Source organism: Pseudomonas putida (assembly GCF_001976065.1).
GTDB classification, from domain to species: Bacteria; Pseudomonadota; Gammaproteobacteria; order Pseudomonadales; family Pseudomonadaceae; genus Aquipseudomonas; species Aquipseudomonas serbica.
This window is the reverse complement of sequence record NZ_MNAH01000001.1, coordinates 344,184-400,998: the sequence shown is the minus strand read 5'-3', so window position 1 is coordinate 400,998 and position 56,815 is coordinate 344,184. Positions and strand designations below refer to the sequence as shown.

At 60.6% G+C, this 56,815-nt stretch carries 55 protein-coding genes and 1 pseudogene (2 of these 56 only partly in view); 17 read left to right on the top strand and 39 right to left on the bottom strand.

The features are described from left to right. A protein-coding gene (gene recJ / locus BKX96_RS01875; RefSeq protein ID WP_077182517.1) for a single-stranded-DNA-specific exonuclease RecJ crosses the window boundary here: on the bottom strand, positions 1-721 show its 5' end (the start). Its footprint begins 989 nt before the window's first position; the window shows 721 of its 1,710 coding nt (coding positions 1-721); the start codon lies at positions 719-721; its stop codon lies off the left edge, out of view. Between the two features lie 57 nt (positions 722-778). Further along, positions 779-1,321 (bottom strand): YaeQ family protein, encoded by a 543-nt coding sequence (locus BKX96_RS01870; protein ID WP_008057823.1) that lies wholly within the window; start codon positions 1,319-1,321, stop codon positions 779-781. Positions 1,322-1,468: 147 nt separating this feature from the next. Between BKX96_RS01870 and BKX96_RS01865 the strand changes: the two genes are divergently transcribed. After that, the gene (locus BKX96_RS01865) at positions 1,469-2,668 is read left to right on the top strand and encodes a CaiB/BaiF CoA transferase family protein (protein WP_077182516.1); all 1,200 of its coding nucleotides are present in this window, start codon (positions 1,469-1,471) and stop codon (positions 2,666-2,668) included. After that, a complete protein-coding gene (locus BKX96_RS01860) occupies positions 2,622-3,590 on the top strand; it encodes a TIGR02285 family protein (protein ID WP_077182515.1) in 969 nt (322 codons plus the stop codon). Before BKX96_RS01865 ends, BKX96_RS01860 begins: the two co-directional genes overlap by 47 nt. Positions 3,591-3,759: 169 nt before the next feature. Here the strand turns inward: BKX96_RS01860 and BKX96_RS01855 are convergent, their stop codons facing one another. From BKX96_RS01855 to xerD, 6 genes are all read right to left on the bottom strand, one after another. After that, a complete protein-coding gene (locus BKX96_RS01855; RefSeq protein WP_077182514.1) occupies positions 3,760-4,047 on the bottom strand; it encodes a DUF3509 domain-containing protein in 288 nt (95 codons plus the stop codon). A 161-nt stretch (positions 4,048-4,208) separates the two neighbouring features. Continuing rightward, on the bottom strand, positions 4,209-5,552 hold the full coding sequence (locus BKX96_RS01850; protein ID WP_077183107.1) for a transporter substrate-binding domain-containing protein: 1,344 nt from the start codon (positions 5,550-5,552) through the stop codon (positions 4,209-4,211). Positions 5,553-5,673: 121 nt separating this feature from the next. Next, complete coding sequence (gene thrC, locus BKX96_RS01845; RefSeq protein WP_046820354.1) at positions 5,674-7,083, bottom strand: threonine synthase; 1,410 nt, start codon at positions 7,081-7,083, stop codon at positions 5,674-5,676. Between the two features lie 66 nt (positions 7,084-7,149). Next, positions 7,150-8,454 carry a homoserine dehydrogenase gene (locus BKX96_RS01840; RefSeq protein WP_046820355.1) on the bottom strand — a complete coding sequence of 435 codons (1,305 nt, stop codon included), beginning with the start codon at positions 8,452-8,454 and terminating at the stop codon, positions 7,150-7,152. Positions 8,455-8,587: 133 nt separating this feature from the next. Further along, complete coding sequence (gene dsbC, locus BKX96_RS01835; protein ID WP_077182513.1) at positions 8,588-9,319, bottom strand: bifunctional protein-disulfide isomerase/oxidoreductase DsbC; 732 nt, start codon at positions 9,317-9,319, stop codon at positions 8,588-8,590. 263 nt (positions 9,320-9,582) lie between these two features. Then, positions 9,583-10,479, bottom strand: coding sequence for a site-specific tyrosine recombinase XerD (xerD, locus tag BKX96_RS01830; protein ID WP_046820357.1), 897 nt, complete (start codon positions 10,477-10,479; stop codon positions 9,583-9,585). A gap of 106 nt (positions 10,480-10,585) precedes the next feature. Here xerD and BKX96_RS01825 point away from each other — a divergent pair, with 106 nt between their 5' ends. Beyond that, a complete protein-coding gene (locus BKX96_RS01825; RefSeq protein WP_077182512.1) occupies positions 10,586-12,397 on the top strand; it encodes a cation:proton antiporter in 1,812 nt (603 codons plus the stop codon). Positions 12,398-12,576: 179 nt separating this feature from the next. Here BKX96_RS01825 and rplS read toward each other — a convergent pair whose 3' ends face one another. From rplS to ffh, 5 genes are all read right to left on the bottom strand, one after another. Continuing rightward, positions 12,577-12,927, bottom strand: a complete 351-nt coding sequence (gene rplS / locus BKX96_RS01820; protein ID WP_003175895.1) for a 50S ribosomal protein L19 — start codon at positions 12,925-12,927, stop codon at positions 12,577-12,579. Positions 12,928-12,972: 45 nt separating this feature from the next. Continuing rightward, a complete protein-coding gene (gene trmD / locus BKX96_RS01815) occupies positions 12,973-13,725 on the bottom strand; it encodes a tRNA (guanosine(37)-N1)-methyltransferase TrmD (RefSeq protein ID WP_046820359.1) in 753 nt (250 codons plus the stop codon). Positions 13,726-13,727: 2 nt separating this feature from the next. Continuing rightward, positions 13,728-14,264 (bottom strand): ribosome maturation factor RimM, encoded by a 537-nt coding sequence (gene rimM, locus BKX96_RS01810; RefSeq protein WP_046820360.1) that lies wholly within the window; start codon positions 14,262-14,264, stop codon positions 13,728-13,730. A 5-nt stretch (positions 14,265-14,269) separates the two neighbouring features. After that, a complete protein-coding gene (gene rpsP / locus BKX96_RS01805; protein ID WP_003198088.1) occupies positions 14,270-14,521 on the bottom strand; it encodes a 30S ribosomal protein S16 in 252 nt (83 codons plus the stop codon). Positions 14,522-14,770: 249 nt separating this feature from the next. Continuing rightward, the gene (gene ffh / locus BKX96_RS01800) at positions 14,771-16,147 is read right to left on the bottom strand and encodes a signal recognition particle protein (protein WP_077182511.1); all 1,377 of its coding nucleotides are present in this window, start codon (positions 16,145-16,147) and stop codon (positions 14,771-14,773) included. 195 nt (positions 16,148-16,342) lie between these two features. Between ffh and BKX96_RS01795 the strand changes: the two genes are divergently transcribed. From BKX96_RS01795 to BKX96_RS01785, 3 genes are all read left to right on the top strand, one after another. After that, complete coding sequence (locus BKX96_RS01795) at positions 16,343-17,155, top strand: cytochrome C assembly family protein (protein WP_046820362.1); 813 nt, start codon at positions 16,343-16,345, stop codon at positions 17,153-17,155. Positions 17,156-17,167: 12 nt separating this feature from the next. Continuing rightward, positions 17,168-18,412, top strand: coding sequence for a transporter associated domain-containing protein (locus BKX96_RS01790; protein ID WP_077182510.1), 1,245 nt, complete (start codon positions 17,168-17,170; stop codon positions 18,410-18,412). 234 nt (positions 18,413-18,646) lie between these two features. After that, the gene (locus BKX96_RS01785) at positions 18,647-19,963 is read left to right on the top strand and encodes an MFS transporter (protein WP_046820364.1); all 1,317 of its coding nucleotides are present in this window, start codon (positions 18,647-18,649) and stop codon (positions 19,961-19,963) included. Between the two features lie 110 nt (positions 19,964-20,073). Here the strand turns inward: BKX96_RS01785 and purT are convergent, their stop codons facing one another. The 5 genes from purT to BKX96_RS01760 form a co-directional block, all read right to left on the bottom strand. Next, positions 20,074-21,255, bottom strand: a complete 1,182-nt coding sequence (gene purT, locus BKX96_RS01780) for a formate-dependent phosphoribosylglycinamide formyltransferase (protein ID WP_046820365.1) — start codon at positions 21,253-21,255, stop codon at positions 20,074-20,076. A 98-nt stretch (positions 21,256-21,353) separates the two neighbouring features. Further along, complete coding sequence (locus tag BKX96_RS01775) at positions 21,354-21,821, bottom strand: preQ0 transporter (RefSeq protein WP_046820366.1); 468 nt, start codon at positions 21,819-21,821, stop codon at positions 21,354-21,356. Between the two features lie 166 nt (positions 21,822-21,987). Then, positions 21,988-22,203, bottom strand: coding sequence for a DUF1289 domain-containing protein (locus BKX96_RS01770; RefSeq protein WP_077182509.1), 216 nt, complete (start codon positions 22,201-22,203; stop codon positions 21,988-21,990). Continuing rightward, entirely contained in the window at positions 22,200-22,724 is a 525-nt protein-coding gene (locus BKX96_RS01765) for a gamma carbonic anhydrase family protein (RefSeq protein ID WP_027924900.1), read from the bottom strand. The genes BKX96_RS01770 and BKX96_RS01765 overlap by 4 nt, the downstream gene beginning before the upstream one ends. Before the next feature lie 56 nt (positions 22,725-22,780). Beyond that, positions 22,781-23,380: a CoA pyrophosphatase gene (locus BKX96_RS01760; RefSeq protein WP_046820368.1), complete on the bottom strand. Its 600-nt coding sequence runs from the start codon at positions 23,378-23,380 to the stop codon at positions 22,781-22,783. A gap of 147 nt (positions 23,381-23,527) precedes the next feature. On the opposite strand from BKX96_RS01760, the gene BKX96_RS01755 reads away from it, so the two are divergent. The 8 genes from BKX96_RS01755 (at position 23,528) to cmoB (ending at position 32,126) form a co-directional block, all read left to right on the top strand. Further along, complete coding sequence (locus BKX96_RS01755) at positions 23,528-24,079, top strand: NUDIX hydrolase (protein ID WP_046820369.1); 552 nt, start codon at positions 23,528-23,530, stop codon at positions 24,077-24,079. 125 nt (positions 24,080-24,204) lie between these two features. Next, the gene (locus BKX96_RS01750) at positions 24,205-24,708 is read left to right on the top strand and encodes a L,D-transpeptidase family protein (protein WP_046820370.1); all 504 of its coding nucleotides are present in this window, start codon (positions 24,205-24,207) and stop codon (positions 24,706-24,708) included. Between the two features lie 184 nt (positions 24,709-24,892). After that, on the top strand, positions 24,893-27,310 hold the full coding sequence (lon, locus tag BKX96_RS01745; protein WP_046820371.1) for an endopeptidase La: 2,418 nt from the start codon (positions 24,893-24,895) through the stop codon (positions 27,308-27,310). Between the two features lie 216 nt (positions 27,311-27,526). Next, positions 27,527-27,919: a protease inhibitor I42 family protein gene (locus BKX96_RS01740; protein WP_046820372.1), complete on the top strand. Its 393-nt coding sequence runs from the start codon at positions 27,527-27,529 to the stop codon at positions 27,917-27,919. Between the two features lie 2 nt (positions 27,920-27,921). Then, a complete protein-coding gene (locus BKX96_RS01735) occupies positions 27,922-28,557 on the top strand; it encodes a lysoplasmalogenase (protein ID WP_046820373.1) in 636 nt (211 codons plus the stop codon). A 231-nt stretch (positions 28,558-28,788) separates the two neighbouring features. Then, a complete protein-coding gene (locus BKX96_RS01730) occupies positions 28,789-30,336 on the top strand; it encodes a M4 family metallopeptidase (protein ID WP_077182508.1) in 1,548 nt (515 codons plus the stop codon). Between the two features lie 93 nt (positions 30,337-30,429). Beyond that, positions 30,430-31,173, top strand: a complete 744-nt coding sequence (gene cmoA / locus BKX96_RS01725) for a carboxy-S-adenosyl-L-methionine synthase CmoA (RefSeq protein ID WP_046820374.1) — start codon at positions 30,430-30,432, stop codon at positions 31,171-31,173. After that, entirely contained in the window at positions 31,170-32,126 is a 957-nt protein-coding gene (gene cmoB / locus BKX96_RS01720) for a tRNA 5-methoxyuridine(34)/uridine 5-oxyacetic acid(34) synthase CmoB (RefSeq protein ID WP_046820375.1), read from the top strand. The genes cmoA and cmoB overlap by 4 nt, the downstream gene beginning before the upstream one ends. A 127-nt stretch (positions 32,127-32,253) precedes the next feature. Here cmoB and tadA read toward each other — a convergent pair whose 3' ends face one another. From tadA to BKX96_RS01690, 6 genes and pseudogenes are all read right to left on the bottom strand, one after another. Next, positions 32,254-32,751: a tRNA adenosine(34) deaminase TadA gene (tadA, locus tag BKX96_RS01715; RefSeq protein ID WP_077182507.1), complete on the bottom strand. Its 498-nt coding sequence runs from the start codon at positions 32,749-32,751 to the stop codon at positions 32,254-32,256. Then, positions 32,751-34,127 (bottom strand): multicopper oxidase family protein, encoded by a 1,377-nt coding sequence (locus BKX96_RS01710; RefSeq protein ID WP_046820412.1) that lies wholly within the window; start codon positions 34,125-34,127, stop codon positions 32,751-32,753. The genes tadA and BKX96_RS01710 overlap by 1 nt, the downstream gene beginning before the upstream one ends. A gap of 200 nt (positions 34,128-34,327) precedes the next feature. Continuing rightward, positions 34,328-35,905 carry a glutamine-hydrolyzing GMP synthase gene (gene guaA, locus BKX96_RS01705; protein WP_046820377.1) on the bottom strand — a complete coding sequence of 526 codons (1,578 nt, stop codon included), beginning with the start codon at positions 35,903-35,905 and terminating at the stop codon, positions 34,328-34,330. 99 nt (positions 35,906-36,004) lie between these two features. Further along, on the bottom strand, positions 36,005-37,474 hold the full coding sequence (guaB, locus tag BKX96_RS01700; protein WP_046820378.1) for an IMP dehydrogenase: 1,470 nt from the start codon (positions 37,472-37,474) through the stop codon (positions 36,005-36,007). 221 nt (positions 37,475-37,695) lie between these two features. Next, positions 37,696-38,244: a hypothetical protein gene (locus tag BKX96_RS01695; RefSeq protein ID WP_046820379.1), complete on the bottom strand. Its 549-nt coding sequence runs from the start codon at positions 38,242-38,244 to the stop codon at positions 37,696-37,698. A gap of 61 nt (positions 38,245-38,305) precedes the next feature. Continuing rightward, positions 38,306-38,505 (bottom strand): annotated as a pseudogene (locus tag BKX96_RS01690) (sulfite exporter TauE/SafE family protein); the annotation flags it as partial. Between the two features lie 107 nt (positions 38,506-38,612). On the opposite strand from BKX96_RS01690, the gene xseA reads away from it, so the two are divergent. After that, positions 38,613-39,992, top strand: a complete 1,380-nt coding sequence (gene xseA / locus BKX96_RS01685) for an exodeoxyribonuclease VII large subunit (RefSeq protein WP_046820380.1) — start codon at positions 38,613-38,615, stop codon at positions 39,990-39,992. Positions 39,993-39,995: 3 nt separating this feature from the next. Further along, positions 39,996-40,817, top strand: coding sequence for a M23 family metallopeptidase (locus BKX96_RS01680; protein WP_046820381.1), 822 nt, complete (start codon positions 39,996-39,998; stop codon positions 40,815-40,817). A gap of 110 nt (positions 40,818-40,927) precedes the next feature. On the opposite strand, the gene BKX96_RS01675 is transcribed toward BKX96_RS01680, so the two are convergent. Then, positions 40,928-41,284, bottom strand: a complete 357-nt coding sequence (locus BKX96_RS01675) for a hypothetical protein (RefSeq protein WP_046820413.1) — start codon at positions 41,282-41,284, stop codon at positions 40,928-40,930. A gap of 388 nt (positions 41,285-41,672) precedes the next feature. Between BKX96_RS01675 and leuA the strand changes: the two genes are divergently transcribed. Next, positions 41,673-43,352, top strand: a complete 1,680-nt coding sequence (gene leuA, locus BKX96_RS01665; protein WP_046820382.1) for a 2-isopropylmalate synthase — start codon at positions 41,673-41,675, stop codon at positions 43,350-43,352. A gap of 202 nt (positions 43,353-43,554) precedes the next feature. On the opposite strand, the gene BKX96_RS01660 is transcribed toward leuA, so the two are convergent. The 14 genes from BKX96_RS01660 to hscA all read right to left on the bottom strand — a co-directional run. Next, a complete protein-coding gene (locus tag BKX96_RS01660; RefSeq protein ID WP_077183106.1) occupies positions 43,555-44,346 on the bottom strand; it encodes an amidohydrolase in 792 nt (263 codons plus the stop codon). Then, positions 44,334-45,482: a pyridoxal phosphate-dependent aminotransferase gene (locus tag BKX96_RS01655; protein ID WP_077182506.1), complete on the bottom strand. Its 1,149-nt coding sequence runs from the start codon at positions 45,480-45,482 to the stop codon at positions 44,334-44,336. Before BKX96_RS01655 ends, BKX96_RS01660 begins: the two co-directional genes overlap by 13 nt. A gap of 158 nt (positions 45,483-45,640) precedes the next feature. Then, positions 45,641-47,110 carry a ribosome biogenesis GTPase Der gene (gene der / locus BKX96_RS01650; protein WP_046820385.1) on the bottom strand — a complete coding sequence of 490 codons (1,470 nt, stop codon included), beginning with the start codon at positions 47,108-47,110 and terminating at the stop codon, positions 45,641-45,643. A gap of 140 nt (positions 47,111-47,250) precedes the next feature. Next, positions 47,251-48,402 (bottom strand): outer membrane protein assembly factor BamB, encoded by a 1,152-nt coding sequence (gene bamB, locus BKX96_RS01645; RefSeq protein ID WP_046820386.1) that lies wholly within the window; start codon positions 48,400-48,402, stop codon positions 47,251-47,253. Further along, positions 48,395-49,036 (bottom strand): tetratricopeptide repeat protein, encoded by a 642-nt coding sequence (locus tag BKX96_RS01640; protein WP_046820387.1) that lies wholly within the window; start codon positions 49,034-49,036, stop codon positions 48,395-48,397. The genes bamB and BKX96_RS01640 overlap by 8 nt, the downstream gene beginning before the upstream one ends. 41 nt (positions 49,037-49,077) lie before the next feature. Beyond that, a complete protein-coding gene (gene hisS / locus BKX96_RS01635; protein WP_046820388.1) occupies positions 49,078-50,367 on the bottom strand; it encodes a histidine--tRNA ligase in 1,290 nt (429 codons plus the stop codon). A gap of 37 nt (positions 50,368-50,404) precedes the next feature. Next, positions 50,405-51,514: a flavodoxin-dependent (E)-4-hydroxy-3-methylbut-2-enyl-diphosphate synthase gene (gene ispG, locus BKX96_RS01630; RefSeq protein ID WP_020795607.1), complete on the bottom strand. Its 1,110-nt coding sequence runs from the start codon at positions 51,512-51,514 to the stop codon at positions 50,405-50,407. A 3-nt stretch (positions 51,515-51,517) separates the two neighbouring features. Further along, on the bottom strand, positions 51,518-52,516 hold the full coding sequence (locus BKX96_RS01625; protein ID WP_046820389.1) for a RodZ domain-containing protein: 999 nt from the start codon (positions 52,514-52,516) through the stop codon (positions 51,518-51,520). Further along, a complete protein-coding gene (gene pilW, locus BKX96_RS01620) occupies positions 52,516-53,274 on the bottom strand; it encodes a type IV pilus biogenesis/stability protein PilW (RefSeq protein WP_077182505.1) in 759 nt (252 codons plus the stop codon). The genes BKX96_RS01625 and pilW overlap by 1 nt, the downstream gene beginning before the upstream one ends. A 16-nt stretch (positions 53,275-53,290) precedes the next feature. After that, positions 53,291-54,433, bottom strand: coding sequence for a dual-specificity RNA methyltransferase RlmN (gene rlmN / locus BKX96_RS01615; protein WP_020795604.1), 1,143 nt, complete (start codon positions 54,431-54,433; stop codon positions 53,291-53,293). A gap of 28 nt (positions 54,434-54,461) precedes the next feature. Continuing rightward, positions 54,462-54,887, bottom strand: a complete 426-nt coding sequence (gene ndk, locus BKX96_RS01610) for a nucleoside-diphosphate kinase (protein ID WP_024014216.1) — start codon at positions 54,885-54,887, stop codon at positions 54,462-54,464. 88 nt (positions 54,888-54,975) lie between these two features. Continuing rightward, on the bottom strand, positions 54,976-55,176 hold the full coding sequence (gene iscX / locus BKX96_RS01605; RefSeq protein WP_046820391.1) for a Fe-S cluster assembly protein IscX: 201 nt from the start codon (positions 55,174-55,176) through the stop codon (positions 54,976-54,978). Between the two features lie 14 nt (positions 55,177-55,190). After that, positions 55,191-55,532 carry an ISC system 2Fe-2S type ferredoxin gene (gene fdx / locus BKX96_RS01600; RefSeq protein ID WP_077182504.1) on the bottom strand — a complete coding sequence of 114 codons (342 nt, stop codon included), beginning with the start codon at positions 55,530-55,532 and terminating at the stop codon, positions 55,191-55,193. A gap of 2 nt (positions 55,533-55,534) precedes the next feature. Next, positions 55,535-56,815 carry the 3' portion of a Fe-S protein assembly chaperone HscA gene (hscA, locus tag BKX96_RS01595; protein ID WP_077182503.1) on the bottom strand. The gene runs 582 nt beyond the window's last position, so 1,281 of the gene's 1,863 nt are visible here — the last part of the coding sequence; the start codon falls outside the window, past its right edge; its stop codon occupies positions 55,535-55,537.

Here is a 56,815-nt window from a genome sequence, read left to right as displayed (position 1 = left end):
GGATGCGGTTATTGGCATCCAGCGGCACCACGTCGGCCACGCTGCCCAAAGCCACCAGATCGAGCAACTCACCGATGTTCGGCTGCGGCTTGCTGGTGTACCAGCCAAGTTCGCGCAACCGCGCACGCAAAGCCATCAACACATAGAAAATCACCCCGACACCGGCCAGCGCCTTGCTCGGGAAGGTGCAACCGGGCTGGTTCGGATTGACGATGGCATCGGCCATTGGCAGTTCGTCGCCGGGCAAATGGTGGTCGGTGACCAACACATTGAGCCCGGCCTTTTTCGCCGCGGCCACGCCTTCGACACTGGAGATGCCGTTGTCCACGGTAATCAGCAACTGAGGCTGGCGTTCCAGGGCCACGGCGACGATTTCCGGGGTCAGGCCGTAGCCGTAGTCGAACCGGTTGGGCACCAGGTAATCGACGTGCGCCGCACCCAGCAGGCGCAAGCCCAGCGTGCCCACGGTACTGGCTGTGGCGCCGTCGGCATCGAAGTCACCGACGATCAGGATCCGCTGACGCTGTTCGAGCGCGGTCACCAGCAAATCCACCGCTGCCTCGATACCCTTGAGCTGTTGGAACGGAATCAGCCGCGCCAGGCTCTTGTCCAGTTCGGCTTCGGATAACACGCCCCGCGCGGCGTACAGCCGGGTCAACAGCGGTGGAATATCACCGAGGAATGGCAGGGTGTCGGGCAGCAGGCGAGGTTCGATGCGCATGGGGTGACAGGGGCTTCTCTTCAATACGTAGGATAAAACCGGTGAGGCCGCGGCTGATCAGCCGCGTTCGCCCAACAGCCATTGCAACTGGACTTCATGCTGGCCGCGGTCGTCGGTGACGAAAATCGTCCCTTCGCTGATCATCACGTCCCACTTGATAACCCGGGGCATGTCCTTGGCCAGGGTTTCCAGGACTTCCTGGGGAACAGCCGCGATGTTGACGTTTTTCAGGTTCTTGATCGCCGGGATCACCTTGCCTTCCCAGACCCGCAGGCTGCCGTAGGCCAGCAGGCTGGTGCGTTCGGTGCGGCGCGAGCACCAGGTCAGGCGGTCGGCATCCGGCTGGCCGACTTCGATCCAGTGCAGGACACGGTCATCCAGGCTCTTTTCCCACAGGGCCGGTTCATCCACGTCTGACAGGCCACGGCCAAACGACAGTTGTTCGTTGTACCAGAGGGCGTAGGCCAGCAGGCGTACGGTCATGCGCTCTTCGGTTTCCGAAGGGTGGCGGGCGATGGTCTGCTTGACGGACTCGTAGACACTGCGATCGAGGTCGGTGAGGTTCAGTTCAAACTTGTAGGTCGTGGACGGCTGGGCCATGAACGGGCTTCTTGATACGGGGAAAGGCGGCAAGTCTAACCGATGCAGCCACCAATCAACGAATAGAAGCAGATCTCCCTTGGGCGCCTGACAGTCGGCTATGTTAAAACTCTGTACTCGCTCAATCTTTGTCCTACAGGAACCCGCATGCCGTCTTCTGCCAAACCGCTCTCAGGTCTGAAAGTCATCGAACTGGGTACCTTGATCGCCGGCCCGTTTGCCTCGCGCATCTGCGCTGAATTCGGCGCCGATGTGGTCAAGGTCGAATCACCGGACGGCGGCGATCCATTGCGCAAATGGCGCAAGTTGTACGAAGGCACCTCGCTGTGGTGGTTCGTTCAGGCTCGCAATAAAAAGTCGCTGACGCTGAACCTCAAGCACCCGGACGGCCTGGCGATCCTGAAGAAACTGCTCAGTGAAGCAGACATCCTGATCGAGAACTTCCGCCCCGGCGTACTGGAAAAACTCGGCTTGGGCTGGGAAGTCCTGCATGCCCTGAATCCCAAGCTGGTCATGGTGCGCCTCTCGGGCTTCGGCCAGACCGGCCCGATGAAGGATCAGCCCGGGTTTGGCGCGGTCGGCGAATCCATGGGTGGTTTACGCTACATCACCGGGTTCGATGACCGGCCGCCGGTGCGCACCGGGATTTCCATCGGTGACTCGATTGCCGCACTGTGGGGCGTGATCGGTGCCCTGATGGCCCTGCGTCACCGCGAGGTCAATGGCGGTGAGGGGCAAGTGGTGGACGTGGCGCTCTACGAGGCGATCTTCGCCATGATGGAAAGTATGGTGCCGGAGTTCGACGTGTTCGGCTTCATCCGCGAGCGCACCGGTAACATCATGCCGGGCATCACGCCCTCCTCGATCCACACCAGTGCCGATGGCAAGCATGTGCAGATCGGCGCCAATGGCGATGCCATCTTCAAGCGTTTCATGCGGGTCTTAGGCCGCGAAGACCTGGCCAACGACCCGGCGCTGGCCAGTAACGACGGCCGCGACAGTCGTCGCGACGAAATTTACGGGGTCATCGATCGCTGGGTCAATTCATTGCCCCTGGACAGCGTCATCGAACGCTTGAATCAGGCTGACGTACCGGCCAGCCGGATCTTCAGCGCCGAAGACATGTTCAGCGATCCCCAGTACCTCGCCCGGGAAATGTTCCTGCAGGCCAAGCTGCCCGATGGCAAGGATTTCAAGATGCCGGGGATCGTGCCGAAACTCTCAGAGACACCCGGTGATTGTGAATGGGTCGGGCCGCAACTGGGTGAGCACAATGCCCAGGTACTCCAGGAACTTGGCTATGACGCGTCGCAGATCACACAGCTGCGCAAAGACGGAGCCATCTGAGCTCAAGCGTCTGTTTGCGCGACTCATCAAGCGCTGCCTGTTGCCGGACGGGCGGCGCTTGGCCGCGTTGACGAGCCTGCTCCTGATCATCACGCTGGCCTCGCCGGTGTCGGCGCAGCCCAAGGAGTCCCTGCTCTGGCTGAAACGCGATCTCCCTCCGCTGTTCATTTTTGACGGCCCGGAAAAAGGCCAGGGGATCATTGATCAATTTCTGCGACAACTGATTGCCGGCATGCCGCAGTACCGTCACAGCGTGATGAAGGTCAATCGTGCCCGTGGCTTGCAGATGCTTCACGAACCGTCACTCACCTGCGATGCGGCGCTGAACTGGAGCAAGGAGCGCGAAAGCTGGATCGCCTTTTCCCTGCCGGTCTTTCGCGCCATGAGCAATGGCCTGGCGATACGGCGTAACGATCGGGAAGTACTGACACCGTTCCTCAAGGATGGAGAAGTGGACCTGGCGGCCCTGTTGGCCACCGGCAACGTGACGCTGGGCATTGTTGCCGAACGCAACTATGGCGAGTATCTCGACGGTTTGCTCAAGCAGGCGCCGGGCAAGGTGCTGACCTCGCACTACGGCAACGACGCCCTGGGCAGCCTGTTGCAGATGCAGCGCCTGGGACGCCTGCAGTTGCTGTTGGGCTACCGCCCGGAAATTCGCTATCAGGCCCGGCAACAAGGCATCGCTGAGGAGGAACTGCAGTTCTACCCGATCCGTGGCACCGGCAAATACCTGTCCGGCTACATCGGCTGCACCAATACGCCCCAGGGCCGCCAGGCGATCGTCGAGATCAATCAGCTTCTGCGCGCCCTGCCCCGGGATCACTTGAGCGAGGCATATGCCGGCTGGCTCGATTCGCAAAGTCGCAGCGACTACCTGCAAGCGGCCAAGACGTTTTTCGAGCAACAGGACGGCTACTGACAATTGCCGGGCAAAAAGAAACCCCGAGAAGTGGGGAGACGACTCGGGGTTAAACGTGGTCTTTTCAAGGACCCGTAACGGCAAGCGGCAAGCACCGGAGCACAATGCTTGATCTTGCTGTTACTAGGTCTGACGATGGGGATGCAGGAAGGTTCCCACAACCGACAATTCAATTTCGACTGGCGAGCAACTTGTCTTGTGCGGCATTGCGCAACGCCGCGATCACACAGGGCTCCAGGCGTCCTTCAGCAATCAGCACGTCGCGGTGCAAACCGTCGACAACATCCGTCAGCTGACGCTTGTCGGCCAACTGTGCCTGATTGAACGCCCGATCGACCACTATGGCGCCGATCGCATTCTTCAACGTCACCCGGCATTCGCCATGAATCCCCGAAGGGGTCAACGTCACCTGGTACGGGCTCAGAGCCTCACCGAGCAAGAGACTGATACTTTCCATCCGATCACCACTCAATAGTCCGAAAACAAAGTGCCTGGGGCGTGTGTACAGTAAATGACCGCGGGCCCGAGTAGAAAGTTCTGAAAACCGAGTGCAGGTGAGCCTGCGCCTCTGGTCGATAGAGCATGCACGGCGAAGATGACAAGGAAAAAACAACCACATCAAGCCTGGCCGGTTCGCCGCCCGATATCGCTCCACCCACCCAGCAAACCTCGTAGCTGGCCGCCCGCACCGTAGAAGGGCACCGTCCACTGGTAGATCGCCCGGGGGCCTGAATTGAACATCAATTGCCGCTCGCAGAAGCACGGTTTGCGCGTGCCCAGCTGGGCCATGAACTCATCATGCAAGAGTTCGGCGGTCTCTTTGGGCAACAGGTCGAGTTCGATCAATTGTCGCCCCTTGATCCGCTCGAAACGGGTCGACAGGCTCTCCTCATAACGCTTGTTGCACAGGATCAAACGCCCCTGGAGATCACGGACGAACAGCGGATCGGGCATGGCGTCGATCAATGCGTGCTGGAAAGCCAGTTGATCGCCCAGGTCCTGTTCGGCCTCCTCACGTTGCCGGACCAAAACCGCCAGGCGGCGGCTCCAGAGCAGCGACAGCACACCGAACAGACAGGCGACCAACAAGCCCCAGCCAATCCATGGGGCGGATCGTTGCCAGGCGTTCGGAGCCGGGTTGGCGCCAGTGAGCCACTTCACACGCAGAGCGCGAAGTTCGGCGGGAGGAAAAGCCGCCAGGGCCTTGTTGAGGATGCTCAACAGTTGCGGTTGTCCTTTGCGCACCGTCAGGTAGTCCGGGTCCCACTGCCCTTCCACGACTTGCCCGACCTGAAGCTGGCCGGAGGGAAAGAGTTGCGCCCCTGTTTCGCTGTCGATGGTGGCATGGGCCTCACCGCTTTCCACCAGCGCGCGAGCCTCAGCGTAGGTCTTGACCGACCGCAACTCGATGGCTGGGTAGTCACGACGAATGACCGCCTCCAGCGCATGCCGAGTCGGCAGGACCAACACGCGTTTGGCCAGCTGCTGCAACGACTCGACCTGGGGCGCCCCGGCCCGCCCGACAAACACCCAACCAGAGCCGCCAAAGGAATGACTGAAATCCAGGAACACCTTGCGCTCGTCATTCATTGCCAGCGTGGTGCTCATGTCCGCCTCACCCCGCTCCAGGCGTTCAAGCATGTGCTCGATGGAGAACGACTCGACATGGACAAAGCGCAAGCCTGTCATGGCGCTGATGCGATCCAGCATGTCCCTGTTCAGGCCGCTCCATTGGCCATGCTCATTCTTGAACAGGTACCGCGGGTAATCCAGCGACGCCACCTTCACTGGCGAGTGTTCGGCGATCCATTGCAGCTCCTTGGCATCCAGCGCGATGCGCACACCCGCGACCGCCTTCGCCGGAGCCGGATCAGCCGCGGCCATGCCACCCAATACACCGCCCAGCGCACCGAGCAAAAGCAGCCAGTATGCCGCTGGCCTTGATTTTCTATAAACCGGCATTGCCACATCCTTGGTAAACAGTCCGCCCGTTCCCATGGGCGACTCCTGCTGGCAAGTGTGGCATGCACAAACAAGAAAGCCCGTCAGGAGACGGGCTTTCTTGTGTGACAAAGTTTGCCGGTTACAAAGGCTTACCGCGGTTGCCATGCTGACTGACAAAGGCCTGCACAGCCTTCAAGTCATTCGGCAATACGGTGCATCGCTCGTCTCTTTCAAACAAATCAGAAAGATGTGCAGGGAGCTCAAGGGCTTTTCCTACACCGGCTTTCTCCACGGCATCCGGGAACTTGACCGGATGGGCCGTGCCCAGGATCACCATCGGGATATCCAGGCTGCGACGGCATTCCCGGGCGGCCTTGACGCCGATCGCGGTGTGCGGATCCAGTACTTCACCGGTCTGCTCATAGACCTCGGCGATGGTTTCGCAAGTTTGCGCATCGTCCACGGCCAGCGAGTCGAACAGTTTGCGCGCTTCAGTCCAGCGCTCCTGCTCGACGCTGAAACCGCCGCCCTGCTTGAAGCTGTCCATCAGACCGGCAATCGCCGCGCCGTTGCGACCGTGCAGGTCGAACAGCAGGCGTTCGAAGTTCGAGGACACCATGATGTCCATCGACGGCGACAGCGTCGCGTGCAGGGTTTCCTTGACGTACTGGTTGCCGCTCATGAAGCGGTGCAGGATGTCGTTGCGGTTGGTGGCGACGATCAACTGGTTGATCGGCAGGCCCATGTTGCGTGCCAGGTAACCGGCGAAGATGTCGCCGAAGTTACCGGTTGGCACCGAGAACGCCACCGAGCGCGCCGGGCCGCCCAGCTGCAGGGCCGCGTGGAAGTAGTAAACGATCTGGGCCATGATCCGCGCCCAGTTGATCGAGTTGACCGCCACCAGGCGGGTGCCCTTGAGGAAACCCTGGTCGGCAAAGCTCGCCTTGACCATTTCCTGGCAGTCATCGAAGTTGCCTTCGATGGCGATGTTGTGGATGTTCTCACCGAAAATGGTGGTCATCTGCCGACGCTGCACTTCGGACACACGGTTGTGCGGGTGCAGGATGAAGATGTCGACGTTTTCGCAATGCTTGCAGCCTTCGATGGCGGCCGAACCGGTATCGCCAGACGTGGCGCCGACGATCACCACGCGCTCGCCGCGCTTTTCCAGCACGTAGTCGAGCAGGCGACCGAGCAGTTGCAGGGCGAAGTCCTTGAACGCCAGGGTCGGGCCGTGGAACAGCTCCAGCACCCACTCATTGCCATTCAACTGGCGCAGCGGCGCCACGGCATTGTGGGCGAACACGCCGTAGGTTTCTTCGAGAATCTTTTTGAAATCGGCGTCAGGAATGCTGCCGGTAACGAACGGGCGCATGACCCGGAAAGCCAGCTCGTGATACGGCAGGCCGGCCCAGGAAGCGATTTCTTCCTGAGTGAAACGTGGCAGGTTTTCCGGGACGTACAGACCGCCGTCGGTGGCAAGGCCTGCCAGCAGGACGTCTTCGAAATTCAGGGCCGGTGCCTGGCCGCGGGTACTGATGTAACGCATGACTGACTCCAATGGACAGTGTTCGCAATACCGGGCCAGCACGCTGGCCCGGTGAACGATAACGGCTTAGTTCAGGTGCTCGACACGGATCCGTACAACCGGACCGACCACGCCCGCCAGGGCTTCCAGGGCCGCGATGGCATCGTTGATGCGCTGCTCCACCACACGGTGGGTCAGCAGGATCATCGGTACCAGGCCATCGTGCTCCTCGGCTTCCTTCTGCATGATCGATTCGATGTTGATGCCACGCTCGGACAGGATGCTGGCCACCTGGGCCAGTACGCCCGGATGGTCCTTGGCCTGGATCCGCAGGTAGTACGCGCTTTCGCAGGCATCGATCGGCAGGATCGGGTGCGCCGACAGCGAATCCGGCTGGAAGGCCAGGTGCGGCACGCGGTTTTCCGGATCCGAGGTCATGGCGCGAACCACGTCCACAAGGTCGGCGATCACCGATGAAGCGGTCGGCTCCATGCCGGCACCGGCACCGTAGAACAAGGTCGAACCGGCGGCGTCGCCGTTGACCATCACCGCGTTCATCACGCCGTTGACGTTGGCGATCAGGCGATCGGCCGGGATCAGCGTCGGGTGCACGCGCAGTTCGATACCCGCCGCGGTGCTGCGCGCCACGCCCAGGTGCTTGATGCGGTAGCCCAGCGCTTCGGCGTAGTTCACGTCAGCGGTGGTCAGCTTGGTGATGCCTTCGGTGTAGGCCTTGTCGAATTGCAGCGGGATACCGAATGCAATGGACGCCAGGATCGTCAGCTTGTGCGCCGCATCGATGCCTTCGACGTCGAAGGTCGGGTCGGCTTCGGCGTAGCCCAGGGCTTGCGCTTCGGCCAACACGTCTTCGAAGGTCCGGCCTTTCTCGCGCATCTCGGTGAGAATGAAGTTGCCGGTGCCGTTGATGATGCCAGCCACCCAGTTGATGCGGTTGGCGGACAGGCCTTCACGGATCGCCTTGATCACCGGAATGCCACCGGCCACGGCCGCTTCGAACGCAACGATCACGCCCTTCTCGCGCGCCTTGGCGAAAATTTCATTACCGTGAACGGCGATAAGCGCCTTGTTCGCGGTGACCACATGCTTGCCATTCTCGATGGCCTTGAGTACCAGCTCGCGGGCGACGGTGTAGCCGCCCATCAGCTCTATGACGATGTCGATCTCAGGGTTCGTGGCCACTTCGAAGACATCGGTGGTAATCGCAATACCGGTCGTTTGGAACTGAGGCTTTGGCGTGCGCATGGCAATTTGTGCCACTTCGATTCCACGCCCGGCACGACGAGCAATTTCCTCGGCGTTGCGCTGAAGTACGTTGAAGGTACCGCCACCGACGGTCCCTAACCCACAGATGCCTACTTTGACCGGTTTCACTGTGAACTCCCCATAAAACGGCCGACTCGAGGCCGGCCGTGAAAACAACCGCAAGTTCGCGGCTCTCTATTGATGGCCCGGCTGGAACTGCCGCCGGGCCACGCTCGTCAACGGCTGACCGTGACGATACGAATTACTTGGCACTGAGCGCCAGTTTGGCGACTTGTGGCGCCGGCTGGTAGCCCGGAATGACCTGACCGTCGGCCAATACGATGGCCGGCGTGCCGTTCACGCCAATCGACTGGCCGAGGGCAAACTGCTTGGACACCGGGTTATCGCACTTGGCGGCCTTGATTTCCTTGCCGTCGACCATCTTGTCCATGGCCGCGTTCTTGTCTTTCGAGCACCAGACCGCCTGCAATTGCTCGTCACCTGGCGAACCCAGGCCCTGGCGCGGGAACGCTACGTAACGCACTTCGATGCCGCGCTTGTTCAGCTCAGGCACTTCGGCGTGCAGTTTATGGCAGTACGGGCAGGTGGTGTCGGTGAACACGGTGATGTGCGACTTGGTTTCGCCGATGGCCGGATACACCACGGTTTCCGCGACAGGAATGGCGTTGACCAGTTTGGAAACGCCCAGGCGCTCGGTCTTCTCGGTCAGGTTGACCGGTTTGCCGTCCTTGAGCTGGAACATGTAGCCCTGGACCACGTACTGGCCGTCGGCGCTGGCGTAGAGCACGCGGCTGCCTTGCAACTTGACTTCATACAGACCAGGCAGGGGACTGGCGGAGATGCTTTCTACCGGTACTTCCAGCTGGAGGTTTTCCAGGCTTTTACGAATCGCTTTATCGGCCGCGTCATCGGCGACGGCAAAGGTGCTGACCAACGCAATGGCGGCGGCGGCGAAAATCTGGATCAGACGCATGAGAACTCCTGAAGGCGGACAAATGGGACGCTCGGAATGCCGGGCCGAAACACCGGGTCATAAACGCCCATCGTGCAAACCGAGAAAGCCTACCACATAAGGTCCGTGTGGCCGAATGCGCCTGTCGCAAGAGATTGCACCTGCCAAATCCGTGTGGGAGCGGGCTTGCTCGCGAAAGCGGTGTGTCATTCAACATGGATGGCGGCTGATACACCGCCTTCGCGAGCAAGCCCGCTCCCACATAAAGCAGATCGCAGACATCGTTAGCCGCGCGGGTGGTGTTTGGCGTGCAGATCCTGCAATCGAGCCCGGGCGACATGGGTGTAGATCTGGGTGGTGGAAAGGTCACTGTGCCCCAGCAACATCTGCACCACCCGCAAATCCGCGCCGTGGTTGAGCAGGTGCGTGGCGAACGCGTGGCGCAAGGTGTGCGGCGACAGCGACTTGCCGATCCCGGCGACCTTGGCCTGGTGCTTGATCCGGTGCCAGAACGTCTGGCGGGTCATCTGCTCGCCGCGCTGGCTGGGGAACAACACATCGCTGGGCCGTCCGCCCAGCAACTCGCCGCGACCATCGCGCAGATAGCGTTCGACCCAGACGATCGCCTCCTCGCCCATCGGCACCAGCCGCTCCTTGCTGCCCTTGCCCATCACCCGCAGCACGCCCTGGCGCAGGTTGACCTGCTCCAGCGTCAGGCTGATCAGCTCCGTCACCCGCAGGCCACAGGCATAAAGCACTTCGAGCATGGCGCGGTCGCGCTGGCCGATGGCCTCGCTTAGATCCGGCGCCTTGAGCAAGGCTTCGACGTCAGCTTCCGACAGGGATTTGGGCAAAGGCCTACCCAACTGCGGCATGTCCACGCGCAAGGTCGGATCGACGGCGATCAGCTTTTCCCGCAGCAGATAGCGATAAAAGCCACGCACACCCGAGAGAAATCGCGCCGTGGAGCGGGGTTTGTAGTTTTGCTCCAGACGCCAGGCCAGGTGATCGAGGATCAACTCGCGTCCGGCATTGATCAATTCCAGGCCTTTCTCCTGCAGCCAGCCGTTGAACAGGGCCAGGTCGCTGCGATAAGCATCGCGGGTGTTGTCGGAAAGACCTTTCTCCAGCCACAGCGCGTCGAGGAATTGGTCTATCAGGGGATGATCGATAGCAGGCATGATCGCTCTGGACACGCCGTCTAGAGACGGCGTGCGAAAAAAGGGTGAACGGAATAAACGGCCGCTAGTCTTTCATAGCCGGCTACTTCAAGGAACAGGAGCTTCAATGAACGAACAGCAGATTCTGTTGGCGATTGGCGGTATCGGAGCTGCGGCGCTGGGTTGTCAGTGGTTGGCGTGGCGCCTGAAATTGCCGGCGATCCTCTTTCTGTTGCTGACCGGGATTCTGGTCGGGCCGATCCTGGGATGGCTCGACCCGCAAGTGATGTTCGGACCGCTGCTGATGCCGCTGGTTTCGCTGGCAGTGGCGCTGATCCTGTTTGAAGGCAGCCTGACCCTGCACCTGTCGGAATGGCGCGAGATCGGCAGCGTCGTGCATCGACTGGTCACCCTCGGCGCGCTCTCGACCTGGGTGGTGATTGCGGTCGCGACCCATTACCTGCTGGATTTTGACTGGCTGCTCGCCATTCTCTTCGGCAGCCTGACGCTGGTCACCGGCCCTACGGTGATCGTGCCGATGTTGCGCGTGGTGCGACCAAAAGCCTCGATTGCCAACATCCTGCGCTGGGAAGGCATTGTCATCGACCCGATTGGCGCCCTGCTCGCCGTGGTGGTGTACAGCTTCATCATCGCCAGCGCGGCGGGTGAAGGCCTGAGCCATAGCCTGCTGACTTTCGGAGGCGTGATTCTGTGTGGCAGCGTGTTCGGGATAGCCGGTGGCTGGGTGCTCGGCATGATTATCCGGCGTCAGTGGCTGCCGGAGTACCTGCACAACCTGGCCGCACTGGCCTCGGTGCTGGGGATTTTCATTGCCGCCAACGCAGTGATGCACGAATCCGGGCTGTTGGCCGTGACCTTGATGGGCATGTGGCTGGCCAACATGAAGGGCGTGGACGTCCGGCACATCCTGCACTTCAAGGAAAACCTCAGCGTGCTGCTCATTTCCGGGCTGTTCATCTTGCTGGCGGCGCGCCTCGACCTGAACGCCATGATCGGACTCGGGCCGCTGGTGTTGATCCTGTTGCTGATCATCCAGCTCATTGCCCGCCCCCTGAACGTGATGCTCTCCACCTTCGGCTCGACTTTGAGCTGGCGCGAACGGGCGCTGCTATCGTGGATAGCCCCTCGCGGGATCGTCGCAGCGGCCGTCTCGGCGATATTCGCGATTCGCCTGGATGAGGCCGGCCATCAGGGTGCCTTGCTGCTTGTGCCCCTGACTTTCGCTGTGATCATTGGCACCGTGGTGCTGCAAAGCGCCACGGCACGGCCATTGGCGCGCTTGCTGAAAGTCGCCGAACCGGCGCCCAGCGGCTTCCTCATCGTCGGTGCCAACGCTCCGGCGCGAACCCTGGGCAAGGCCTTGCAGCAACTGGGCAGTCGCGTGCTGCTGACAGACTCGAGCTGGGAAAACATCCGCGCGGCGCGCATGGAGGGCTTGCCGACGTACTTCGGCAATCCGGCATCGCAGCATGCCGACGCGCACCTGGACCTGGTCGGGCTGGGGCATTTGCTGACGCTGTCGCCGTCCGGCGAACTGAACACGCTGGCGTCGATGCGCTTTCGTCATGACTTTGGTCATCAACGCCTGTTCGGGCTCGCCAGCGGCCAGGAGAGCCGCCGCACCGACAAGCATCGCGCCAGCCATGAGCATCGCGGGCGTTTACTGGGCGATGAGGAACTGACCTACGTCAAGCTGGCCAATCAGCTGCATCAGGGGGCAGAGCTGTACAGCACGCACCTGACCGATGGATTTGGCTGGGAGGATTATCAGGCATTGCATGGCGAGCGGGCGACGCTGCTGTTTGCGCGGGATGACAGTGGCTGGGTGCATGTGGTGACACCGGACAGTGCGCTCAAGCCTGCGGCGGGGTGGACGTTGTTGGCGTTGATTCAGCCTGAGGTCAGCGCCGCTGCGTAAATCGAATCGCGAGCAGGCTCGCCCCCACAGGGGATCCAATCGCACTCACAGATCCACTGTGGGAGCGAGCCTGCTCGCGATGGCCGTGACTCGGTTGCAGGTCAGGCCGCGAACCGGAGAAATCGCAGGCAACAAAAAAGCAGCCCGTAGGCTGCTTTTTTCTGCATCGGAAGCTGGACTTAAGCCAGTTTTTCCTTGATGCGAGCTGCTTTACCCGACAGGTCACGCAGGTAGTACAGCTTGGCTTTACGTACGTCACCGCGACGCTTGACAGCCATGCTGTCGATTTGCGGGGAGTAGGTCTGGAAAGTACGCTCTACGCCAACACCGTTGGAGATCTTACGCACGGTGAATGCACTGTTTACGCCGCGGTTACGCTTGGCGATTACAACGCCTTCGAACGCTTGCAGACGCGAACGGTCGCCTTCCTTCACTTTCACCTGAACGACAATGGTGTCGCCCGGGGCAAAGGTAGGGATCTCTTTGGTCATCTGCTCTGCTTCGAGTGCAAGGATGATTTTGTTAGTCATGCTGTGCTCCTAAGGTAAATCGTCGGATCTACCATCGATACGTTGTTAACTATCGTCCCGCTCGCGGATGTATTCCTCGAGCAGCTTCTTCTCTTCTCCAGAAAGCGAGCGGCTTTCCAGAAGATCGGCGCGTCGTTCATAGGTCCGACCAAGGGACTGCTGTAAACGCCAACGCCGGATGTGCGCGTGATTGCCACTTAGCAATACGTCGGGAACACGCTGATCCGCATACACCTCCGGTCGGGTGTAGTGCGGGCAATCCAGCAAACCATCCGTAAAGGAATCTTCCTCGGCGGAGTCCGCATGCCCTAAAGCTCCAGGCAGCAGTCGTGTAACCGCATCGATCAGGACCATCGCCGGCAGCTCGCCGCCAGACAGTACATAGTCGCCAATCGACCACTCTTCATCGACATGAGCATCAATAAAACGCTCGTCAATGCCTTCATAGCGGCCGGCAATCAGGATCAATGCATCCAGATTCGCCAACTCGCGTACCGCCGACTGAGTCAGTTGACGGCCTTGGGGGGACAGGTAAATCACCTTCGCGCCCTCCCCGGCGACTGCCTTGGCCTGAACCAGAGCATCTTCCAGGGGCTTGATCTTCATCACCATGCCCGGACCACCGCCAAAAGGGCGATCATCCACAGTGTGATGTCGATCCGTCGTGTAGTCTCGCGGATTCCAACAGGTGAGCTGCAACAGCCCCTGTTTCACCGCCCGACTGGTGATGCCGTACTCGCTGATGGCGGAGAACATCTCGGGAAACAAACTGATCACTTCTACGCGCAAATTAGCCACGCTTAGAAGTCCGCATCCCAATCCACCTTCATCTCGCCTGCGACCAGGTCGACGGCCAACACGCATTGCTCGGTATAGGGCAACAGGCGTTCGCGATCATCCAGGCTGCCAGCGCAAGGCTTGACCACCATTACATCATTCGAGCCGGTCTCCAGCAGGTGATCGATCTTCCCGAACAATTGCCCGAGGGTGTCGATGACCTTGAGACCTTCCAGCTGGTACCAGTAGTACTCGCCGTCGGTCAGTTCAGGGAACAGGTTGCGTGGCACGCAGATCTCATAACCGGCCAGAAGACGAGCTTCTTCACGATCATCGAGACCCTTGAGCTTTGCGACCAGGAACTTGTCGTTCCCGCGTCCGCTGACCAGCTCTACCTGCTTTACATTGCCGTCACGCTTGAGCGTCCAGGTTTTGTATTCCAGCAGGTTCTTAATCGGATCAGTAAAGGAGTACACCTTCACTTCGCCGCGAACGCCGTGAACCGAGTAAATCTTGCCGATAACGATCAAATCATCAGCAACAGCTGGCGTCGCGTTCATATTGCTCAGGCCGCAGCCTTAGCAGATTCCTTCAACAACTGAGCAACGCGCTCAGAAGGTTGTGCACCAACGCTCAGCCAGTAGGCTACGCGCTCTTGGTTCACGGACAGACGAACTTCTTGACCACGAGCAACAGGGTTGAAGAAACCAACCTGTTCCTTGTGCGAACCGTCGCGCGGGTTGCGGCTGTCGGTTACGGTCAAGTGGTAAAACGGGCGCTTTTTGGAGCCGCCAAGGGCAAGACGGATTGTTAGCATGTGAACATCGTTCCTGTAGTCGGTGCTGCAAATCTAAAGGCACAGCGGGCATAGGTGCCCGAAAGGCCGCATATTCTAAGGAATATCCGGACTTTTGCAAATGACTTTTTCCGGCGGCCTATCGGACGCCATCCAGATTTGCTATAGAGCCGTCGTTGATAACGGCCGGTCAGCTCCCGCCAAGTGCGGGTTTGCTGTGAATCCCACTTCCCTGTGGGCTGCGCCAGAGCAAGCTCCAGCGCGAATTCTTTACATCTTCGGCATGCCGCCGCCGGGCAACATACCGCCCATGCCGCGCATCATCTTGGCCATTCCGCCTTTCGCGGAGAATTTCTTCATCATCTTTTGCATCTGCTTGTGCTGCTTGATCAAGCGACCGATGTCCTGCACCTGGGTGCCGGAGCCCATGGCGATACGGCGCTTGCGCGAACCGCTGATCAGCTCAGGGTCACGGCGTTCGGCCGGCGTCATGGAATTGATGATGGCTTCCATCTGCTTGAATTGTTTTTCTGCCGCACTCTGGGCATTGCCCATCTGCGCCAGGTTTACACCGCCCATGTTCGGCAGTTTGTCCATGAGGCCGCCAAGGCCGCCCATGTTCTTCATCTGTTGCAGCTGGTCACGGAAGTCTTCGAGGTCGAAGCCCTTGCCCTTCTTCAGCTTCTTGGCCAGTTTGTCGGCCTTGTCTTTATCGAGGGTCGCTTCCGCCTGCTCGATGAGGCTGAGCACGTCGCCCATGCCGAGGATGCGCGAGGCGATACGCTCAGGGTGGAATGGGTCGAGCGCTTCGCTCTTCTCGCCCATACCGATGAACTTGATCGGCTTGCCGGTGATGGCGCGCACCGACAGGGCGGCACCGCCACGGGCATCGCCGTCGACCTTGGTCAGGATCACGCCGGTCAGTGGCAGCGCGTCGCCGAAGGCCTTGGCCGTGTTGGCGGCGTCCTGGCCGGTCATGGCGTCGACCACGAACAAGGTCTCGACCGGATTGATCGCGGCATGCAGCGCCTTGATCTCGCCCATCATCTCTTCATCGATGTGCAGGCGACCGGCGGTATCGACGATGACCACGTCGATGAATTTGAGCTTTGCTTCCTTGATAGCGGCTTGCGCGATCTCGACCGGCTTCTGGCTCAGGTCGGACGGGAAGAAGGTAACGCCGACTTCACCGGCGAGCATTTCCAGCTGTTTGATCGCCGCCGGACGATAAACGTCCGCGGACACGACCAAGACCGACTTCTTCTTGCGCTCTTTAAGGAAGCGCGCCAGTTTGCCGGCGGTGGTGGTCTTACCCGCACCCTGCAAACCGGCCATCAGGATGACCGCCGGCGGCACGGCGCTCAGGTTCAAGTCTTCGTTGGCCGCGCCCATCAGGCTTTCGAGTTCGGCCTGGACGATCTTCACGAAGGCCTGGCCCGGCGTCAGGCTGCGCGACACCTCGGTGCCGACAGCGCGTTCCTTGACCGAATTGACGAAGTCCTTCACCACCGGCAGGGCGACGTCGGCTTCGAGCAACGCCATGCGCACTTCGCGCAGGGTGTCTTTGATGTTGTCTTCGGTCAGCTTGGCCTTGCCGGTGACATGGCGCAGCGTCTGCGAGAGACGGTCGGTTAAGTTTTCAAACATTGCGCGATCCTTTCAGGCCCTGTGTAGACCGGGATAATGGCGGCCCAGACCGGACTAAACGTGTGCTCGGCGAGCCTGCGGCGTGGGCAGGTCGCGGATTATAGCGAAGACTGCGTCTGGCGGACACCTCGCACTTTCGTGTCGCGTGGGTTCTATGCCAAACTCAGCGCCTTTCGGGCTTGCCTAACAGGACTTATGCTCCCCTTGTCACCCAGTTTGCTTACCACCCTCGCCGCCGCCTGCTTGTATGCCGCTGCGACTATCTATCAAGGCACTCGCCTGGCCACCGGCGCCAAGGCCAACAAGCGCCTGCTGGTTACGCTCGGCGTGCTTGCGGTGCTGGCCCACAGCGCCAGCCTGGTGACCCACCTGCTGACCCCGATTGGCCTGGGCCTGGACTTTTTCAGTGCCGCCAGCCTGATTGCCGCTGCAGTCATCGCCTTGACCCTGCTGGCCTGCTCACGAATACCGGTGGAGAACCTGCTGGTCCTGCTGTTCCCCCTGGGCGCATTGACCGTGCTGCTGGCGCAGTTTGCTCCCGCGGGCACCGTGCAGATCATCGACGAAGAACCCGGCATTCTTGCCCACATCCTGTTGTCGATCCTCTCCTACGGCATGTTCACCATTGCCGTGTTCCAGTCGCTGCTGCTGTTGCTTCAGGATCACCAGCTCAAGCACAAGCACCCGTCCGGGCTGATCAAGAACTTCCCGCCGCTGCAAACCATGGAAAGCCTGCTGTTCGGCTTCCTCTGGGCCGGCTGGACGCTGTTGTCGCTATCGCTGATCTCCGGCTGGCTGTTTGTCGAAAACCTGTTCGCCCAGCACCTGGTGCACAAGACCTTGCTGGCCTGCCTGGCCTGGATCGTCTTCAGCGTGCTGCTTTGGGGCCGTAACCGCCTTGGCTGGCGCGGTCACAAGGCCATCCGCTGGACCCTGGCCGGCTTCTGCCTGCTGATGCTGGCGTATTTCGGCAGCAAGCTGGTTCGCGAATACATCCTGCACATCTGACGGGCGGCATTAATGGACGACTTGCCCATAGGGCCGATGCTTGCAGTAGTAGCCTTGCTGATTTTATGGTCAGGCCTGTTTACTGCCATAGAAGCCGCGCAGCAGCATTTGCTGGCCCAGCGCACAGCCTCGCGTGCAAGCGACAAGCCGCTGGCCCGGTTGAGTTTCCCCCTCGTCAGCCTGATTTTTTGCAATACCCTGTGCCGCGCCCTGGTACTGGTCATTTGTACCCTGCTGGCGATTTTCACCTGGGCCGAAAACGGCCCGTGGCTGGCCTGTCTCGGCGCGGGCGCCCTTCTGCTGGTTCTCGCCGACTACCTGCCCCGTGCCCTCGCCGTCCGCCATCCTGACGCGATCCTGGCCTTGGGCAACAACCTGCTCCGCGTGCCACTGAAGCTTATCTACCCAGCGGCGTGGCTACTCAATGCAATCAGCCAGTTGCTGATACGCCCGTTCGCCCGCAAAGCCAGCGTCGTGCAACAGAGCGAAGACGACCTGGCACCGGAGCGGCACGACCATCACGAACAGGCCGTCAACCGCCCGCACCCGCTACCGGGCATCCATGCGCTCGACAACATCACGGTCAATGACATCCTGGTGCCACGCAGCGAGGTTGACGGGATCAACCTCGACGACCCGATCGAAGACATCATCGAGCAACTGCGCCACAACCAGCGCACGCGCCTGCCGGTGTTTCACAGCGACATCAACCAGGTCGAAGCAGTACTCAACACCCGGCAAATCGGCCATTTGCTCCCCGATGGCAGCCTGACCCTGGAAGCGCTGCTGGCAGCCTGTCGCGAACCCTATTTCGTCCCCGAAAGCACCCCGCTGCAACTGCAACTGCTGAACTTCCACAAGCAGCAGCGGCGCCTGGGGATGGTGGTCGACGAGTACGGCGAAGTGCTGGGCATCGTCACCCTGGAAGACATTCTCGAAGAAATCGTCGGCGAATTCGAAAGCCAGCAAAGCCTGGACAACCCGCATATCCATCCCCAGGCCGATGGACGCCTGGTGATCGACGGCGCCGCCTCGATCCGCGAGCTGAACAAGAGCCTCGGCTGGCACTTGCCCAGCGACGGCCCGAAAACCCTCAACGGCCTGGTGACCGAAGCACTGGAAACCATTCCGGACTGCCCTGTCTGCCTGAAAATCGGGCGTTATCGCCTGGAAATTCTCGAGACTGAGGACAATCGGGTGACACAGGTATTGATCTGGCATACCAGTTCTGTACCGGCTATTGCATCAATCCAATAGCCGTTGCCCTTGTTGAATCGTTAGCCACCTTCCTATAATCGAGCCGCTTACCCAAGCCTCGCCGCCCCGTGCTTACCCTGCACACCGCCAGGTCCGGCCTGACCACCAGAAACGTCCGCTACAAACCGACGCCTGCTCCTACCTGGAGCAGCGACCGCGCCTCCACCCACATCCCTGGGTAATCGACCATAATAATTCGCTCCACTGGGGCCCATGACTGTCAGGGATAACCGCATGACGACCAGCACAACCTACGACGAATCCACTCCCGCACAACCGGTGAACTCCGCCAGCCGCGTGGCCACCGCGAGCTTCATCGGCACGGCCATCGAGTTCTACGATTTCTATGTGTACGCCACAGCCGCCGCGTTGGTGATTGGCCCGGTGTTCTTTCCACAGACCTCCGGTACGGCCCAGATGCTCTCGGCCTTCCTCACGTTCGGCATCGCATTTCTTGCCCGACCCCTGGGGTCGGCGTTATTCGGCCACTTCGGCGACCGCATCGGGCGTAAATCGACCCTGGTCGCTTCACTGTTGCTGATGGGCGTGTGCACCACGCTGATCGGCGTACTCCCGGGTTACGACAGCATCGGCGCCTGGGCGCCGATCCTGCTGTGCGTGCTGCGCTTCGGCCAGGGCCTGGGACTGGGCGGCGAATGGGGCGGAGCCGCCTTGCTCGCCACGGAGAATGCGCCCAAGGGCAAGCGCGCATGGTTCGGCATGTTTCCGCAACTGGGCCCGTCCATCGGCTTTCTCGCAGCCAACGGCCTGTTCCTGACCTTGGCCATGGGGCTGGACGATGAACAGTTTCGCGCGTGGGGCTGGCGGATTCCCTTCCTGCTCAGCGCTGCGCTGGTGATGGTCGGCCTGTACGTGCGCCTCAAGCTTCACGAAACGCCGGTATTCGCCAACGCCATGGCGCGCCAGGAACGGGTGAAGATCCCGCTGGTGGAGCTGTTCAGCCAATACTGGGTACCGGTGTTACTGGGCGCCGGCTCGATGGTGGTGTGCTATGCGCTGTTCTACATCTCGACCGTGTTCTCGCTGAGTTACGGCGTGGCGACACTCGGCTACAGCCGCGAAACCTTCCTCGGCCTGCTGTGTTTCGCCGTACTGTTCATGGCCGCTGCCACACCACTGTCGGCCTTGGCCAGCGACCGTTTCGGGCGCAAACCGGTGCTGATCATTGGCGGAGTCTTGGCGATCCTGTCCGGCTTCCTGATGGAACCACTGCTGACCCAGGGATCGACCTGGGGCGTGGCGCTGTTCCTGTGCATCGAGCTGTTCCTGATGGGCGTGACCTTTGCGCCGATGGGTGCGCTGCTGCCAGAACTGTTTCCAACCCACGTGCGGTATACCGGCGCATCGGCGGCCTACAACCTGGGCGGGATCGTCGGGGCTTCGGCAGCACCGTTCTTTGCGCAGAAACTGGTGGCGATGGGGGGATTGAGTTATGTCGGCGGGTATGTGTCGGGGGCAGCGGTGCTCAGCCTGATTGCTGTGCTGTGCCTGAAGGAGACGCGAAACAACGACCTGAATCGGGTTTCTTGAAGTAAAAAGCTTCGCGAGCAAGCCCGCCTCCACAGGGGGGACCGGATTCTTTCTGAAAGAACGCGGTCCTCCGGGGGGGAGCGGGCTTGCTCGCGAATGCCGCGCCTCGGTTACAGCTCTACTACAACAGCCTGGGATGCACGGGTCGCCTTGGCGCGAGCCGCTTCGATCGACTCGTCGCGAGCCAAGGCAACACCCATGCGGCGCTGGCCATTCACTTCAGGTTTGCCAAACAGGCGCAACGCCGTATCCGGCTCGCTCAATGCCGCACCGAGGTTGGCGAAAGCGGTCTGGGTCGACTGCCCTTCCACCAGGATCACCGCCGAGGCCGATGGGCCGAACTGACGGATCAACGGGATCGGCAGCCCCAGAATCGCCCGCGCATGCAGGGCGAACTGCGACAGGTCCTGGGAAATCAAGGTGACCAGGCCCGTGTCGTGCGGGCGAGGCGACACTTCGCTGAACCACACTTGATCACCCTTGATGAACAATTCGACGCCAAACAGGCCACGCCCACCCAGGGCCTCGGTCACGGCCTTGGCCACGCGCTCGGATTCAGCCAGGGCTACCGGGCTCATGGCCTGGGGCTGCCAGCTTTCCTGGTAGTCGCCCTTCTCCTGACGATGGCCGACCGGCGCGCAGAAGGTAGTGCCGCCGACGTGACGCACGGTCAGCAGGGTAATTTCATAATCGAAATCGATAAAACCTTCGACGATCACCCGGCCTTTACCGGCACGCCCGCCTTCCTGGGCGTAGTCCCAGGCCGTCTTCACGTCATCGACGCTGCGCAGCAGGCTCTGGCCTTTGCCCGACGAACTCATCACCGGCTTGACCACGCACGGGAAACCGAGGTCCTCGACGGCCTTGCTGTAGTCCTCGAAGGTGTCGGCGAAGTGGTAAGGCGAGGTCGGCAGGTCCAGCTCTTCGGCGGCCAGGCGACGAATGCCTTCGCGGTTCATGGTCAGCTGTGCAGCCCGCGCGGTCGGGATCACGGTGAAGCCTTCAGCCTCCAGTTCCACCAGGGTCGCGGTAGCAATGGCTTCGATTTCCGGCACGATGAAGTGCGGCTTCTCGGCTTCGATCACCGCGCGCAGCGCCGCGCCGTCGAGCATGTTGATCACGTGGCTGCGATGGGCTACCTGCATGGCCGGCGCATTGGCGTAGCGATCCACGGCAATCACTTCAACGCCCAGGCGTTGCAGCTCGATCACCACTTCCTTGCCCAGTTCGCCACAGCCACACATCAATACGCGGGTCGCGGTGGGCGACAATGGAGTTCCGATACGGGTCATCTCAAGTCCTCAAGAAGCGGATCATCGAGGGATGCGGCGCCTGGCGCGCTTCCCATGGGGAGAAAGCGCGGCATTTTACATGAACCGCAGGGTTTGGCTCAGCTGACGAGCGCCTGTTTGCGCAAGCGCCAGGCCATGATCAGCCAGACGGCTGTGACGCCAGCGAACTTCGAGCCCAGGGCGGTGAGAATGACGCCCGGGGTCAGCGCATCGATCATGCCGAAGAAGATGAACGTATCGAGGGGGATGCTCAGGGCCGAACTTATCCACAGGCGGTCGTGCAACGGACGCCGGGTGATGCTGAACACCAGCCAGTCGATACACTCCGACACCGCGAACGCCGTGGCGCTGGCCAGGGCAATGGAGGGGTCGGAGGTGATATAGGACAGCACCAGCGCCGCCAGCATCGCCGCAATCGCACCATGGCCGAAGCGCGTTTGCACCATGTCGCGCAACACGAACACCAGGCCGCCCCACGCCGACCAGATGATGTCCAGGTCCGGGGCAGTGGAGAAGGCGTAGTTGATCAGCACGACGCTGCCGATGTAGGCGATCAGGAAGAACATGGGGGTACCTGTCAATTTGGCGCACAGGGTACTTCAGAGGAGGCGGTGGTGACAGTGCTGACGTCTTCGCGAGCAAGCCCGCTCCCACATTATTCAGTGCCGGTCACAGAATGTATGAACAACATCAATCAAATGGAGGAGCGGGCTTGCTCGCGAAGGCGTCGCCTCATTTATCGGGCCTTGCCCCAATCATCCACACCAACCCACTGGACTTCGCCCGTTCATGGCACAACCCCAATACCTTGCGCCGCTCTTCGTTGTCCATCCGGCTCCAGCGGGTGATCTCTTCCACCGTGCGCTGACAGCCCGTGCAAATGTCATCGTCATCCAGCGCGCAAATGTTCACGCAGGGCGATGCCACCGGTCGTTCGCTCGTCGTCATTCTTCCTGCTCAGCCAGGTCGCGGGCATAACGTTGCGAGTTATGCACGTAGTGAGCGGCGCTCGCTTCCAGCATCTTTTTCTGCGGCTCGGTCAATTCGCGCACCACCTTGCCGGGCGAGCCCATGACCAGCGAACCGTCCGGTATCTCCTTGCCTTCGCCGATCAACGAATTGGCGCCGATGATGCAGTTCTTGCCGATTTTCGCGCCATTGAGGATCACCGCATTGATGCCGATGAGGCTGTAGTCACCTACAGTGCAGCCATGCAGCATGGCGTTGTGGCCGATGGTCACGCCGGTACCGATGGTCAGCGGGTAGCCCATGTCGGTATGCATCACGGTGCCATCCTGGACGTTGCTGTTCTTGCCGATCAGGATCAGCTCGTTGTCGCCCCGCAGCACGGCGTTGAACCAGACGTTGGCGCCCTCTTCCAGTTTGACCTTGCCCACCAGCACGGCATTGGGAGCGACCCAGCTCTGTGGGTGGGTCTCGACACGGGCGTCGCCCAGGCGGTATTTCATCGTGTTGTCCTCAAGGCACAGGCAGCGGCGAGTTCAGGCCATTGGAGTGATGGCTTTCAGGTGTTGATAAAACTTTTCGGCGGTTGGTGCAGGCTGATTTTCGCGTCATAGAGCAGATTGATCAACTCTACGATCATGATTGCCGTCAGGCCCCAGATCTTGAATTCACCATAGCGATAGCTCGGCACATACCAACTGCGCCCCTGGTAGTCGATGCGATGGGTATGTTCGCGCGGGTCCTTGCGGAAGAACTCCAGGGGCACATTGAACACGGCGGCGATCTCGGCATCGTTGGCCCGGTATTCGACGAAATCCGGAATCACCCCGACATAGGGCGTGACCATGATGCCGTGCAGGGAGATCAACGGACTAAGCGGGCCGATCACTTCGACCAGGCCCGGTGGCAGGCCGATCTCTTCCTCGGCTTCGCGCAGGGCGGTAAAAATCAGGTCGGGGTCTTCGGGGTCGCGTCGACCACCAGGGAAAGCGACTTCGCCACCATGGGTCGACAACCCGCTGGCGCGCAGGGTCAATACCAATTCCGGCTCGTCACTGCGAGTAATCGGCACCAGGACGGCGGCCTCGGGGAAACGTCGGTCAGTCTCCAGCGTGCGCGGTGTGTGGTGACTTACCCGATGCAGTAGCTCGTCCAGCATGAGTGTTCTCGATCAGTGCCTTACCCTGCATCATGCACCAATCGCCGCGGTCGCCCAACCCCCCGGACAGTGGCATGTCGCGAAACGACAACTTGCCGACAGCCACCGCCGCACGCCAAGATAGGCGCAGCATTCAGGAACCCAAGCATGAAATTTTGCAGTCAGTGCGGCAACCCGGTGACCCAACGCATTCCCGAGGGCGATTCTCGCCTGCGTTTTGTCTGCGACAGCTGTCACACCATTCACTACCAGAACCCCAACATCGTCGCCGGTTGCGTGCCGACCTGGGGCACTCAGGTGTTGTTGTGCCGCCGCGCCATCGAGCCGCGCCGGGGCTACTGGACCCTGCCCGCCGGCTTCATGGAAAACGGCGAGACCATCGAGCAGGCGGCCATTCGCGAGACCGCCGAGGAAGCCTGCGCCCGGGTGCGCAACCTGAGCATCTATACGCTGATCGATGTGCCGCACATCAGCCAGGTGCACGTCTTCTTCCGCGCCGAACTGGCGGACCTGGATTTTGCTGCAGGCCCCGAGAGCCTGGAAGTGCAACTATTCGACGAAGCCGACATCCCTTGGGACGAGCTGGCTTTCCGCACGGTGGGCCGTACCTTAGAATGCTTCTTCGCTGACCGGCGGACCGAGGTCTATCCCGTCCGGTCCGAATCGATCCCGCCGCTGGTTCAGCCTGTCATCATTTGATGTCATCTTGGTATCATTACCAGGCGCACTACGATCGTCCGAACTCGGCCCGAACCTTCGGCAGCGCCTGCAAAAACACCTATAAATATATATATAGTCGCGACACCTCTTGGGGAATCGTTTCAATGCGCTGGTTGCTTGCCCTTTTCTGCTTGTCGTTCATCACGGTGTCCCAGGCTACCGCCATGGAACCCCTGAACGGCAAGGTCATCGAGAAAATCCTGGTTCTCAAGTCTGCCCATCAATTGCAATTGATCAATGACGGCAAGCCGTTCAAGACCTACCGCATTTCCCTGGGCAAGCGGCCCAAGGGAGCGAAGCTGATGGAAGGCGACAAACGCACGCCCGAAGGTTTCTACTGGATCGACTGGCGCAAGGTCAGCGACCGCTTCAACCTGGCGATGCACATTTCCTATCCGAACATCACCGATTCCGCCCGTTCACGGCGCGAAGGTGTCGATCCCGGCGGCATGATCATGATCCATGGCACCCCGGACACCGAAGAAAACCCCGAGCACCTGTTCCACACCCTGGACTGGACCGACGGCTGCATCGCCATGCGCAACATGGACATGCGCGAAATCTGGAACCTGGTGCCGGACGGCACGATGATCGAGATTCGCCCGTAAGATGCCGGATTAGCGTTCCCATACCGTGGGAACGCTGCCCGCACTGACCTGCGCGCCACGCCTGCAACGGGCTGATGACCAGGACCTGTGCAGATCCTGAACGCTCCCCGAATATCCCCTCCCCCATTGAAACCACCCAAGGCCTGCCCCATCTAAGACCCATACTCCATTGCGCAGGTGCCCCATGAGCGACCAGCAAGCATTCCCCGAAGACCCCAGCGAATACGCCGACCCGCAAGCCGCCGAACACCACACCACCGGCAAGGGCCTGGCCCTGCCCGGCCAGAACCTGCCGGACAAGGTCTACATCATTCCGATTCACAACCGCCCCTTCTTCCCGGCCCAGGTCCTGCCGGTCATCGTCAATGAAGAACCCTGGGCTGAAACCCTCGACCTGGTCGCCAAATCCGATCATCACTCCCTGGCCCTGTTCTACATGGACACCCCCCAGGAAGACCCGCGCCATTTCGACACCTCGGCCCTGCCGCTGTACGGCACACTGGTCAAGGTGCACCACGCCAGCCGCGAAAACGGCAAACTGCAATTCGTCGCCCAGGGCCTGACCCGTGTGCGCCTCAAGACCTGGCTCAAGCACCATCGCCCGCCGTACCTGGTGGAAGTCGAATACCCGCACCAGCCCACCGAGCCGACCGACGAGGTCAAGGCCTACGGGATGGCGCTGATCAATGCGATCAAGGAACTGCTACCGCTCAACCCGCTGTACAGCGAAGAGCTGAAGAACTACCTCAACCGCTTCAGCCCCAACGATCCGTCGCCGCTGACCGACTTTGCCGCCGCCCTGACATCGGCGACCGGCAGCGAGCTGCAGGAAGTGCTCGACTGCGTGCCGATGCTCAAGCGCATGGAAAAAGTCCTGCCGATGCTGCGCAAGGAAGTCGAAGTCGCGCGCCTGCAAAAAGAGATTTCCGCTGAAGTGAACCGCAAGATCGGTGAGCACCAGCGCGAGTTCTTCCTCAAGGAACAACTCAAGGTCATCCAGCAGGAGCTGGGGCTGACCAAGGACGACCGCAGCGCTGACCTCGAACAGTTCGAGCAGCGACTGGTGGGCAAAGTCCTGCCGGCGCAGGTGCAGAAACGCCTCGAAGAAGAGATGAACAAGCTGTCGATCCTCGAAACCGGCTCGCCAGAGTACGCCGTCACCCGCAATTACATCGATTGGGCGACCTCGGTGCCGTGGGGCGTGTACGGTGAGGACAAACTCGACCTCAAGCACGCGCGCAAGGTGCTGGACAACCACCACGCCGGCCTCGACGACATCAAGGACCGCATCCTCGAGTTTCTCGCGGTCGGTGCCTACAAAGGCGAGATCAGCGGTTCCATCGTATTGCTGGTGGGGCCGCCGGGCGTGGGTAAGACCAGCGTCGGCAAATCCATCGCCGAATCCCTTGGCCGACCGTTCTACCGCTTCAGCGTGGGCGGCATGCGTGACGAGGCTGAAATCAAGGGCCATCGCCGAACGTACATCGGCGCGCAACCGGGCAAACTGGTGCAGGCGCTCAAAGACGTCGAAGTGATGAACCCGGTGATCATGCTCGATGAAATCGACAAGATGGGCCAAAGCTATCAGGGTGACCCGGCCTCGGCGCTATTGGAAACCCTCGACCCGGAGCAGAACGTCGAATTCCTCGACCACTACCTCGATCTGCGCATGGACCTGTCGAAAGTGCTGTTCGTCTGCACCGCCAACACCCTGGATTCGATTCCCGGCCCCTTGCTGGACCGGATGGAAGTGATCCGCCTGTCGGGCTACATCACCGAAGAAAAAGTCGCCATCGCCAAGCGTCACCTGTGGCCAAAACAACTGGAGAAGGCTGGGGTGTCGAAAAGCAGCCTGAGCATCAGCGACAGCGCCCTCAAGGCGCTGATCGACGGTTATGCCCGTGAAGCCGGGGTCCGCCAGCTGGAAAAAAACCTCGGCAAACTGGTGCGCAAAGCCGTGGTGAAGCTGCTCGAAGATCCACAGGCAACGATCAAGATTGGCCCGAAAGACCTCGAATCGTCGCTGGGCAAACCGGTGTTCCGTAACGAGCAGGTACTTTCCGGCATCGGCGTGATCACTGGCCTGGCCTGGACCAGCATGGGTGGCGCCACCTTGCCGATCGAAGCGACGCGCATTCACACCCTCAATCGCGGCTTCAAACTCACCGGGCAATTGGGTGAGGTGATGAAGGAGTCGGCGGAAATTGCCTACAGCTACGTCAGCTCCAACCTGAAGTCGTTTGGCGGTGACCCGAAATTCTTCGACGAAGCGTTCGTCCACCTGCACGTTCCGGAAGGCGCCACCCCGAAAGACGGCCCGAGCGCCGGTGTGACCATGGCCAGCGCCCTGCTGTCCCTGGCCCGCAACCAGCCACCGAAAAAAGGCGTGGCCATGACCGGCGAACTGACGCTGACCGGGCATGTACTGCCGATTGGCGGGGTGCGTGAGAAGGTGATTGCGGCGCGCCGGCAGAAGATTTTCGAGCTGATTCTGCCGGAGTCTAACCGGGGTAATTTCGAGGAATTGCCGGAGTATCTGAAGGAAGGCATTACCGTGCATTTCGCCAAGCGGTTCGCCGATGTGGCGAAGGTGTTGTTCTGATGTTCCTGTAGCGACTGCGCTACCGCTATCGCTGGCAAGCCAGCTCCTACAGGGTTCTTTGGTGAACACTGAATTTGTGTTCAACGCAAACCATTGTAGGCGCTGGCTTGCCAGCGAAGGCGTCAGCCCTGACACCACTTCTTTCCCTGGCTGTCACAATTTGTCTTATCTCGGTTATGCTCGCCGTTCGTCGTGAACGCTGGAGCCGCTGAGCCTATGTCCCCCACTCGCCTGTTTGTCCCCCTCGCCCTCGCCTTGCTGGCCGCCTGCGCCACGCAGCCGAAACAGAACGTGACCGTGGAAAAACAAAGCGAATGCCCGGTAAAACTCAGCAACGGGCAAAACCTGATCCTGACCCTGCCGAGCAATCCAACCACGGGTTATCGCTGGTCGATCCAGGATTCGGCCGGTGGTGTGCTGCGCGCGCTCAGCCCTGAGGTCTACAGCAACCCGGAAGATGCCGGTGTCGTCGGTGCTGCCGGTGTTTCCACCTGGCGATTCCAGGCCTTTGCCACTGGCACGGGACGTCTACGCCTGACTTCGCAACAACCCTGGGCTCCGGAAGTGCTGCCGGCGGATGCCTTCGACTGCGCCATTTCGGTCAACTGACCGTGGGCTGGCTGATTCTGGCGCTGATGGGCGCGGTGACTTTTCTCTACGGCCTGAGCGTGCACGCTGCACTGCTTTGCCTGCTGGTCAAGCCGCTGCCGGTGCTGGCCCTGCTCGGCTGGCTGCACGACGCACCGCCCGGCGAGTATCGGCGCTGGATCAGCCTCGGGTTGATTTTCTCCCTGCTCGGCGACGTGCTGCTGGCATGGCCGGGGGATTTGTTCGTGTTTGGCCTCGGAGCGTTCCTGGTCGCCCATCTGGCCTATCTAAAGGCTTATTTGAGCGACTGCAGGCGGCTGGCCCTGTTGCCGCTGATCCTGGCCCTCAGCGTCGGCGTCGTGCTGCTGGGAGTTCTGATCTCTCACGGGCTGGGGCCGTTGCTGATTCCGGTGATCGTCTACGGGCTGGCGATCAGCGCCATGCTCTGGCGTGCGCTGGCGCGGCTCGGCAGCGACGTGCCCAAGCGTTCGGCGCTGTTGGCGGCAGCAGGCGCGGTGGCGTTTGTGTTCTCGGACAGCATGATTGGTATCAGTCGCTTTGTTGAGCCGTTCGATGCGGCGCCCTATGTGATCATCCTCAGCTACTGGCTGGGGCAATGGGGCATCACCGCCTCGGCGTTCACTCAAAAACTGCGCTAGCAATACACAGATTGCCAACAGCCCTCATGCTCAGGAACACGCTCGTTTCATGCACATACTTGCGTGCATATTGGTGTACACCGCTAACGCTCCCTCCCCCGCAAACAACTACCGAATAACTTATCTCATTACGATTGAAAGCAAACCTATCAGTTCTGTCAGGTGTAAGACGCCGACACTTCATGACACGCTCAGGATGACTCAACGCCTACTGACAATGAAGGAACGCTTATGTATGGCCGTCTCGCACCACATCTACTTGGCACGCTTTCCATCATGTTGCCGCTCTTCACGCTCGCTGCTTCCATTGAGGAAGTTGACGACAAGGGAGTGGGTTCAGATGCTCACACTCAATACGCATTAAAGCTTGATGAACTGCATCTTGTAGCAAAGGGGGAGCCTATTGCACTCGCTGGCAAACGATCGGTGCAACGCATGTCTCAGACCTACCGAGGCATATCCATATATGGCCATGGCGTTGCTATTGAGCGCGATGCCCAAGGACAGGTCATCCATGCCAGCGGCCGCTACCTGCAAGGGATTGAGCACGATTTACCCCACGTAGAACCGGCGCTGGATGCAAATCAGGCAGTAGAGGTATTGCAAGAGCAATGGCGGATCAAAAAAGGCGAAACATCCAAGGCACCGACCTTCACAAGTACAAAACTTTTTATCTATCAGCCACGTCATGAGAGCAAGGCGCGACTGATTTATCGAGTGTCTTATAGTACCGATGCCAAGACCAAGACTGGGATCCCGTCTAACCCGACCGGGTTGATCGATGCCGCGACCGGAGAAGTACTCAAATCGTGGGAAGGCGTTGCGTCGCTGGAGACTCGACCTGCCTATGGTCCCGGTGGCAATGTGCTGATTGGCGAGTATCGCTACGGTAATGAGCGTCCAACGTTGCCTTCCACGCAACGGGGCCATGCGTGCTCGTTCGATCACAATGGCATCCAGATATTCTACGGAACTATCCAGGTACCCTCTCCCCCTTGGATATTTCCGTGCCCTTTTAGCGTTCAGGAGACAATCAATGGCGGCTACACGCCGGTCAACGATTTATATTTCCACACGATTATTACCAGAGACTTGTATCTAGACATACTGGGCGTCCAGCCAATAATCGGCGGACTGAAGATGCTCTTCTTAACTGCCAAGGGCGATGGCGCGGGATGGAGTACAACTGAGAACATGGGGGTTTTCCTCTCCGGAGCGACGTCGTTTCATCCCATGGTAAGCCAGGACATCGTTGCCCATGAGATCAGTCATGGCTTTTCCTTGCAGAACTCGGGCCTGGAAGATTCTTCGGCACAGGAAGGTGGAATTAATGAGGCGTTTTCGGACATGTCCGGCGAGGCGGCCAAGTACCGCAGGAACGGCAAAAGTGATTTTGTCATCGCGAGCTCCATTACCAAGCCTGACGGCGATTACGGTTATCTCGGCGGGCTCCGTCAGATGTGTCACCAGTCCACCGATGGGCACTCCATCGAACATGCCTCAGAGTTCGACGTAAATGGAATGGATGCGCATTATTCCAGCGGTGTCTACAACAAGGCTTACTGCTTATTGTCCAAGACACCAAGTTGGGATCAGCGCAAGGCTTTCCAGGTGTTCGCGCTGGCCAATCACAGCTATTGGAGTCAAGACGAAACCTTTGATACCGCCGCTTGCGGCGCCGAGCAGGCAGCACGAGCATTAGGCCATCCCGTTGCGGAATTGCAAAAGGCCTTGGCCGAGGTGGGCGTACAGTGCGCCAAAGGCACTCCCATTGGCTAAGCGATCAGGCCAACACGCTATCGAAATCCCGTCGCGGCACTCGGGTACCTAGGCTAAAATGCCGGCCTTTTCATCGACACCGCCGGAACCGCCGTGAGCAAAGAATCCGATCGCCTTTTCGCCCAGCCTTTGGCCCAGGTGCCTGACTTCGCCTTCAATGAGGACGTGGTGCGGGTGTTCCCGGACATGATCAAGCGCTCGGTGCCGGGTTACCCGACCATCGTCGAGAATCTCGGTGTGCTCGCCGCGCAATTCGCCCAACCGGGCAGCGTGCTCTACGACCTCGGTTCGTCCCTGGGCGCAGTGACCCAGGCGCTGCGTCGACATGTGCGCACCGAGGGTTGTCGCGTTGTCGCTGTGGATAACTCCGCGGCCATGGTCGAGCGATGCCGCGAATACTTGAACGGCCAGGACTCGATGTTCCAGGAGTTGCTGCCGGTGGACGTGATCGAGGGCGACATCCTCGCCCTGGAATTCAAACCGGCCTCGGTGGTGGCGCTGAATTTCACCCTGCAATTCATCGCGCCGGATCAGCGCACCGCGTTGCTGACGCGCATCCATCAATCGCTGTTACCCGGTGGCGCCCTGATTCTCTCGGAAAAACTGCGTTTTGAAGACGAAAAGGAGCACGCGCTGCTCACCGACCTGCATGTCGCCTTCAAGCGCGCCAACGGCTACAGCGAACTGGAAATCGCCCAGAAGCGCAGCGCCATCGAAAACGTCATGAAGCCCGACAGCCTCGAAGAACACCGCGAACGCCTGTTGGCCGCCGGGTTCTCGAAAGTCGTGCCGTGGTTCCAGTGTCTTAACTTTGCCTCGTTGATTGCCTTGCCATGATTGATCTGTCTCCCCTCGCTCGCCGTCTGGCCGGCACGCCGCTGGCCGATTGGGCCAACACCCTGCAGCAGCAACTCGACAAGAAAATGGAAAAGGGCCACGGCGACCTGGAACGTTGGCAAAGCGCGCTGGATGCCTTGCCGCCGATCCAGCCAAGCGAAGTCGACCTGCTGAACGGTTTGAAACTGGACACCGATTGCGACGACGCCACCCGCGCGCAAATGCGCACCGCGCTGATGGGCTTGTCGCCGTGGCGCAAAGGCCCGTTCGATCTGTTCGGCGTGCACGTCGACACCGAATGGCGCTCGGACTGGAAATGGTCGCGCGTCGCCCCGCACCTGGACCTCAAGGGCAAGCGTATCCTCGATGTCGGCTGCGGCAACGGCTATTACATGTGGCGCATGCTCGGGGCCGGCGCGGACAGCGTGATCGGGGTCGATCCGAACTGGTTGTTCTTCTGCCAGTTCCAGGCCGTGCAGCGCTACTTGTCACAGCCGAACGCCTGGCACCTGCCCTTCCCGTTCGAAGACCTGCCGCCGAACCTCGAAGGCTTCGACACAGTGTTTTCCATGGGCGTGTTCTACCACCGCCGCTCGCCAATCGAGCATTTGCTGGCGCTCAAAGATTGCCTGGTCAAGGGCGGTGAACTGGTGCTGGAGACGCTGGTGGTCGAAGGCGACAAACACCAGGTGCTGGTGCCGGAAGACCGTTACGCGCAGATGCGCAACGTGTGGTTCCTGCCATCGGTGCCGGCGCTGGAGTTGTGGCTGCGGCGTGCCGGGTTCACTGATGTGAAATGCGTGGACGTGAGCGTGACCACGGTCGAAGAACAGCGCGGGACGGAGTGGATGAAGTACCAGTCGCTGAGTGACTTCCTTGATCCCGAGGATCACAGCAAGACCATCGAAGGCCTGCCGGCGCCGATGCGGGCGGTGATCGTCGCTCGCAAGTAACCAATCTCTACCCTACTGAAGATCCCCTGTGGGAGCGAGCCTGCTCGCGAAGACGGTGGCACATCCAGCATTGATGTGGCAGACATACCGCTTTCGCGAGCAGGCTCGCTCCCACAGGGACCGGTGTTTACTCGGCGGGCTTGGCTCTACGGGCCTTGAAGAACTCGCTCAAAACCGCCCCGCATTCCTCCGCCAATACCCCGCCCTCATACAACACCCGGTGATTCAAGAAGCCCTGGGTAAAGAACTGCCCCTGGCTCTGCACGATCCCCGCCTTGGGCTCCAGCGCGCCATACACCACCCGCGCAATGCGCGAATGCACGATCAACCCGGCGCACATGCTGCAGGGCTCCAGCGTCACATACAGTGTGCTGCCCGGGAGGCGATAGTTGCTGACGGCCTGGGCGGCGGCACGGATTGCGACCATTTCAGCGTGGGCACTGGGATCGCTGCCGCTGATCGGGCAGTTGTAGCCACGCCCGATGATCTCACCGTCCTGCACCAGCACGGCGCCCACCGGCACTTCCCCCAGGGCAGCGCCTTGGGCAGCCAGTGCCAAGGCTTCACGCATGAAGTCGCGGTCTCGGCTGCGGTCGATGATGGCGGCGGGACGAATCTGACGCATCACGCCACCTCGATAGCGGCCATCAGGCCGGTTTCCATGTGATCGATCACATGGCAATGGAACATCCACACGCCGGGATTATCCGCCACCAGTGCCACTTGCGCGCGCTCGTTCTTGCCCAGCAGGTAAGTGTCGGTGAAATACGGGATGACCTTGTGCCGGTTCGAGGCAATCACCTTGAAGCTCATGCCGTGCAAGTGGATTGGATGCTGATACTGAGTCATGTTCTTCAATTCGAAAATGTAGCTCTTGCCCTTCTCAAGCTTGGCAATCGGCCGGTCGGCGCAAGTCTTGTCGGTAATATCCCAGGCCTTGCCATTGATCTGCCACAGGCTGGGTGGCCTGCCGTTGTCGACATTGACCGAGACCGAGCCAACCCATTCGAAATTGAAGTTGAGTTTCTCGGCATTGGCCAGGTCCGGCTCGGCAATCGGGTTGGCGGGCAGCGCGGGCGGCCATTGGGTCGGTGCGTCGCTATTGGCGACGGAGCGGAACGTACCCAAGCGTACAGGGCCATTGCGCAACGACAACTCTTCACCGGCCGCCGGCGCCTTGATCGCCAGGCAGATGCGCATGCCGGGGCCCAGCCAGTATTCCTTGCCCAGCGGACGCGGTTCGATGGGGTTGCCATCCAAAGCATAGATCTGCGCTTCGACGCCTGGAATATTCAGGCGATAGGTCAGGGTGTTGTCGAGGTTGAGCAGGCGTACGCGGGTGATCTGCCCGGCGGGCAAGTCGATCACCGCCTGCGGCACGCCATTGATGGTCGCCAGGCGCCCGGCCGTACCGCCACGAGCGGCTTCACGGGGAATGCTGAACTCGACGAACTGGCCGACGTCGTCGACATGCCAGCTCTTCAGGCTCAAGGTTTGTTCATACTTGAAACCGGTGGGCTCACGCTCTTCGATAATCAGCGGGCCGACCAGGCCACGACCGAGCTCTTCGCTGCTGTTCACGTGCGGGTGATACCAGTAGCTGCCGGCGTCGGGCACGCGGAATTTGTAATCGAAGTATTCCCCCGGCAACACCGGCAACTGCGACACGTAAGGCACGCCGTCCATTTCCAGCGGCAGGCGGATGCCGTGCCAATGAATCGTGGTGGCAACCGGCAAGTGGTTGATGAAGCGTACCCGCAGCCAATCCCCCTGACGCGCGCGCAACTCGGTCCCCGGCGCCGACGGGCCGAATGCCCAGGCCTGGGTCTTGTGCCCGGCCACCAGCTCAACGTCCAGTGGGGCCGCAATCAGCTCATAATCGTGGCCCGCATCGGCATCGGCCCGCTTGCCCAACCAGTACCGCGACGCGCCCCCCGCACCGACACCAACGACTACAAGACCGGCCAGGCCACCGAGGATTTGGCGACGGGTAAAGGACATGAACTCAACTACCTCACGGATCAACGACGGGCCCTGGGGCCGCAAAAGGCGAATACGATACACCCGCAATTGCGAAAGCAACAGCAAAGCGGGCGTGACGACGGGCCGCAGGCAGCGCCTGCATCAATGCAAAAAGCCGCGTGAACTCTCGTTCACACGGCTTTTTATCCTGCGATCAGCCCCTCAGGGCTGGTGCGGGATCACTCCCACTCAATGGTCGCTGGCGGCTTGCTCGACACGTCGTAGGTGACGCGGGAGATGCCTTCGATCTCATTGATGATGCGCCCGGAAACGGTTTCCAGCAGCTCGTAAGGCAGGTGCGCCCAACGCGCGGTCATGAAGTCGATGGTTTCCACGGCACGCAGGGCCACGACCCAGGCGTAACGACGGCCGTCGCCAACAACACCAACCGATTTCACCGGCTGGAACACCACGAATGCCTGGCTGACCTTGTGGTACCAGTCGGCCTTGCGCAGTTCTTCGATGAAGATGTGGTCGGCACGACGCAGCAGGTCGGCGTATTCCTTCTTCACTTCGCCAAGGATGCGCACACCCAGGCCCGGGCCCGGGAACGGGTGACGGTAGACCATGTCGTACGGCAGGCCCAGTTCCAGGCCCAGACGACGGACTTCGTCCTTGAACAGTTCGCGCAGAGGCTCGACCAGCTTCAGGTTCATCTCTTCCGGCAGGCCGCCCACGTTGTGGTGCGACTTGATCACGTGGGCCTTGCCGCTTTTCGCGCCAGCCGACTCGATCACGTCCGGGTAGATGGTGCCCTGGGCCAGGTACTTGATGTTGTCCAGCTTGCAGGATTCGGCATCGAACACGTCGATGAAGGTACGGCCGATGATCTTGCGTTTCTTCTCCGGGTCGGCTTCACCGGCCAGGTTGCCCAGGAACTGCTCTTCGGCGTTGGCGCGGATCACCTTGACGCCCATGTTCTCGGCGAACATGGCCATCACTTGCTCACCCTCGTGCAGGCGCAGCAGCCCGTTGTCGACGAATACGCACGTCAGCTGGTCGCCGATCGCCTTGTGCAGCAGCGCGGCAACCACGGACGAGTCCACACCGCCGGACAGGCCGAGCAGGACGTTGTCGGTGCCGACCTGGGCGCGAACCTGGGCGATGGCGTCTTCAGCGATCTTCGACGGGGTCCACAGGGCTTCACACTCGCAGATGTCGAGGATGAAGCGCGACAGGATGCGACCGCCCTGCTTGGTGTGGGTCACTTCCGGGTGGAACTGCACGCCGTAGTAACGACGATCGTCGTTGAACATGCCGGCGATCGGGCAGCTCGGGGTGCTGGCCAGGATGTGGAAGTCTTCCGGCATCTTGGTGACCTTGTCACCGTGGCTCATCCATACGTCGAGGCCGAACAGGCCATCGGCGTCGATGTGGTCTTCGATGCCGTCGAGCAGACGGCTCTTGCCAACCACGTCAACGCGGGCATAACCGAACTCACGCAGCTCGGAACCTTCAACCTTGCCGCCCAGTTGCTCGGCCATGGTCTGCATGCCGTAGCAGATACCGAAGACCGGCACGCCCAGGTCGAAAACGGCTTGCGGGCAGCGAGGGCTGTTGGCTTCGTGAACCGACTCCGGGCCACCGGCGAGGATGACGCCTTTAGGAGCGAATTCGCGGATCGCATCTTCGTCCATGTCGAACGGGTGCAGCTCGCAGTAAACACCGATTTCACGCACGCGACGGGCGATCAGCTGGGTGTACTGGGAACCGAAGTCGAGGATCAGGATGCGGTGGGCGTGAATGTCGAGGGCCATGATTCAGTCTCGTCTAAAAAATTCGGAAACAGTCGTGATTCAGAAACAACTCGGGGCTGAATAAAACAGCCCCGGTTGCTTAGCTTGTTGCTTGAAGGCTCAACCTACGCGGTAGTTTGGCGCTTCCTTGGTGATCTGCACGTCGTGGACGTGGGACTCGGCCATGCCGGCGCCGGTGATCCGCACGAACTCAGGCTTGGTGCGCATCTCTTCGATGTTGGCACTGCCGGTGTAGCCCATGGAAGAACGCAGGCCGCCCATCAATTGATGGATGATCGCGCTCAGGGTGCCCTTGTACGGCACACGGCCTTCGATGCCTTCCGGAACCAGCTTCTCGGCGCCTGCCGAGGAGTCCTGGAAGTAACGGTCGGAGGAACCTTGAGCCTGGGACATGGCGCCCAGCGAACCCATGCCGCGGTAAGCCTTGTACGAACGGCCCTGGAACAGTTCGATCTCGCCCGGCGCTTCTTCGGTACCGGCGAACATCGAGCCCATCATCACGCAGGAGGCACCGGCTACGATGGCCTTGGACAGGTCACCGGAGAAACGGATGCCGCCGTCGGCGATCAACGGAACGCCAGTGCCTTCAAGGGCAGCGGCGACGTTGGCGATGGCACTGATTTGCGGCACGCCGACACCGGCGACGATACGGGTTGTGCAGATCGAGCCAGGGCCGATACCGACCTTGACGGCGTCAGCGCCGGCTTCGGCCAGGGCCTTGGCAGCAGCGCCGGTGGCGATGTTGCCGCCGATCACCTGCACTTCAGGGAAGTTCTGCTTGACCCAGCGAACGCGGTCGATCACGCCTTTGGAGTGACCATGGGCGGTGTCGACCACCACCACGTCAACACCGGCGGCGACCAGCGCGGTAACGCGGTCACCGGTGTCTTTACCGGTACCGACTGCAGCACCCACGCGCAGACGACCTTGATCGTCCTTGCTGGCCAGCGGGTAAGCTTTGGCTTTTTCGATGTCGTTGACGGTCATCATGCCTTTGAGGGCAAATTTGTCGTCGACGATCAGCACGCGCTCGATGCGGTGCTTGTGCAGCAGTTCACGCACATCGTTCTTGTCGGCGCCTTCCTTGACCGTGACCAGACGCTCTTTAGGCGTCATCACTTCACGGACAGTGGCTTCCAGACGGTTCTCGAAACGCACGTCACGGGAGGTGACAATGCCGACCAGGTCGCCATTGTGCAGTACCGGAACGCCGGAGATGTTGTGCATGCGGGTCAGTTCGAACAACTCGCGCACGGTGGCGTCGGCGTCGATGGTGATCGGGTCCTTGACCACACCGGCTTCGTAACGCTTGACCTTGCGCACTTCGGCAGCTTGCTGCTCGATGGTCATGTTCTTGTGGATGATACCGATACCACCTTCCTGAGCCATGGCAATTGCCAGACGGGCTTCAGTGACGGTGTCCATGGCGGCGGAAACCAGTGGAATATTCAGCTCGATGCCACGGGTAAGGCGGGTCTTGAGACTGACTTCGTTAGGAAGCACCTCGGAATAACCGGGCACTAGGAGAATGTCGTCGAATGTCAGAGCTTCTTGGCTGATACGCAGCATCGCGGGGGCTCCCGAGCGGGAAAATGGAAGCGCGCCATTATAGTCACACACCCCCTCGGGTTCAATGTAAAACTCTGTCTATTATCGATACGGTGATCGACGGGTATTTTACCTGGATTTCTTGTAGGAGCTGGCTTGCCAGCGAATCAGGCAATACGGTCTGTCTGACACACCGCTTTCGCTGGCAAGCCAGCTCCTACAGAGATCGGTGTCGATCAGAATTACAGTTCGACTTTCACCCAACTCACCGGCTGATCCAGCCAATCGGCAAACTCGTCGAGAAAGCTCTGCTTGAATCCCGCCTCGGCCCAGTTGTTGAAGATGAAGCCCAGGTTGGAAAAGCCGCACTCCTGCAGGAACAGAAAACCGTTGATGTCGTCTTCGTGCCCACATTCCGGGCAGGTGAAGTTGTCGGTACGCCCCGGCATCCAGTCTTCGAGGCTTTCGAACAGCGCTTCACCGACTTCCTTGCGGCACTCGGCACAGCCGGCCTCGCCCAGAAATCCCTTGGCCGGTGTATAGATGCAGCGCTTGGTGACGATCTCCAGGCCATTGATCGGCTCGCCGAACGGCAGGGCTTGCGGGTGCAGGACCACCTCCCGGGCACCCTCGGCGATGGCGTGGGCCATGCGATTGCCGGTGCGACCACAGGTGGTCAGTTCTTCCTCGATGATGTTCTTGCGCACCAGCCAGCGCACGATCGCCCGGGCCCGGGGCTCATGCACCGCCAGCGTGGAGATTTTCGGGACAATGATGCTTTGGGAATTCATGGGGCGGCCTGCTGCAACACTTTGAAAGAAGCCCGGCAGCTTAAGCCCAAGGCTGCGCAGGTCAAGCACTCAAGTAACACCCGATCAAGGCGATGTCGCTGGCCGGGATCAGCCAGGCCACCAGCCGCACGAACGCCTCACGCGACATCGTCATGGTCGACCGATCCACAGGCCCAGTGCCATGGCTGGCAGCAAATACAGCGCCAGCACCGACAAGGGTAGCTCGGCATCGACGCCCGCGACAATCAACAGGCTCAGGCGCCAGCCGGATTCAAGGCGGCAGGGTTCCCCTGCAACATAGAATCCCCCACAAGGGATTTCCGCCAGGTCATGGAGATTGATCGCCGAATGCCTTTAAACTGCGCCCCATGATTAAAGATCCCTTTGCAAGACTCGGCCTGGACCGCGAAGTCCTGACCGTCAGCCAGCTCAACGGCCGCGCGCGGGTGTTGCTTGAAGACGTCTTCAGCAACATCTGGGTCGAAGGCGAAATCTCCAACCTCGCTCGTCCGGCGTCGGGGCACGTGTATTTCACCCTCAAGGACAGCGGCGCCCAGGTGCGCTGCGCGTTATTCCGGCAAAACGCTGCGCGCGTGCGCCAGGCGTTGAAGGATGGCCTGGCGGTCAAGGTCCGGGGCAAGGTCTCGTTGTTCGAGGGCCGCGGCGATTATCAGTTGATACTCGACACCGTCGAGCCAGCCGGTGATGGGGCCTTGCGCCTGGCTTTCGATGCCTTGAAGGAAAAACTCAGCGCCGAAGGCCTGTTCAGCGCCGAGCGCAAAGTGCCGCTGCCGGCGCATCCGCAGCGCATCGGCATCATCAGCTCGCCCACCGGCGCCGTCATCCGCGACATCATCAGCGTGTTCCGCCGCCGCGCGCCGCAGGTGCAACTGACCCTGATCCCCACCGCCGTGCAAGGCCGTGAAGCCACCGCGCAGATTGTCCGCGCCCTGAAACTGGCGGATGCCCGCGGCTTCGACGCCTTGATCCTGGCCCGTGGTGGCGGTTCGCTGGAGGACCTCTGGTGCTTCAACGAAGAAGCCGTGGCCCGCGCGGTGGATGCCTGTGTGACGCCGATCGTCAGTGCCGTAGGCCATGAAACCGATGTGTCCATCAGCGACTTCGTGGCCGACGTTCGCGCACCCACGCCATCGGCCGCCGCCGAACTGCTCGCACCGGATTCCAGCGACCTGGTGCGCCGCGTCGAGAGCCTGCATCGTCGCCTGGTGATGCGCATGCGCGATCGCCTGATGCGCGACCGACTGCGCCTGGAAGGTATTTCTCGCCGACTGCGGCATCCCGGCGAACGCTTGCGCCAGCAAGCGCAACGCCTGGATGACCTGGACATGCGCATGCGCCGCGCTTTCGAACGCAGCCTCAACACCCGTCGCGAACGGCTGATTCGCCTGGAAACCCGCCTGGCCGGGCAACATCCGGGCCGCCAATTGGCGATGCTGCGCCAACGCCTCGACAGCCTCGCCGAACGCCTGCCCCGGGCCATCCGCGAGGGCCTGAAAAGCCGCCGCCTGCAACTGCAGAGCCAGATGCAAACGCTGCATGTGGTCAGTCCCCTGGCGACCCTCGGCCGTGGCTACAGCATTTTGCTCGACGAGCGTGGCAACGCGATCCGTAGCGCCGCACAGACCCACACCGGCCAACGCCTGAAAGCCAAACTCGGCGAGGGCGAACTGCAAGTGCGAGTCGAAGACAATCACCTGACGCCCGTCACTCTTTCTCTACTGGATTGATCCATGCCGCGTTTTTTAGCTCCACTGTTATTGCTGTGCCTGACCTTCAACGCCCACGCCGACAGTTACATCACCCGCCTGTTGAACAAACCGGTGCCGGGCGGCGTGGCGGTGGTCGACCTGGGCAATTCCGCGCAAGCGCCGAAAGCCAGCTACCAGGGCAAGCCGGTGTTGGTGGTCAAGGAACAGAACAACTGGCTGGCCATCGTCGGTTTACCGCTGACGGTCAAGCCGGGCGCCCAGTCGATCAGCAGCGGCGGGCGCACCCTGGGTTTCAGCGTTGGCAACAAGAAATACCCGGAACAACGCATCACCCTCAAGAACACCCAGCAGGTCAATCCTGACCCGGACAACCTCAAGCGCATCGAGCGTGAGCTGGCCGAGCAAATCGCTGCCTACCGCACGTTCAGTCCGAATACACCGAGCAACCTGCTGCTGGACAAGCCGGTCAACGGCCCGCTGTCGAGCAAGTTCGGCGTGCGCCGGTTCTTCAACGGTGAAGAGCGCAACCCGCACTCGGGCCTGGATTTTGCCGTGCCTGGCGGTACGCCGATCAAGACACCAGCCGCAGGCAAGGTGATCCTGATCGGCAACTACTTCTTCAATGGCAACACGGTGTTTGTCGACCATGGCCAAGGCTTCATCAGCATGTTCTGCCACATGTCGAAGATTGACGTGAAGGTCGGCCAGCAGCTGGCTCGCGGTGGCGTTGTAGGTAAAGTCGGTGCGACTGGTCGGGCTACCGGGCCGCATATGCACTGGAATGTCAGTTTGAATGATGCGCGGGTGGATCCGGCGATTTTTATCGGCGCGTTTCAGCCTTGAATCTCAAGTGAGGCCGATGGCCTCTTCGCGAGCAAGCCCGCTCCCACATTGAAATGCGGTCTAAATGTGGGAGCGGGCTTGCTCGCGAAGACGGCGTCACAGGCGATCATTTATTCAGCATCCAGATCCTCAATCCCATGCGCCTCCCGGTCCGCCAGGCAGTGCCTCACCCACTCCTGGGTTTCCTCGGAAAAACCGCTCAGCTCCTGATCCGTGATCAACTCCCGCGCACACAACCCCAGCAAATGCGACCGCGCTTCATGCCGTGAAAACCTGAACACGCCAAACGCCCAATACAGCTCTTTTTGCCCCGCCTTGAGCAACTCCTCGCTGGCATCGATCCGCTCATAGGGTGCGATGCTCTTGTCCAGCACGATCTTTTCGACGTCGGTCATGATCCGGGTGCACATCCGCTCATGGGCCACCGGTCGCAACACGCTGTACAGCTTCCAATCGTACTCGTTCATTACCGACTCCTGTTTGCCAGTCGAGGCTTTAAGAATAGCCTCACCGACAACAGCTGCGGCCAAAACCTTCGATTGCGCATCGCTCAAACCTTGCGCAAGCAACCTCATAATCAGGCGGATTCATCGCAATAAAATCTCGTTACAGATGCCCTGAAGAGGATTCCTCTCAATTTTTTTCGACCGCTTGCCATCCTTCCCCCCCGCGGTTAGGGTTGAAGGCATGAAAACCTCTCACACCCTCATTCAGCTTCGTCAGCACCGCAGTCTGTGCCTTGTCAGCGCACGACTGCCGGGCTGAATCGCGGCGCCTCATCCCAGCGTTACTCCAAGAACATATTGATCCACCGGCAGGCCGCCTTTTTTCGGCCCACACAATAAGGATTTCCCGATGAGCATGCTCAAAGACCCGTCTTCGAAATACCGCGCGTTTCCGACCATCGATATCCCGGACCGCACCTGGCCGTCGAAGACCATCACCGCCGCGCCGATCTGGTGCAGCTCCGATCTGCGTGACGGTAACCAGTCGCTGATCGAACCGATGGACGCCGTCAAGAAGCTGCGCTTCTGGAAAACCCTGGTGCAGGTCGGCGTGAAGGAAATCGAAGCGTCGTTCCCTGCCGCCTCGCAAACCGACTTCGACTTCGTGCGCACCTTGATCGAAGGCAACCACATCCCTGACGACACCACCATCCAGGTGCTGACCCAGGGCCGTGAAGACCTGATCGCGCGTACCTTTGAATCCCTGCGCGGGGCGAAGAAAGCCATCGTGCACCTGTACAACGCGACCTCCCCTTCCTTCCGCCGCATTGTCTTCAACCAGGACAAGGACGGAATCAAGGAAATCGCCGTCAGCGCGGCCAAGCTGTTCGTCAAGTACGCGGCCATGCAGCCTGAAACCGAGTGGACTTTCGAGTACTCGCCGGAAACCTTCAGCGCCACCGAACTGGAGTTCGCCAAGGAAGTCTGCGACGCGGTGATCGAGGTCTGGAACCCGACGCCCGAGCACAAGATGATCCTCAACCTGCCGGCCACCGTCGAATGCGCAACCCCGAACATCTATGCCGACCAGATCGAATGGTTCGGCCGTCACATCAACCGTCGTGACAGCGTGATCATCAGCCTGCACACCCACAACGACCGTGGCACCGGCGTTGCCGCCACCGAGCTGGGCCTGATGGCCGGCGCCGACCGTGTCGAAGGCTGCCTGTTCGGCAACGGCGAGCGTACCGGTAACGTCGACCTGGTGACCGTGGCCCTGAACATGTACACCCAGGGTCTCGACCCGCAACTGGACTTCTCCGACATCGACGGCGTGCGCAAGGTCGTCGAAGAGTGCAACCAGATCCAGGTGCATCCACGTCACCCGTACGTCGGCGACCTGGTGCACACCGCGTTCTCCGGCTCGCACCAGGATGCGATCCGCAAGGGCTTTGCCCAGCAGAAACCGGACGCCCTGTGGGAAGTGCCGTACCTGCCGATCGACCCGGCCGACATCGGCCGCAGCTACGAGGCGGTCATCCGCGTCAACAGCCAGTCGGGCAAGGGCGGTATCGCCTACCTGCTGGAGCAGGAATACGGCATCAGCCTGCCGCGTCGCATGCAGATCGAGTTCAGCCAGGTCGTGCAGCGTGAAACCGATCGCCTGGGCCTGGAAATGTCCGCCAAGCAGATCCACTCGCTGTTGATCAGCGAGTACCTGCAAGCCAACACCCCGTACGCGCTGGTCAGCCATCGCCTGCAGGAAGAAAACGGCAACAGCGCCGTCGAAGTGGAAGTGGCGAGCAAGGGCCAGGGCGAGACCAACCTGCACTGGCGCGGCAAGGGCAACGGCGCCCTGGAAGCGCTGGTGGCCGGTCTGCCAATCCCGGTAGAGATCATGGACTACAACGAACACGCCATCGGCGCGGGCACCAACGCCAAGGCCGCGGCCTACATCGAGCTGCGCGTGAACGGTGAACGTGCGGTGCATGGCGTGGGTATCGATGAAAACATCACCACCGCCAGCTTCAAGGCCCTGTTCAGCGCTCTGAACCGCTCGCTGAGCCAGCCGGAAGCGAAAGCCGCGTAAGCCTCGCTGCAATGCAAAAGGCCCCGGGGTGTGAACCTCGGGGCCTTTTTTTGCCTGCTTATTCTGTGTTGTCTGAACAGACCTCTTCGCGAGCAGGCTCGCTCCCACAGGGGGGTTGTGGTGTACCCAACATCTGCGCCTCCACCGATCAACTGTGGGAGCGAGCCTGCTCGCGAAGGGGCCGGTTCAGGCAGCGAAGATTTCAGGTGAACTCAAAGGTATCGGCATCCAGATTCGCCGGAAACCGCGTGCGATAAGCTGCCAGCTCCGCCGCATCCAGCGTCACCTTGAACACGCCATCCGCCTCCCCTGCGCTGAGCAAGGTCTCACCCTGGAAATCCAGCACCTGGCTGTCACCGGTATACGCAAAGCCTTTGCCGTCGGAGCCGATGCGATTCACCGCCGCCACATAACACAGGTTCTCGATCGCCCGAGCCGGCAGCAAGCGGTTCCAGTGTTGGCGGCGTGCACCGGGCCAGTTGGCGGTGTACAGCAGCAAGTCCGTGTCCTGGGCATCGCGACTCCACACCGGGAAGCGCAGGTCGTAGCAGATCAGCGGCCGTACCCGCCAGCCCTTGAGCTCGAACTGCACCTGGCGCTCGCCGGGGGTGTAATGGTTATGTTCACCGGCCATGCGAAACAGGTGGCGTTTGTCGTAGTGCCACACTTCGCCGTCAGGGCGTGCCCACAACAGACGGTTGCGATGGCTGCCATCAGCGGCCTGCACGATCACGGTACCGGTGATCACCGCATCGAACTTGGCCGATTGAGCCCGCAGCCATTTGCTGGTGGGACCGTTTTCCGCCTCGGCCAGGGTCTCGGACTCCATGGAGAAACCGGTGGTGAACATCTCCGGCAGAATGATCAGGTCAGCGCCGCGGGCCTGCTCCAGCAACTGCTCGAAATGCTCGAGGTTGGCCTGGCGGTCGTGCCAGGCCAGGGTGGTCTGGATCAGCGCCACGGTCAGGTTCGGCAGTGCACTCAGATCACGCATAATTTTTCCGCTGCTTCACGCAGGGTCTCCTCACGTTTGGCGAAGCACAGGCGCACCAGGCGCTGGCCGTCTGGTGGCGTCTGGTAGAAAACCGAGATCGGAATACTCGCCACGCCATGCTCGCGGGTCATCCACAGGGCCATTTCGACGTCATTGAGGTCGGGGCGGATCTGCGAGTAGTCGACCAGCTGGAAGTACGTGCCGGCCACCCGGGTGAAACTGAAACGCGAAGGCGCCAGCAAATCGCAGAACAGATCGCGCTTGGCCTGGTAGAACGCCGGCAATTCTTCGACGTGTTCCGGGTGTTCGGCCATGAAATCGGCCAAGGCATATTGCAGCGGCGTCACGCCGCAGAAACTCACGTACTGGTGCACCTTGCGCAGTTCCGCCGTGAGGGCCGGTGGCGCGACCACGTAGCCGGTTTTCCAGCCAGTGACGTGATAGGTCTTGCCGAACGAGCTGACCACAAAGGCGCGCTGATACAGCTCTTCATGATTGAGCACGCTGGCATGGGCCACGCCGTCGAACACCAGGTGTTCGTAGACTTCGTCGCTGACCAGGTAGATATCGCGATCACGGATCAGATCCGCCAACTGATCCAGCTCGGCCCGACTGATCAGCGCCCCGCTTGGATTGTGCGGTGAGTTCAGCACGATCATTCGCGTGCGCGGGGTGATCGCCTCAGCCAGCTTCTGGAAGTCGATGGAGAAATCATTCAGCCCAAGCTGCACATGCACGCAACGACCGCCAGCCAGTTCCACCGAGGGTTCGTAACTGTCGTAGCACGGATCGAAGACGATCACTTCGTCGCCGTTGCGGATAACCGCCTGGATCGCGCAGAAGATCGCTTGGGTGGCACCGGGAGTGACCGTCACTTCAAGCTCGGCATCCACGTTGACGCCATAGCTGCGGGCGATTTTCGCGCCAATCTGCTGACGCAGCGCCGGCAGGCCGGTCATCGGTGAATACTGGTTGTGGCCACTGGCGATATGCCGACCGACCGCATCGCACAGGGCCTGCGGGGCATCGAAATCGGGGAAACCCTGGGACAGGTTGAGCGCCCCGGTTTGCGCCGCGAGCTGAGACATCTGGGTGAAGATGGTGATGCCGACATTCGGCAGCTTACTGGTGATCATCGAGGAATCCCTGCTCTGCACCCGGCTCTAACGGCGGCGCGGGAGAGTCCGAGGATAGCCCATCCGGCGCCCATAAAAAAAGGGCGCCAAACGGCGCCCTTCTCCAAGCTGATCGCTCCCACGCAGAGCGTGGGAATGATCACCTCAGCCTTCAGGAATCAACGCTTGTCGCGGCGCTTCTTGTCGGCCTTCTTGTGGTGCGACATCAAGCGACGCTTCTTGTTGACCTGGCGGTCTGTCAGCGAGTTCTTGTTGCCTTCATACGGGTTCTCGCCGCCCTTGAACTCGATGCGGATCGGCGTACCGACCAGCTTCAGCACACGACGGTAAGTGTTCTCCAGATAGCGCACGTACGACTTCGGCACTTTCTCGATCTGGTTACCGTGAATCACGATGATCGGCGGGTTTGCGCCACCCAGGTGAGCGTAACGCAGCTTGATCCGGCGGTTGTTGACCATCGGCGGCGCGTGCTCGCCCACCGCATCTTCGAGGATCTGGGTCAGGCGGTTGGTTGGCCAGCGAGTCACGGCGGACTTGAACGAGTTCTGTACGGAAGCATACAGGTTGCCCACGCCAGTGCCGTGCAGTGCCGAGATGAAGTGGATGTCGGCGTAGTCAACGAAGAACAGCCGACGTTGCAGCTCGACCTTCACGAAGTCGCGCTCGCTCGGCGTCATGCCGTCCCACTTGTTGATCGCGATAACCAGCGCACGACCGGATTCAATGGCGAAGCCCAGCAGGTTGAGGTCGTGGTCGACCACGCCTTCGCGGGCGTCCATCACGAAGATCACCACGTTGGCGTCTTTGATCGCCTGCAGCGTCTTGACCACGGAGAACTTTTCGACTTCCTCGTGGATCTTGCCGCGCTTGCGCACACCGGCGGTGTCGATCAGCGTGTACTTCTCGTCGTTACGCTCGAACGGGATGTAGATGCTGTCGCGGGTGGTGCCGGGTTGGTCGTACACGATCACCCGGTCTTCACCGAGCATGCGGTTGACCAGGGTCGACTTGCCGACGTTCGGACGGCCGATGATGGCGATCTTGATCCCGTCTTTCTCGCTCGGGCCAGGAATGCGCTTGGCTTCCTCGCCTTCTGCAACGTCTTCTTCCTCGCCTTCTTCCGGCTCTTCTTCGTCTTTCGGGAACTCGCTCAGGGCGATTTCCAGCATCTGGGTGATGCCACGGCCATGGGCACCAGCGATCGGGATCGCGTGGCCCATGCCCAACGGGGCGAATTCGGCGCGGGCCATGTCAGGGTCGATGTTGTCGACCTTGTTGGCAACCACGTAGGAACGCTTGTTACGCTTGCGCAAATGCTCGGCGATCATCTGGTCGGCGGCGGTGAAACCGGCCTTGGCATCTACCAGGAATAGAACGACATCTGCTTCTTCAATGGCCAGCAGCGACTGCTCGGCCATTTTTTCGTCCATACCATGCTCGTCACCGGAGATACCACCGGTGTCGACCAGAATGTAGGAACGCCCTTGCCACTTGGCCTCACCGTATTGGCGATCACGGGTCAGACCGGACAAGTCGCCGACGATGGCGTCGCGAGTCCTGGTCAGGCGGTTGAACAAGGTGGACTTGCCGACGTTCGGTCGGCCCACCAGGGCGATTACGGGAACCATGCGGCTCTCCACTTCGTTTATTTCAGAAAATACAAAAGCCGCTGCGAGGCAGCGGCTGGTGCTCGGGGCAGCGCCTGTAAGCGCTGCGAGCCCCACAGAGCGGGGCCGCTTGGGGATTAACCCCAAGCATAGTCAAACCTTTACTTGATGGTCAGGGCTTCCAGCTTGCCACTGTTGCCATACACATAAATCGTGTCACCCACCACCAGCGGACGCGCGCGCAGGCCGTCGCTGTCGATGCGCTCACGGCCGACGAATCGACCGTCTACCTGACTCAACAGGTGCAGGTAACCTTCCAGGTCACCCACTGCAACGTAGCTGGAAAACACTTCCGGAGCCGACAGTTGACGGCGGGCCAGCGAATCGTTGCTCCACAAGGCTGTGGTGGAACGCTCGTCGACGCCTTCAACGGTGCCCGAAGACAGACTCACATAGACGCTGCCGAAACCCTGGGCGACACCGGCATAGCTGGAAGCATCACGCTGCCAGAGCTGACGGCCGCTTTGCAGGTCCAGTGCCGCAACGCGACCCTGGTAGCTGGCGACATAGATCGTCTCGCCGGACAACAGCAAGCCGCCGTCGATGTCGACCACGCGCTCCAGTTCCGAACGGCCTTGCGGGATCGCTACACGCTGTTCCCACACCGGCACGCCGTTGGAAATGTCGAGAGCGACCACTTTACCGGTCGAAAAGCCAGCCACCGCGAGGCGGTTGGTCACGATCGGTGCGCTGGTACCGCGCAGGGTCAGCACCGCCGGGGTGCTGTCATACAACCAGCGCTGGTTGCCGGTGGCGGCATCCAGACCGATCAAACGGTCGTCCTGGGTCTGGACCACGACCACATCGCCATTGTTGGCCGGCGGTGCGAGGACTTCGCTGGACACGCGAGCGCGCCATTTCTCTTCACCGTTGATGGCGTCCAGGGCAACGATTTCACCCTTGATCGTACCGACCGTCAGCAGACCGTAACCCACGCCAACGGCGCCGGAAACAGGCAGTTCGAGATCTTTCTTCCATTTGACGTCGCCGTTGCTGCGATCCAGCGCCATCACCACACCGGTGACATCGGCGGCATAGATGGTATCGCCTTCGATGGCCGGAACCAGCATGTTGTAGGTTTCGCCCTGACCGTCACCGATCGAACGACTCCACTGCTTTTGCAGGACCACTTCTTCCTTGAAGTCGGTCAACTCGGCCGGTGGCAATTCTTTCTTGCTGTTGCTGCTGCAACCCGCGGCCAGAATGGCCAGGGCCAGCAATGCTGCATGCTTCCAACGAATCACGTCACGCATCCCCTTTGGCCAGGTCGTCCAGCTTGATTTGCAGGCCACCGACCGCCGCTTCATCCGACAGTGCCGCCTTGGCTTTTTGATACGCCGCGTGTGCTTCGTCGGGACGACCCAGCTGCACCAGCAGGTCGCCCTTGAGTTCTTCGCGAGTGGCCAGGAAGGCCTTGTCGGCATCGCCTTCCAGCAGCTTCAGGGCTTCATCGGCCTTGTTCTGCGCAGCCAGTACCTGCGCCAGGCGCTGACGGGCGATTTCGCCCAGTGCCGGGTTGGCCGGTTTGGCGACGATGGCCGCAAGCTCGGTGGCGGCGTCATCGAGCTTGCCGCTGTCGACCGCGACTTTCGCCACGAACAGGCTGCCGTATTGCGCATAGGCGCTGCCGCCGAACTCGCTGTTGAGCTTGCCAGCCAGGTCCGAAACACGTGCCGCATCGGGCTTGCCGTCAGGGGTCAGCGTGGTTTCGAGCAGTTGCTGATAGAGCATCGAGGCGCCTTGCGACTGGTTGCTCTGATACTTCTGGAACGCCTGCCAACCGAACACGATGACCAGCGCCAGCAGGCCGCCAGTAACCAGGGGCTTGCCGTTGCGTGACCACCATTCCTTAAAATCCGCCAGCTGTTCGTCTTCGGTACTCGACACCCCAATACTCCTTAATCGCTAATTCGGCTGTTTAGACAGCTTCAACCCTGCACGACGCAGGTGGCCAGGTGAGCGGCAAGCGCGTCCCAGGCAATGCTTTGTTGTTCGCCCTGGCCACGCAGGGGTTTGAAACCTACCACTTGCTGGGCCATCTCGTCGTCACCGAGGATCAGTGCGAACAGCGCACCGCTCTTGTCGGCTTTCTTGAACTGGCTCTTGAAGCTGCCGGCGCCAGCATTGACTTGCAGGCGCAGGTTGGGCAACTGGTCGCGCACGCGCTCGGCCAGGACCAGGCCAGCCAGCTCGGCGGCTTCACCGAAGGCGCAGAGGTAGACGTCGACCTGACGGGAAATCTCTTCAGGGATCTGCTCGAGTGTTTCGAGCAGCAGCACCAGGCGCTCGATGCCCATGGCGAAACCGACGCCGGCAGTTGGCTTGCCGCCCATCTGCTCGACCAGGCCGTCGTAACGACCACCGGCACACACGGTGCCCTGGGCGCCGAGTTTGTCGGTGACCCATTCGAAAACGGTCTTGCTGTAGTAATCCAGCCCGCGCACCAGCTTCGGGTTGATCACGTAGGGAATGCCGGCGGCGTCCAGGCGAGCCTTGAGGCCCTCAAAGTGCACGCGGGATTCTTCGTCGAGGTAGTCGGCCATTTTCGGCGCATCGACCAGCACCGCTTGAGTCTCGGCGTTCTTGGTATCAAGAACACGCAGCGGGTTGGTTTTCAGGCGGCGCTGGCTGTCTTCGTCGAGCTTGTCGAGATGCGCCGAGAGGTACTCGACCAGCGCTTCACGATAGCGACCACGGGACTCGCTGGTACCCAGGCTGTTGAGTTCGAGCTTGACCGCATCACGGATGCCCAGCTCGCCCCACAGGCGCCAGGTCAGCACGATCAGCTCGGCATCGATGTCCGGACCGTCGAGGTTGAACACTTCGACGCCAATCTGGTGGAACTGGCGGTAACGGCCTTTCTGCGGACGCTCGTGGCGGAACATCGGGCCGATGTACCAGAGCTTCTGCACCTGGCCACCGCCGGTGATGCCGTGCTCGAGCACTGCGCGCACACAGGCCGCCGTGCCTTCAGGGCGCAGGGTCAGCGAGTCGCCGTTACGGTCGTCGAAGGTGTACATCTCTTTTTCGACGATGTCGGTCACTTCACCGATGGAGCGTTTGAACAGCTCGGTGAACTCGACGATCGGCATGCGGATCTGCTTGTAACCGTAGTTATCCAGCAAACGCGAAACGGTGCCTTCGAAATGACGCCACAGGGGGGTCTGTTCGGGCAGGATGTCGTTCATGCCACGAATGGCTTGCAGAGACTTGCTCACAATAAATCCTTAAATTCGTTCGGCTCTTTAGTCAGGCTCAACCGCGCGCGATAACCGCAGCGTCAGCCTCGACCTTCTCGGCCGCTTTCTCGCGGATCAAGCGTTCAAGCTCATCCACCAGATTGTCATTCGTCAGTTTCTGCGACGGCTTGCCGTCGATGTAAATCAGGTTCGGCGTGCCGCCGGTCAAGCCGATATGGGCTTCCTTGGCTTCGCCGGGGCCGTTGACCACACAACCGATGACCGCAACATCCAGCGGCACCAGCAAGTCTTCGAGCCGCCCTTCCAGCTCGTTCATGGTTTTCACCACATCGAAGTTCTGCCGCGAGCAGCTCGGGCAGGCGATGAAGTTGATGCCACGGGAACGCAGGTGCAGGGACTTGAGAATGTCGTAGCCGACTTTCACTTCCTCGACCGGGTCAGCCGCCAACGAGATGCGAATGGTATCGCCAATCCCTTCGGCGAGCAGCATACCGAGGCCCACGGCAGATTTCACTGTGCCTGAACGCAAACCACCGGCTTCGGTAATCCCCAGGTGCAGCGGCTGGACGATTTCCTTGGCCAGCAAGCGGTAGGCTTCGACGGCCATGAACACGTCGGAGGCCTTCACGCTGACCTTGAAGTCCTGGAAGTTCAGGCGTTCAAGGTGCTCGACGTGGCGCAGGGCCGATTCGACCAGCGCGGCCGGGGTCGGCTCGCCGTATTTCTTCTGCAGGTCTTTTTCCAGGGAGCCGGCGTTGACGCCGATACGGATCGGGATGCCGCGATCGCGGGCGGCATCGACCACCGCGCGCACGCGGTCTTCGCGACCGATGTTGCCCGGGTTGATCCGCAGGCAGTCGACACCCAGTTCGGCCACGCGCAACGCGATGCGGTAGTCGAAGTGAATGTCGGCAACCAGGGGAACCTTGACCAGTTGCTTGATCTTGCCGAAGGCCTCGGCGGCGTCCATGTCCGGCACGGACACCCGCACGATATCGACGCCCGCGGCTTCCAGGCGGTTGATTTGCGCAACGGTCGCAGCGACGTCGTTGGTGTCGCTGTTGGTCATGCTTTGCACAGCGATGGGCGCATCGCCGCCAACAGGAACGTTACCGACCCAGATCTTGCGTGATTCGCGACGTTTGATTGGAGATTCGCCGTGCATGACTTATTGACCCAACTTCAGGCGAGCAGTCTCGCCACTGGTGAACGGAGCGACATTGACCGCCTGACCGTTGTAGCTGACCTGCGCGCCACGGGCGTAGCCCAGGCGTACGGAAAACGGCGGCTTGCCACTGAGGGAAACGCTTTCGCCTTTACGCTTTAGACCGCTCAACAGCACCTTGCCGGCACCGTCGGTCACTTGAGTCCAGCAATCGGCCGTGAACTGCAATTGCACCTGGCCTTGGCCCGCCACCGCAGGCGCTGCTGGAGCCGTAGCGGTTGGCGCTGGCGCAGCTGGAGCAACCGGTGCAGTCACCGTCGGTGCCGCAACGGCTGGAGCAGCCGGGGCTGGCGTTGCAGGTGTGGCGTCGATCGGAGCGGTAGCGGGCGCAACGGGCGCTGGCGTTTCAGCCGGTGCCTGGGTCGCGGTGTCGGCCTGCGGCAATGCCAGGGCCGTTGCATTATCAGTCTGACCTTCCGCGACAGCCTGGTCTTCCGGCTCGTCCAGCGGATGAATCTGGGTGGTGCCGTCGGCGCCTTCGACTTCAACGTGTTCCGGGCTGAGGCTGATCAGGTCCTTGGTGCGCTGCGAGGTCTGGTCCTGCCACCAGACGAAACCGCCACCCACCACGGCCACCAGCAGCAACAGGCTGACAATACGCAAGATGGTGTGGGACACACGCACGGGCTCTTCGATACGACCCAGGCTGTGCACATTGCTGCCCTTGGAGTCGGTACCGGTGGATTGGTCGAATTGCTGGACCAGGACGGCCTGGTCCATGCCGAGCAACTTGGCATAGGCGCGAATATAGCCGCGAGCGAAGGTATGCCCTGGCAGCTTGTCGAAATCACCGGCTTCCAGATTGCTCAGGGAGCCGACGGTAAGGTTGAGCTTGAGGGCCACTTCGGCCAGCGACCAGCCATTGCTTTCGCGGGCCTGGCGCAGGGTCTCACCGGGGTTAACGCGATTCGCTGCTACAACTTCGGGATGCGCCGCTTTCATCATTGCTCCGACAGGTATTGCTGATATTCCGGTGTACCGGGATAGAGTCGTTTTAATTGCAGGCCAGCACTGGCCGCCTTGTCGCGATCATCAAACACTTTTGCCAGGCGAATGCCGAGCAATAGACTACGTGCATTTTGCTCGGTAAGCAGGCTAAAACGATCGTAATAGTCACGCGCGGGCACATAATGCCTGTCTTCGTAAGACAACTCAGCCATTTCCAGCAAGGCCCGAGGTTGTTGTCGATTCAAGCGCAGGGCTTTTTCCAGTTGTTGCTGGGCCAACTCGCGCTGGCCAAGCATCGCGGCCGTCATGCCCAGGTTCTCGAATACGCGCGAACGCTCAGGATACAGGGTATCGGCGGCGGCCTGTTCGAAGCGCTCGTAGGCTTCCTTGTAACGTTTTTGCTCGAAAAGAAAACTGCCATAGTTGTTGAGGATTCGCGCATCGGCGGGGCGGGAAGACAGTGCCTTGCGAAAATGCTGGTCAGCCACGTCGGGCTCCATTTCGGCCTGGAACACCAGCCCCAGCGCCGCATTGGCGTCCGGGTCCGCGGCGTCCAGCTCCAGCGCCTTCTTCAAGGGCACCTTGGCGCGCTCGGTCATGCCTTGTTGCAAATAACCGATGCCCAGTTGCACGTAGGCATCGCGCGCCTCGTCACGGCCCTTGCTGGTCTTCATCGGGTTGTAGTCGCCCGAGAGCACACAGCCAGCACAGAGGCTGGCCAATAGCAAAAGCAGCGCAAAGCGCACGGACATAGAGATCCTCTCTTGATTACTTCGCAGCGTTCGACGCCATATCGTTGTCGGCGCTCAGTTCACGCACGGCGATATAACGTTCGCTGCGACGGGTGCGATCCAGCACCTGTCCTACCAACTGGCCACAGGCCGCATCGATGTCTTCACCACGGGTGGTGCGGACAGTGACGTTGAAACCGGCATGATGAAGCTGATCCTGGAAGCGACGAATCGCGTTGTTGCTTGGCCGCTCGTAACCGGAGTGCGGGAACGGGTTGAACGGGATCAGGTTGATCTTGCACGGGATGTTCTTGAGCAGCTCGATCATTTCAACGGCGTGCTCGACCTTGTCGTTCACGTCCTTGAGCAAGGTGTACTCGATGGTCAGCACGCGCTTTTCGCCCAGGGACGACATGTAGCGCTGGCACGACTCGAGGAGCATCTTAAGCGGATACTTCTTGTTGATCGGCACCAATTGGTTACGCAATGCGTCATTCGGTGCGTGCAGGGACAACGCCAGGGAGACGTCGATGTGCTTGGACAGCTCATCGATCATCGGTACCACCCCGGAGGTCGACAGGGTCACGCGGCGCTTGGAAATGCCGTAGCCCAGGTCGTCCATCATCAGGTGCATGGCCGCGATGACGTTGTCGAAGTTCAGCAGCGGCTCACCCATGCCCATCATCACCACGTTGGTGATGGCACGGTCGACGGTCGCCGGGACGCTGCCAAAGGATTTGTTGGCAATCCACACCTGGCCGATGACTTCGGCGGCGGTGAGGTTGCTATTGAAGCCTTGCTTGCCGGTGGAGCAGAAACTGCAATCCAGGGCACAGCCTGCCTGGGACGAAACGCACAAGGTACCGCGCTTGCCCTGGGGAATGTACACGGTCTCGACGCAGCTGCCGGACGCCACGCGCACCACCCACTTGCGGGTGCCGTCGCTGGAGATGTCCTCGCTGACCACTTCTGGACCACGGACCTCAGCAACAGCCTTGAGCTTTTCGCGCAAGGCCTTGCTGACGTTCGTCATGGCGTCGAAATCATCGACGCCAAAGTGGTGAATCCATTTCATTACCTGACCGGCACGGAAACGCTTCTCCCCGATTGAGTCGAAGAATTTTTCCATTTCCTGTTGAGTCAGACCCAGCAGGTTGGTTTTTACAGTCGATGTAGTCATGGATTCACCTTCACTCTTAAGCCAATGCTTAGCGAGTGGTTACTTCAGTAGCTGCGAAGAAGTATGCGATTTCGCGAGCGGCAGCGGCTTCGGAGTCCGAACCGTGTACGGCGTTGGCGTCGATCGATTCAGCGAAGTCAGCACGGATGGTGCCGGCAGCCGCTTCTTTAGGGTTGGTAGCGCCCATCAGCTCACGGTTGCGAGCGATGGCGTTTTCGCCTTCCAGAACCTGAACAACCACTGGACCGGAGGTCATGAAAGCAACCAGGTCGCCGAAGAAACCGCGCTCGCTGTGCTCAGCGTAGAAGCCTTCGGCTTCTGCTTTGGACAGTTGCTTCAGTTTCGAAGCTACAACGCGCAGGCCAGCGTCTTCGAAGCGAGTGGTGATCTTGCCGATCACGTTTTTAGCAACGGCGTCAGGCTTGATGATGGAGAAAGTACGTTGAACAGCCATGGTGTAACTCCAGAAACGGTAATTTGCGAAAAATTAAACCCGCGAATTATACGCGGGTTCTTGGGTATTGCCTAACCTGCAGCGTGGCTCAGTCGCGTTCTTCGATCCAGTGGGCCTGAATGGCCTCCAGGACCTTTTCGCCACAATGCTCAGGCTTGTCGTCGAATTCGGGCAATTCCATCACCCATTTACGCAGATCGACGAAGTTGACCGACATAGGGTCAACATCAGGCTTGCTTTCAGCCAGCTGGATCGCGATTTCCAGCACATCAGTCCACTTGAGACTCATGACAATTCCTTGGATCAGTGCGGCGCTTCGGCTGCGTGGTTGAGCGAGTACTTCGGAATTTCGACGGTCAGGTCTTCGGTGCCGACCTTGGCCTGGCAGGCCAGGCGGGACACAGGCTCCAGACCCCAGGCCCGATCAAGATAGTCCTCTTCCAGCTCGTCCGCTTCTTCCAGCGAGTCAAAACCCTCGCGAATCAGGCAGTGACAAGTGGTGCAGGCGCAGACGCCGCCGCAAGCGCTTTCCATCTCGATGTGGTGCTCATGGGCCAGTTCGAGGATGGAAATACCCGGCTCAGCCTCCACGACCATGCCATCCGGGCAAAACTTTTCGTGTGGCAGAAAAATGACCTGCGGCATCGTTATTCCTCAATCTCATTCAGGTTGCGCCCCGCCAGCGCGGCTTTCACCGTCGAGTCCAGGCGGCGGGCAGCAAAGGCGTCGGTCACTTGCGACAGACGCTTGGTCTGCTGCTCGATGGCGAAACCATCGGTACCTTTCATCAGTTCGGTCAATTCCTGCACCTGCAGGTCGATGACCATGCGCTCGTCGGCATCGAGCAGTCGCTCGCCGTCGGCCTCCAGCGCAGCCTGCACCGCCTCGATCAGGCGCTGGGCGTCGACCTGTTGCTCGCGCAATACGCGGGCAACCTTGTCGTCGTTGGCGTGCTGGAACGAATCCTTGAGCATCTTGGCGATTTCGCCGTCGGTCAGGCCGTAGGACGGCTTGACCTGGATGCTGGCTTCCACACCCGAACCCAGTTCGCGGGCGGAAACACTGAGCAAGCCATCGGCATCGACCTGGAAGGTCACGCGAATCTTCGCCGCACCGGCCACCATCGCCGGAATACCGCGCAATTCGAAGCGCGCCAGGGAACGGCAGTCGCTGATCAGCTCGCGCTCGCCCTGCAACACGTGGATCGCCATGGCCGACTGGCCGTCTTTGTACGTAGTGAAGTCCTGGGCGCGAGCGACGGGGATGGTGGTGTTGCGTGGAATCACCTTCTCCATCAGGCCGCCCATGGTTTCCAGGCCCAGGGACAACGGAATCACGTCCAGCAACAGCAATTCATCGCCGTCGCGCTTGTTGCCAGCCAGGGTATCGGCCTGGATCGCGGCACCGATGGCCACCACTTGATCCGGGTCGATTTCAGTCAGGGGCTGGCGACCGAAGGCTTCCGCCACGGCTTCGCGAACACGTGGTACGCGAGTCGAACCGCCAACCATGACCACCGCATGCACGTCTTCCAGCTCGACACCGGAATCACGTACCGCGCGGCGGCAGGCTTTCAGGCTGCGGGCGACCATCGGCTCGATCAACGCGTCGAAGGCTTCGCGGGTCAGTTCGGCTTTCCAGTCGCCGTGAACCACTTCGACCGACGAGGCATTGGTCAGCGCTTCTTTGGCCGCGCAGGCGGTTTGCAGCAGTTGACGCTGCGCACCCGGATCGAGATCGGCGGACAGGCCGGCGCTCTCGATGATCCAGCCAGCGATCGCGTGGTCGAAGTCATCGCCGCCCAGGGCGCTGTCGCCACCGGTAGCCAGTACCTCGAAGACACCGCCGGTCAGGCGCAGAATCGAAATATCGAAAGTGCCGCCGCCCAGGTCATAAATGGCCACCAGGCCTTCGGCGTGCTGATCCAG

What these genes read in the sequence shown, in the direction of transcription:
- tadA (WP_077182507.1), bottom strand. Translation starts at nt 32,751, where the DNA reads ATGCGTCAGATTCGTCCCGCCGCCATCATCGACCGCAGCCGAGACCGC.
- BKX96_RS01695 (WP_046820379.1), bottom strand. Translation starts at nt 38,244, where the DNA reads ATGAATTCCCAAAGCATCATTGTCCCGAAAATCTCCACGCTGGCGGTG.
- lon (WP_046820371.1), top strand. Translation starts at nt 24,893, where the DNA reads ATGAGCGACCAGCAAGCATTCCCCGAAGACCCCAGCGAATACGCCGAC.
- ndk (WP_024014216.1), bottom strand. Translation starts at nt 54,887, where the DNA reads ATGGCTGTTCAACGTACTTTCTCCATCATCAAGCCTGACGCCGTTGCT.
- BKX96_RS01850 (WP_077183107.1), bottom strand. Translation starts at nt 5,552, where the DNA reads ATGCCGGTTTATAGAAAATCAAGGCCAGCGGCATACTGGCTGCTTTTG.
- der (WP_046820385.1), bottom strand. Translation starts at nt 47,110, where the DNA reads ATGGTTCCCGTAATCGCCCTGGTGGGCCGACCGAACGTCGGCAAGTCC.
- BKX96_RS01870 (WP_008057823.1), bottom strand. Translation starts at nt 1,321, where the DNA reads ATGGCCCAGCCGTCCACGACCTACAAGTTTGAACTGAACCTCACCGAC.
- BKX96_RS01785 (WP_046820364.1), top strand. Translation starts at nt 18,647, where the DNA reads ATGACGACCAGCACAACCTACGACGAATCCACTCCCGCACAACCGGTG.
- BKX96_RS01790 (WP_077182510.1), top strand. Translation starts at nt 17,168, where the DNA reads ATGGACGACTTGCCCATAGGGCCGATGCTTGCAGTAGTAGCCTTGCTG.
- rpsP (WP_003198088.1), bottom strand. Translation starts at nt 14,521, where the DNA reads ATGCTAACAATCCGTCTTGCCCTTGGCGGCTCCAAAAAGCGCCCGTTT.
- BKX96_RS01775 (WP_046820366.1), bottom strand. Translation starts at nt 21,821, where the DNA reads ATGTTCTTCCTGATCGCCTACATCGGCAGCGTCGTGCTGATCAACTAC.
- guaB (WP_046820378.1), bottom strand. Translation starts at nt 37,474, where the DNA reads ATGCTGCGTATCAGCCAAGAAGCTCTGACATTCGACGACATTCTCCTA.
- BKX96_RS01760 (WP_046820368.1), bottom strand. Translation starts at nt 23,380, where the DNA reads ATGCTGGACGAGCTACTGCATCGGGTAAGTCACCACACACCGCGCACG.
- BKX96_RS01865 (WP_077182516.1), top strand. Translation starts at nt 1,469, where the DNA reads ATGCCGTCTTCTGCCAAACCGCTCTCAGGTCTGAAAGTCATCGAACTG.
- BKX96_RS01765 (WP_027924900.1), bottom strand. Translation starts at nt 22,724, where the DNA reads ATGAAATACCGCCTGGGCGACGCCCGTGTCGAGACCCACCCACAGAGC.
- guaA (WP_046820377.1), bottom strand. Translation starts at nt 35,905, where the DNA reads ATGGCCCTCGACATTCACGCCCACCGCATCCTGATCCTCGACTTCGGT.
- BKX96_RS01755 (WP_046820369.1), top strand. Translation starts at nt 23,528, where the DNA reads ATGAAATTTTGCAGTCAGTGCGGCAACCCGGTGACCCAACGCATTCCC.
- BKX96_RS01825 (WP_077182512.1), top strand. Translation starts at nt 10,586, where the DNA reads ATGAACGAACAGCAGATTCTGTTGGCGATTGGCGGTATCGGAGCTGCG.
- xerD (WP_046820357.1), bottom strand. Translation starts at nt 10,479, where the DNA reads ATGCCTGCTATCGATCATCCCCTGATAGACCAATTCCTCGACGCGCTG.
- bamB (WP_046820386.1), bottom strand. Translation starts at nt 48,402, where the DNA reads ATGCGTGACGTGATTCGTTGGAAGCATGCAGCATTGCTGGCCCTGGCC.
- thrC (WP_046820354.1), bottom strand. Translation starts at nt 7,083, where the DNA reads ATGCGTTACATCAGTACCCGCGGCCAGGCACCGGCCCTGAATTTCGAA.
- BKX96_RS01855 (WP_077182514.1), bottom strand. Translation starts at nt 4,047, where the DNA reads ATGGAAAGTATCAGTCTCTTGCTCGGTGAGGCTCTGAGCCCGTACCAG.
- ffh (WP_077182511.1), bottom strand. Translation starts at nt 16,147, where the DNA reads ATGTTTGAAAACTTAACCGACCGTCTCTCGCAGACGCTGCGCCATGTC.
- iscX (WP_046820391.1), bottom strand. Translation starts at nt 55,176, where the DNA reads ATGAGTCTCAAGTGGACTGATGTGCTGGAAATCGCGATCCAGCTGGCT.
- BKX96_RS01660 (WP_077183106.1), bottom strand. Translation starts at nt 44,346, where the DNA reads ATGCGTGATCTGAGTGCACTGCCGAACCTGACCGTGGCGCTGATCCAG.
- ispG (WP_020795607.1), bottom strand. Translation starts at nt 51,514, where the DNA reads ATGCACGGCGAATCTCCAATCAAACGTCGCGAATCACGCAAGATCTGG.
- BKX96_RS01795 (WP_046820362.1), top strand. Translation starts at nt 16,343, where the DNA reads ATGCTCCCCTTGTCACCCAGTTTGCTTACCACCCTCGCCGCCGCCTGC.
- BKX96_RS01655 (WP_077182506.1), bottom strand. Translation starts at nt 45,482, where the DNA reads ATGATCACCAGTAAGCTGCCGAATGTCGGCATCACCATCTTCACCCAG.
- BKX96_RS01740 (WP_046820372.1), top strand. Translation starts at nt 27,527, where the DNA reads ATGTCCCCCACTCGCCTGTTTGTCCCCCTCGCCCTCGCCTTGCTGGCC.
- pilW (WP_077182505.1), bottom strand. Translation starts at nt 53,274, where the DNA reads ATGTCCGTGCGCTTTGCGCTGCTTTTGCTATTGGCCAGCCTCTGTGCT.
- BKX96_RS01625 (WP_046820389.1), bottom strand. Translation starts at nt 52,516, where the DNA reads ATGAAAGCGGCGCATCCCGAAGTTGTAGCAGCGAATCGCGTTAACCCC.
- BKX96_RS01750 (WP_046820370.1), top strand. Translation starts at nt 24,205, where the DNA reads ATGCGCTGGTTGCTTGCCCTTTTCTGCTTGTCGTTCATCACGGTGTCC.
- rlmN (WP_020795604.1), bottom strand. Translation starts at nt 54,433, where the DNA reads ATGACTACATCGACTGTAAAAACCAACCTGCTGGGTCTGACTCAACAG.
- BKX96_RS01675 (WP_046820413.1), bottom strand. Translation starts at nt 41,284, where the DNA reads ATGAACGAGTACGATTGGAAGCTGTACAGCGTGTTGCGACCGGTGGCC.
- leuA (WP_046820382.1), top strand. Translation starts at nt 41,673, where the DNA reads ATGAGCATGCTCAAAGACCCGTCTTCGAAATACCGCGCGTTTCCGACC.
- fdx (WP_077182504.1), bottom strand. Translation starts at nt 55,532, where the DNA reads ATGCCGCAGGTCATTTTTCTGCCACACGAAAAGTTTTGCCCGGATGGC.
- rimM (WP_046820360.1), bottom strand. Translation starts at nt 14,264, where the DNA reads ATGAACGCGACGCCAGCTGTTGCTGATGATTTGATCGTTATCGGCAAG.
- dsbC (WP_077182513.1), bottom strand. Translation starts at nt 9,319, where the DNA reads ATGCGTCTGATCCAGATTTTCGCCGCCGCCGCCATTGCGTTGGTCAGC.
- BKX96_RS01770 (WP_077182509.1), bottom strand. Translation starts at nt 22,203, where the DNA reads ATGACGACGAGCGAACGACCGGTGGCATCGCCCTGCGTGAACATTTGC.
- rplS (WP_003175895.1), bottom strand. Translation starts at nt 12,927, where the DNA reads ATGACTAACAAAATCATCCTTGCACTCGAAGCAGAGCAGATGACCAAA.
- BKX96_RS01860 (WP_077182515.1), top strand. Translation starts at nt 2,622, where the DNA reads ATGACGCGTCGCAGATCACACAGCTGCGCAAAGACGGAGCCATCTGAG.
- cmoB (WP_046820375.1), top strand. Translation starts at nt 31,170, where the DNA reads ATGATTGATCTGTCTCCCCTCGCTCGCCGTCTGGCCGGCACGCCGCTG.
- xseA (WP_046820380.1), top strand. Translation starts at nt 38,613, where the DNA reads ATGATTAAAGATCCCTTTGCAAGACTCGGCCTGGACCGCGAAGTCCTG.
- BKX96_RS01730 (WP_077182508.1), top strand. Translation starts at nt 28,789, where the DNA reads ATGTATGGCCGTCTCGCACCACATCTACTTGGCACGCTTTCCATCATG.
- BKX96_RS01710 (WP_046820412.1), bottom strand. Translation starts at nt 34,127, where the DNA reads ATGTCCTTTACCCGTCGCCAAATCCTCGGTGGCCTGGCCGGTCTTGTA.
- purT (WP_046820365.1), bottom strand. Translation starts at nt 21,255, where the DNA reads ATGACCCGTATCGGAACTCCATTGTCGCCCACCGCGACCCGCGTATTG.
- BKX96_RS01680 (WP_046820381.1), top strand. Translation starts at nt 39,996, where the DNA reads ATGCCGCGTTTTTTAGCTCCACTGTTATTGCTGTGCCTGACCTTCAAC.